This is a genomic window from Arcticibacter sp. (assembly GCF_053551015.1).
Genome location: NZ_JBMQOB010000006.1, coordinates 57,672 through 115,342, shown reverse-complemented (window position 1 = coordinate 115,342; position 57,671 = coordinate 57,672). Strand labels below are relative to the sequence as shown.

Sequence of the window (57,671 nt, the reverse complement as noted above, 5' to 3'; positions counted from 1 at the left end):
GTCACCTCACTAGGCCAGGCCCCCCCCGCATCAGAAGAGCGCGTATCGACCGGGATAAAAAGCCTGGATGAGATGCTCGACGGGAAAGGCTTTTTCAAGGGCAGCAGCATTTTGGTATCAGGAACTGCCGGCACAGGAAAAACCAATATTGCCACCACGTTTGCAGCAAGTGCCTGCGAGAGTGGCGACAAGTGCATTTACTTTTCGTTTGAAGAATCAATAAGCCAGATATTGAGGAACACGCGCTCAATTGGTCTTAATCTGCAACAGCATATTGATTCAGGAAGCCTGGAAATCTGCGCCTCGCGACCTACGTTGTACGGATTGGAGATGCACCTGGTTGACATACACAAACGAATAAAGGCGTTTCAACCAGATACCGTCATTATTGACCCGATTACGAACCTGATCACTATCGGCTCGATCAGCGAGGTAAAATCTATGCTCATCAGGCTGATCAGCTTTTTACAGGAACAACAAGTGACAGTCATGTTTACCGCACTGGCACTTAATAATATAATACAGGAACAAACGGATGAAACGATTTCATCATTAGTTGATGCCTGGCTTCTGGTGAAGGATATCGAGATGAACGGGGAGAGAAACAGAGGCTTATACATCATGAAGTCGAGAGGCATGAAGCACTCAAACCAGGTAAGAGAGTTTGAGATTACCGACCATGGCCTGGAGCTGGTGAATGTTTATCTGGGTCCGAACGGGGTATTGACAGGCTCAGCCCGCGAAGCTCAAATGCTACAGGAGAATGCCGGCGAAATACTGAAGGGCTATCAGATGAGCGCTAAAGACAAAGAGATCATCCGCAAGAGAAATATACTCGAGGCCAAGATTGCCAACTTAAAGACTGAATTTGAGTCAATGGAGGAGGAACTGAACCGCACGTTTGCCGAAGAACAGATAAGAAAGCAGGCGGCTCAGAAAACCAGGCAGGAGATGACCAAACGCAGAAGGGGCCCGTCGGCAGATGAGGATCCGCAGGAAACAATATAGTAGAACGGTATGGAAGAACAGGAAATAGAGAAAGAACAAACCTGGGAGCTTCGTCTGTACATTGCAGGCAAGACCCCTAAGGCGGTGACGGCGCTGAATAACCTGAAGCGCTATTGCGAAGAGCACCTGAAAGGAAAATATATGATTGAAGTAATCGACCTCCTGGAAAAGCCACAGCTGGCTGAGGGCGACCAGATATTTGCAGTACCTACTCTGGTGAGAAAGGTACCTGTACCAATGCGCAAAATCATTGGCGATCTATCTAACGAAGAAAAAGTACTGGTGGGATTAAACATCCGGCCATTGACCTAACATACTGTGCTACACGAGACCGGAAATACTTTAAACACCACTGATAACGAAGACTTTGTCCTCCGGTTATTCATCACAGGTGCATCAACCAATTCAGCGCGGGCAATATCAAACGTCCGCAGAATTTGTGAAATGCATTTAAAAGACCGATATTCCCTGGAGATAATTGATGTTTATCAGCAGCCCGAGAGGGCACAAGCAGAACAGCTTATTGCCTTGCCTCTTTTGATCAAAAAGGCACCGGGACCCGAACGTCGTTTGATTGGTGATATGTCAGATGAAAAGAAAGTTTTGAGAGGACTGGGCATACTCAATAAATGAAAATGGAGACCGAGAATACAGATGCTCTACGGAGTGAAATAGCAGAACTGAAGCTTCAGCTGGAGGAGGCCAGGGATACCATTGAGGCGATACGCACGGGGCAGATCGATGCCATCATCGTAGAACATGATACCGGGCATCGCCTTTATACCCTGAAAAGTGCCGACCATACCTACCGGGCTTTCATCGAAAAGATGACTGAAGGGGCTGTGACGCTCGACAAGAACGGGATCATCCTGTATAGTAATTCACGCTTTGCATCCCTCCTTGGGATCCCGTTGGAGGGGCTGATCGGCGTCCCGCTGGTTAATCTCTTTCCGGATGAACTCAAAGCTGAATTCAGAAGACTCCTGATGACGGGGTGGCTGGAAGACGTGAAGGCTGAGCTGGAGCTGCTGGGACACGGCGGTAAACGGATACCCTTCCTTTTGTCGCTTACCACGCTGGATCTGGAAGATGGCACAGCAATGAGCATCATCCTGACCGACCTTAGTCCGCTAATTGAGAACAGAAATGTATTAAAGGCTAAGAATGACGAGCTGGAGGAAGCCCAAAGGATCGCTGCACATCTGAATGCCGAACTTCAGAAGACGATTAAAGACCGAACAAGAGATCTCCTGATCAGTCAGGGAAATTTCAAGTTCCTGTCGGATAATATCCCGGTAATTGTATGGACGGCGGATGCGAATGGTGAATTCGATTATTTCAATCAGCAATGGATGGAGTATACGGGACTCAGCATGGAGGAGTCGCTTGATTCCAATTGGGTAGCTGCGATCCATCCGGATGATTTGGAGCGCACAATGGACACCTGGCGAAATGCGCTGCTAACGGGCACTGACTTTGAAACGGAGTACCGCCTGAGGAACTGCAGTTCGGGAGAATACCTCTGGCATCTGGCAAAAGCGATCCCCTTCAGTGATGACGAGGGCCAGATCATGACCTGGCTGGGCACGAAAACCAATATTGAAGACCAGAAACAGGAGCTGGCTAAGAAGGATGAGTTTATCGGAATTGCCAGTCATGAGCTAAAGACACCGCTGACGAGCCTGAAGGGCTATCTGCAACTGATTTCTTCTTACAAGAAAGAGGATGTACCTGCTACCATCAGGCAATTTTCGAGCCGCGCAAATGAGGCCATCGGCAAGTTGGCTCGTTTGGTAAACGACCTTCTGGATGTGAGCAAAATACAGACCGGGAAACTGGCTTTCAGCAAATCTCCCCTCAGCCTGAACACGCTGATCCGCTCCTGTGCTGATAACGCGCGATTTATGTATCCTGATTATACAATAAGGATCGAGCATACCAGTGATGTGGTATTGCATGGGAACCAGGAAAGGCTGGAGCAGGTGATCATGAACCTGATCAATAATTCGGTAAAATATTCGCCCGTTAATAAGGACATTATCCTAAGCACGGCAACAGATGGAGAGACCGTAAAGGTATCGGTAAAAGACTTCGGAATTGGATTGTCAGATCATCAAAAAGACCGTATATTCGAACGTTTCTATCGAGTTGATGACAAAAATTATGCAGCCAGCGGATTAGGAATTGGCTTGTATATATCTGCAGAGATCATCAAAGCTCATCAGGGAAAGTTTGGCGTCGACAGTAAACTTCACGAAGGCTCCACTTTCTATTTTATTTTGCCGATTAATGGATAAAGACTTTTACGAATATATTTTTAAAAGGCATCAGCAAATTGAGGCCGTACCATCCAATAAAGAGATTGCCGGCTGGGCTTTGGGCCTGATACGCGTCTTATTTCCTGAGCAGTCTAAAAGCTTTTTCCTCTCTATTAAAGATATTGAACTAGAGCTTCAATCGCTCGAAATGCAATTGAAGGAGATCATGGACTCTACCCGGGCCTGTGAGGAGTGCAACAATGAACAGCGAGCCGGGGCGTTTTTTGACCAGGTACCTGAATTGTACCGGGCGCTGAATACCGACATCACTTCTATCCTGGAGGGAGATCCCGCGGCAAAAAGTGAGTTCGAGATTATTCGTGCGTATCCTGGCTTTTACGCCATATCGTTTTATCGCATTGCCCACGCTTTGTTCGCTCTGGATGTGCCGCTTCTCCCACGTATTCTTACGGAGTATGCTCACTCGAGAACAGGCATCGACATCCACCCGGGTGCGGTGATCGGCGATTATCTGTATATCGACCACGGAACCGGGATCGTCATCGGTGAAACCACACATATTGGTCGCCATGTAAAGCTCTATCAGGGCGTGACACTAGGCGCTTTAAGTGTGGACAAGACGATGGCCTCTACTAAGCGGCATCCGACGGTGATGGACAATGTGGTGATCTATTCGGGTGCTACCATCCTGGGGGGTGATACGGTTATCGGAGAGAACAGCATCATAGGCGGAAATGTCTGGCTGACGAAAAGTGTACCTGCGGGATCTGTGGTTTACCACGAAACGCAATTTAAAGTTGTTGAACGTAAAAGCTGATTTGTTATGGCGGGAATAATTGATCTGGTTGGAAACACTCCTATGGCTGAGCTAACGCAGCTCAACCCCAACAAGAATGTGAAGATATATGCCAAGCTGGAGGGGAATAACCCAGCCGGCAGCGTAAAAGACCGTGCGGCGCTCAATATGATACGCAGTGCACTGGAGCGTGGCGATATTAAGCCGGGAATGAAGCTGATTGAGGCCACTAGCGGCAATACGGGTATCGCCCTTGCGATGATGGCACGTTTGTTCGGGCTCGAAATCGAGCTGATCATGCCTGCCAATTCAAGTAAAGAGCGTACTCTGACCATGGAGGCATTCGGCGCTAAGGTTGTTTTGATGGAGACCATGGAAATCTGCCGGGATTATGCAGAGGAAAAGGGCGAAGGAAGTGAATACTACCTGATGAACCAGTTTGCAAATCCGGATAATTACCTGGCGCATTATAAGACCACCGGCCCTGAGATATGGCGTGACACAGAGGGTAAGCTTACCCATTTTGTGAGCTCAATGGGCACCACCGGTAGTATTATGGGAAATTCGATGTTCCTGAAAGAGCAAAATCCGGAGATCCGGATTGTTGGCTGCCAGCCTACCGAGGACTCTTCAATACCCGGAATACGGAGATGGCCTGCGGCCTATATGCCGAAGATATTTGACCCTTCACGAGTAGATGAGGTGATCGACATTTCTCAGGCTGATGCCACCGAGATGGCTCGCAAGCTAGCCAGGACAGAGGGTATCTTTGCGGGAATGAGCACAGGTGGTGCCGCGTATGCAGCCCTTAAAGTGGCTGAGACACTTGACAGCGGCGTCATCGTCTTTATTGCTTGTGACCGCGGCGACAGGTATCTCAGCACTGATCTTTTCGGCTGATCGGCTAGTGTAGTTTCTTGCACACACTGATGGTATGATCAATCATATCGGGTGTGACGTCCAGGTGAGTCACAAATCGAACCAGCTGATCACCAAACCTGCTGCACAGGATGCCGTGATCGCGCATGCGCTCTACGTAAACATCTGCATGTACATCATCCTGAAGTTCTATAATCACGATATTGGTATTAACAGGCAAAAGTCTTTTTACATAAGGCAGTGCTTCTAAGGTTTCTCCCAGTAGCCGGGCATGTTCATGGTCTGTCTTTAGCCTTTCGATATGATGATCAAGCGCGTAAGTTCCGGCGGAAGCCAGAAAGCCCGCCTGACGCATTCCTCCTCCCAATACTTTCCGGATACGCCTTGCCTGACGGATTGTTTTGATATCGCCCAATAGCAAGGATCCAACAGGCGCTCCCAGCCCTTTAGACAGACATATGGATATGGTATCAAAGAAGTGACCGTATTGCTCCATGCTGTCGCCGGTTTCGACCAAGGCATTAAACAGACGGGCACCATCCAGATGCAGACGGCAGCTTTTAAGCCGAGCGAGGTGGTAGATGGGCTCTATGTCATCGAGGGTATAGAAGCTCCCTCCTCCCCTGTTACAGGTATTTTCGAGTACGATCAGGCTGGAATGTGGCATGCAAACATCTTCCGGATTGATGACATTCTCGATCATGTCTGCGTTAAGGCGTCCGCGATCCCCGTTGAGCAGTTTCACAGACACACCTGAGTTGAAGGCAATTCCGCCGGTTTCATAACGATAAACGTGCGAAGACTCATCGCAGATCAGCTCGTCCATAGGTGAGGTATGGCATTTAATAGCAATCTGGTTGGTCATGGTACCCGAGGGGCAAAAGATGGCATCATCCATACCGAACATGTCGGCGGCCTTTTGTTCCAGTTCGTTTACCGATTCGTCTTCTCCATAAACATCGTCTCCTACACGGGCAGAAAACATGGCTTCGAGCATTTGGGGAGTTGGCTTTGTTACCGTATCACTTCGTAGATCGACTATCATAACTTTGGAAGTAAGTCAACAATTATTATTTGTATTTATACAATCTTAAAGAATTATTTACATTTACCACTTATTATTTACGCATATTAAAGGAACATGATAATAATAGCTGACGGTGGTTCTACAAAAACCAATTGGTGTCTGTTAAATGACGAGAATCAAAAGATCTATTTTAACACAGAGGGGTATAATCCTTACTTTGTTACTGTAGAATACGTAATTGAATCGCTGAAAAAGAATCTTCCGGACGATTTGGAGTTCGAAAAGATCACTGAAGTGAATTTTTATGGTGCAGGCGTGCATAATCACGAAAAAGCAGAACAGTTGAAGACAGCTTTCAGTGCAGTATTTACACACAGCGATATTTTTGTAGGTCATGACCTGCTGGCAGCTGCAAGGGCACTGCTGGGAAAAAGCACTGGTTTTGCGGCCATTTTGGGTACCGGAACGAATACAGGTATCTACGATGGCGACGAGATTGTTTACCAGATCGATTCGGCAGCATATATCCTGGGTGACGAAGGCAGCGGTTGCTATATCGGCAAAAAATTGCTTACTGACTATCTGAGAGGCTATATGCCTGAAGCTGTTCGTGCTACGTTCTGGGAGACTTTCAAACTGACTCCGGATGATATTCAGGAGAATGTGTACACAAAGCCTCTGGCAAACCGCTTCTGTGCGAGCTTTGCGAAGTTTGTTTATGATTGTTCAGATAACCTGACTTATACGCACGGATTGGTTAAGTCTTCTTTCACAGACTTCTTTAAAAATCTGGTGAGCCATTATCCAGACTATCAAACACATGAATTGAACTGCATAGGATCTGTCGCCTATAACTTCAGAAATGTTCTGGAAGAGGTAGCAGATGAATTTGGAATGAAAGTTGGAAAGATCATTCGTTCTCCTATAGACGATCTTGTTAAGTTCCACATTGATTACCCGAGAGGATAATCGGTAGAAACTGATATTTACAGAAGGAGGTCCGGATTCGAGGCCTCCTTCTTTGTTTTAGTAAGATGTGTACTACGAGGATGACAGCTTTGCATCAAGCTTATAGGGGTGTATTGCCCGGTTTTTCTGCGTTGCGGGCTACTCTTTAGAGAAGCTGAGCTCTTTTTTAAATTGTTTATTGTAGGCACGACGGTCGAACTTGTAGTAGGTTGCTGCCCTATAGGAAACACCCTGCTGCTTCTCATCAAGCTCTTTCAGAATTCCGTAATTGAGCATTTTTTTACGAAAGTTCCGTTTGTCCAGTTTCTTATTCAGGATGGCTTCATAGACATTCTGCAACTGTGTAAGGGTAAACTTTTCAGGTAATAGCTCGAAGGCAATGGGCTGGTAGCTGATCTTGCGCCTGATTTTCTGCAAGCTCTTCTCGAAAATCACTTTGTGGTCAAAGGCCAGGTCGGGCATGTCGCTCACGGGATGCCACACTGCTGTCTTCACGTATGGTGTGGTGGGATGCAGGTCTTCCTTGCCATTGAGCCTGATCATCGCGTAATACGCGACGGTAATTACCCGCCCCTGAGGATGTCGGTTGACGTCGCCAAAGGTATAGAACTGCTCCAGATAGATATCTCTGAGTCCGGTAAAGCTATGTAAGATCCGCTCAGCGGCATCTTCGATACTTTCATCTTTTTCGACAAAATATCCCGGCAAAGCAAGCCAGTTTTCAAATGGAGCATCGTTTCTTTCGATGAGTAAGACCTTAAGTTCGCCTTCTTCGAAGCCAAAGATGACGCAGTCAATGGAGAATATGGAATCAAATTTAGGCGGCATTGTGTTCATTGTAAATTCTTACTATGATTGTCATCACAAAAGTGGAAAAAATTCCCAAAAATTCTCTTAGTGTAAGTCCCACACAGTATATTAGCCAAATAAAACAAAAATAAAATGTCCAGCATAAAAAAAATAGGTGTTTTTACTTCTGGAGGTGACGCCCCTGGCATGAATGCCTGCATTCGTGCTGTTGTACGTACAGGTATTTTTCATGGTATGGAGGTGGTCGGTATCCACCAGGGTTATCAAGGAATGATCGAGAAGAAGTTCATCAACATGGATGCCCGTTCAGTTAGAAACATTATACAGCTAGGTGGAACAGTTCTAAAGACTGCCCGCTGTGCAGAATTCAGGACTCCTGAAGGAAGAGCTAAAGCATATAATAACTTGAAAGAGGAAGGCATAGACGCATTGGTTGCAATTGGTGGCGACGGTACGTTCACAGGTGCTGAACTTTTATCGCGGGAGTTTGACATTCCTGTGATTGGGGTACCGGGAACGATTGATAACGACCTGTATGGCTCAGACTTCACTCTTGGATACGATACGGCTACTAATACAGTTTTGGAAGCTATCGATAAAATCCGTGACACTGCGGCGTCTCACGACAGGCTCTTCTTCGTTGAGGTAATGGGTCGCGACTCAGGCTGTATTGCCCTTCACTCAGGCGTTGCAGGAGGTGCTGAGGCTATTCTGCTACCGGAAAAGGAAACTGCGATTGACGACCTGATCATGAAGCTGGAAGAAGGGGCGCTGAGCAATAAAAGCTCCAGCATTGTGATTATCGCTGAAGGTGATAAGAACGGTGGCGCATATAACGTAGCTAAGCGCGTAAAGGAGAAGTTTAACTTTTACGACATTAAGGTTACGATCCTGGGACACCTTCAAAGAGGTGGAACGCCAAGCAGCTTTGACCGCGTTCTGGCCTGCCGTCTCGGTTATGCAGCTGTGAAAGCGCTTGTTGCCGGTGAGAACAGAAAGATGGTGGGACTGCGAGGAAATGAAATTCAGCTGACCAACATCGAAGAGGCCATCAATAATCATTCATACAAACTGGAAGACGACCTGGTTGAAATGGCAGCCATCCTGTCTATATAAGAAGAGATATGATTGCAGTAGTTTATAGCGGATCACGAAATGCAGACTGGAAGCTTGCTGAGAAGGGAAGGATTGTTTGTGACGTAAAAACTCCTGGAATTAATCCTTTTTTCAATGACGAAAAGGCTATAAGCGCCATTCTGGCGAAGAACCATCAACTGATATCCTACGCTGAAGATATAAAACGCATCTACTTTTTCGGAGCAGGTGCGTCTTCGAAAGAACGTCAGCAGGTTGTTGCATCTTCGTTCAGTAAGTTCTTCAGCAAGGCAAAGATCTCCATCAATCACGATCTTAAAGCTTCTGCACTCGCTACCTGCGGTGATCAGCCGGGTATTGTCGGCATCCTCGGAAGCGGGTCAAATGCTGCATATTTCGACGGTAAAAAGATCAGAGAAAACAACTACGGCATGGGTTATATCCTGGCCGATGAGGGTTCTTCGAACTGGCTGGGACGGAATTTATTGCGTGATTACTTTACGGGGACAATGCCTAAAGAATTTGAGAGTATCTTTGTGTTACGATACAATCCTGACAGGCGATTGATTCTGGACAAAATCTACAAACAGACCAGTCCGGTTCTTTTCCTGAGTTCTTACACGGATTTTTTGATTGAACACTTTGATCATCTTTACGTCAAGCAGCTTGTGGAGTCGGGATTAAGTATATACTTTGAAAAGTATGTATTGCCGCTTACTGAAAAATATCCGGGAGTACCGCTGCATTTTACGGGCCCCGTGGCCGATGGCTTTCAGTCAACACTGAGCCAGCTGGCCGCAAGACATAACCTGAATATAGCGTCGGTCATCAAACGACCGATATATAATATATTGAATTATTACACGAATAAAAATTAATTAACATGAAAGTTGGAATTAACGGATTCGGCCGTATCGGTCGTTTAGCATTCAGAGCCGCTGTAGACCGCAGCGATATTGAAGTTGTTGGTATTAATGACCTTGTGGAGCCTGATTACATGGCCTACATGCTTAAATATGATTCAACTCACGGTCGTTTCAACGGTACAGTTGAAGTTAAGGATGGTAACCTGGTTGTTAACGGAAAAACTATCCGTGTTACTGCTGAGAAAGATCCTGCTAACTTGAAGTGGGATGCAGTTGGTGCTGAAGTAGTAATTGAGTCTACTGGCTTGTTCCTTACTCAGGAGTCTGCTGGAAAACACATCACTGCTGGTGCTAAGAAAGTGGTTATGTCTGCTCCTGCAAAGGATGACACCCCTACTTTCGTAATGGGCGTAAACCACAAAGAATTAAAAGCTGATCAGAACATCGTTTCTAACGCTTCTTGTACTACAAACTGCCTTGCTCCTATTGCAAAGGTATTAAATGATAAATTCGGTATCATCGAAGGTTTGATGAGCACAATCCACGCGGTTACTGCTACTCAGAAAACTGTTGATGGTCCTTCTGCTAAAGACTGGAGAGGTGGACGTGGTGCTTACCAGAACATCATCCCTTCATCTACAGGTGCTGCTAAAGCGGTTGCTTTGGTTATCCCTGAGCTGAAAGGTAAATTAACAGGTATGTCTTTCCGTGTACCAGTTCCTGACGTTTCTGTTGTTGACTTAGTTGTTCGTCTGGACAAACCAGCTTCTTATGCTGACATCAAAGCAGCAATGAAAGAAGCTTCTGAAGGCGAATTAGCTGGTATCTTAGGTTATACTGAAGATGATGTTGTTTCTCAGGACTTCTTAACTGACGCAAGAACTTCAATCTTTGATGCTAAGGCTGGTATCGCATTGAACGACAACTTCGTTAAAGTTGTATCTTGGTACGATAACGAGTGGGGATATTCAAACAAATTAATTGACCTGGTTCAATTGGTTGGTAAAGCTTAATCTCATTTAAGCATAAAAAAAGAGCTTCGCGGATCGCAAAGCTCTTTTTTTATGCTCTTTTTTTATTCTCTTTTCTCCGGGATCTAATCCCTCTTTAGCTACCAGAATTTAGATTTTCTGTTAAAACGCTTCAGGATCAGCGCGGATAATGGTGGCAAATTAAGTTGAACGGATTGCTCCTTTCCCTGCCATGGTATCTGCTGGGTGGTAATATTGTAATTCAGTTCGAATCCGCTACCGTAATATTGTACCTCATCGGAGTTAAAGATAATCTCCCAGTCGCCATGCATCGGCAAGCCAATGCGGTAATTATAACGCGGAACAGGAGTCATATTGAGTACAACGACTATCTTCTCGTCGTATACTTCACCTTTCCTGCAATATGCAAGAACAGAATTCTCCGCATCACCCGCTTCTATCCACCGGAAGCCTTCCCATTCAAAGTTTTTCTGATATAGGGCACCTTCATTTTTATAGAGCGCATTGAGATCCTTCACCAACTGTTTAATGCCCTGGTGAGGCTTAAAATCAAGCAGGTGCCAATCTAGCGACTGCTGAAAGTTCCATTCCGATGTCTGACCGAACTCATTGCCCATAAAGAGTAGCTTAGTACCCGGGTGGGTAAACATGTAGCTATAGAGAAGTCGCAGGTTAGCGAACTTCTGCCATTCATCTCCGGGCATTTTGTAAACCAGCGACTTCTTGCCATGAACCACCTCATCGTGCGAGAGTGGCATCATGAAGTTCTCTGTAAAGGCATAAACCGTGCTGAAAGTGATCTGCCCGTGGAAATACCTTCTGTGTATAGGATCCTGCTGGAAATACGATAAAGTATCGTTCATCCAGCCCATCATCCACTTCATGCCAAAGCCCAGACCATCACTAAAAACAGGTTTGCTTACACCAGGAAAAGAAGTTGACTCTTCGGCGATCGTTTGTACATCCGGAAACTGTCCGTAAACAGCGATATTTAGTTCTTTAAGAAAGCTAATTGCTTCGAGGTTTTCACGACCTCCAAATTCATTAGGAATCCATTCCCCTTCCTTACGGGAGTAGTCACGATACAGCATAGATGCTACGGCGTCGACGCGGAGACCATCAACGTGGTACCTGTCGAGCCAGAACAGTGCATTACTGATCAGGAAAGAGCGGACTTCATTTCTGCCGTAGTTGAAGATATAGGATTTCCAGTCCGGGTGAAAGCCTTCCTTTTCGTTGGCGTGCTCATAGAGATTGGTACCGTCAAATTTGTACAGGCCATGCATGTCTCCAGGGAAGTGCGATGGAACCCAGTCAAGCACCACACCTATATCGTTCAGGTGTAGCTGCTCAATGAGGTACATCAGGTCCTGAGGAGTACCATAACGTGAAGATGCGGCGAAGAAGCCAGTGATCTGGTACCCCCACGACGGGTAGTAAGGATGCTCCATCAGAGGCATGAACTCTACGTGGGTAAAGCCCATCTCCTTGATATATGGCACAAGCTCATCCGCCATCAGACGGTATCCAAGAAACTTCTCCGGAGCGTCGGGACTTCTCTTCCATGACCCAAGGTGTACCTCGTACACAGACCAGGGTTTGTTCAGGCTATTATGCTTGAAACGGGTCTCCATCCAGTCAGAGTCAGTCCACTCAAACCAGGTGTCCCAAACAATGCTGGCTGTATGGGGTGGTTCTTCCCATCTCAGCGCATAAGGATCCGCTTTTTCGAGCGCTTCACCCGTATTAGACCGGATAAGGTATTTATAGACTTCGCCTGCGGCGATGCCAGGAATGAACCCTTCCCATATTCCGGAGCTATCCCATCTGCTAAAGAGCTGATGGGATTCTTTATTCCAGCCATTAAAGTTTCCGATAACCGACACGCCAAGCGCATTAGGAGCCCAGACAGCGAAGTAGGTTCCGGAGATGCCTTCATCAGTCTTGACAACATGCGATCCCAGCTTTTCGTAGAGCTTATAGTGTTTACCGCCTTTGAACAGGTGAATGTCGTAGTCTGTAAAACGAGAATAAGCAATAACGGGGGTCGATATAGGAGTCAAACTTTTTTTCCTGGTCTTCATTATATGGTTTGAGTAGGTTAACTTAACACCTGTATTTCTTTAAAGTTTTTGTTTGCTTGGATACGAACGCGCTTTAATGCATCAAATTCCAAGTCCACGATTTGTTCCTTTCCATCGATGATAATACGCTTCGGAAGGAACGGCAAGCCAATGAGCTTTAAATCATAGGTTTCGTAACGCGGAGTGTATAGACCTTCGGAAGATTGGCGGATATTGAGGCTCTGATCATCGCCTTTAACAACAAACTTTTTTTCTGTGTAAATATCCTGCTCATAGGCAAACGTGTCGCCATGATCCTCATAATAGAAGGAATTTACCTCGTAAGGTGAATGATAAACCTGGAATTTAATCTCCTCAAGATCCTTCTCTCCTACGTACTGCATAACCGGCCATTCAGGGATAACTGAACCTGCCCTTACGAAGATCGGCATACTGTCGAGCTCCGCATGAGCCGTATGTTCGCGGCCTCCTTCATAGCTTTCATGAGTCCAGTAGTCAAACCACTTTCCTTCCGGAAGGTAGACGGTTTTGGAGGTCTGCCCAGGGTTCAATATAGGCGAGATGAGGATCTTGTCGCCGAAGGTAAATTCTTCTTCGCGGGTACGGTTTTCAATCTTATCCTGCTCCAGCATAACTACCGGTCTCAGGATCGGGAAACCATACTTGTGATGTTCCCAGAAAGCTGAGTAGAAATAAGGCATCAGCTTGTAACGAAGTTCGATGAACTTCCGGTTGATTGCCTCAAATTCTTCGCCGTAGCTCCATGGTTCTCTTTCTCTTGTATCACCTGCTGAGTGAGCTCGCATAAAGGGAGAGAACACACCTAGCTGGATCCATCTGGAGAAAAGTTCGCCATCAGGCTCACCGGTGAAACCACCTATATCCGTTCCGCAGAAGGAAACTCCTGAAACGGAAAGTCTCACGCATTGCAGAAGAGCAAGCTTCAGGTGCTCCCATGATGCGAGATTATCACCCGTCCATACAGATGAGTACCGCTGAACGCCAGCATAGCCGGCACGCGTAATCGTAAGCGGACGCTTGTTTTTGTAGAGTTTCTTCAGTCCGTCGTAAGTTGCACGTACCATCTGCATCCCGTAGACGTTGTGCGCCTTGCGGTGTGAACCGCGGTGACCGTCATACTGGTGTCTTACGTCATCAGGGAAAGTACCGGAGCCAAAAACAGCTGGCTCGTTCATGTCATTCCAGATACCGGCAACACCTGTATCCACAAGGCCTTTGAAGAGACCTCCCCACCATTCACGTACTTCGGGATTGGTAAAGTCGGGGAACTGGCATCTGCCTGGCCACACGTGACCTTCCATAAAGTAATCATCGCTTCTGCGACAGAAATACTTATTCTCTTTACCTTCCTTGTACACCCAGTAGTTTTCATCAACCTTGATTCCCGGGTCGATAATCACTACTGTTTTAAAGCCGTCATCGGCAAGTTCCTTGACCATCTTTTTAGGGTCAGGGAAATATTTCTTATTCCACGTAAAGCATCTGTAGCCATCCATGTAGTCGATGTCGAGATACAGTGCGTCGCAAGGGATCTTCTTATCGCGGAATGTCTTGCCGAGTTTCCTGACTTTGCTTTCAGGATAGTAGCTCCAGCGGCATTGCTGATAGCCTAAAGCCCATTGCGGTGGCATAGGATGCGTACCGGTAAGGGTATGATATCTTTTCACGACGTCCATCATGTGTGGACCGTGGATATAGTAGTATAGTAATTCTCCGCCTTCTGCCCAGAAGCTGGTTTTGTCCTGATCTTCCTGTCCGAAGTCGAAATAAGTTCTGTAAGAATTGTCGAAGAATATCCCGTAGGCCGTAGTTTCCTTAAGACCTATGTAGAAAGGAATAGATCTGTACAGTGGATCCTGATCCTTCGCGAACGAATAGGTGTCGGTATTCCAGTTCTGGAAACGCTTTCCACGCATATTGAAGGTGGTGGGCTTGTCTCCCAAACCAAAATATCCCTCTCCGGGATGTCCCTTCTTGGTGCAGTAAACGTAGTAACCTCCAAAGTCAACGTTTTCTTCCCAGTGCATAGCGGAAAGATCTTCATTGATTATATTTTGCTGATTGTCTGCAAAAGACACCAAGAAATGCTTCTTGTTGATGATACAGGAAACGGTGTTGGTTTCAACACGGTAATCCTCTTCGGTCTCGGATAGAGAAAACACGGTAGCTGAGTTAACGAGCTTGGGTACTGCGTAGGAAAAATCCTCCAGGAAAGTACCCTGAGGAGCCATGCGGACGCGGATGATCTCATCACTTACGACCATCACTTCTACAGTTGATTCTCCGTCTGTAAAATAGAAGCTGTTATTGACTTGCTTACATTCTTTAACAGACTGAAGATACCGCTTCTCAATGGGCTTTAAGCCTATTATCGGATTGTTGACATGCTGTACTCCTTCTTCTAATTGCTCGATGCTGATCTCCGGTAATGATTGCTTTTCTTTTTCTTCCATTATGTAATTATGTTGCCCAGATGAAAGTGTTTGGGGGTAAATATAGAAAATTGAACTTTAAATGTTGTTACCTTTGCCCTGTGGAACATCTTTTTTCAAAACCACTGTTTCTTGATCACACAGAGAAAAATTTCAATTCTCTGGCGATAGATGTGTTCAGGTTTCAGGTACAACACAATCCTGTATACGGAAGTTTCGTAAAAGGGTTAAGGAAAGATCCTGAATCAGTTACAACTTTTCGGGAAATACCTTTTATGCCCGTAGAGTTCTTCAAAAACCACCGGGTGGTCAGTGGAGAACGCACTCCGGAAATTGTATTCAGCAGCTCGGGCACTACCGGGATGATCCAAAGCAGGCATGAAGTTCTCGATGTCTCTGTGTATGAGGAGAGTTTCCGCGAGGCCTTTGAGCGCTTCTACGGCCCGACGGAAGATCTTGTCATTCTGGCCCTTCTTCCCTCTTACCTGGAACGGGATGGCTCTTCGCTGATCTATATGGTGGAGGATTTGATCCAGCGCACCGGCAACGCAGATAGCGGCTATTTCCTCTACAATCATGAGGAGCTCTTTCATACGCTGAGCCGCTTGCGCGAGGCTGGCAAAAAAGTCATCCTCATTGGTGTAACATATGCATTACTTGACTTTGTTGAGCGCTTTTCGATCAATTTCCCCGAACTTATCGTCATGGAAACGGGAGGTATGAAAGGAAAACGAAAAGAGATGATCCGTGAGGAATTGCATCAGCAGCTATGCGCCGGATTTGGGGTGAGTGCTATTCATTCTGAATATGGCATGACAGAGCTTCTGTCGCAGGCTTATTCCTCCGGGAAAGGGATCTTCAGGTGTCCGCCCTGGATGCGCATCAGCATCCGTGATATCAACGATCCACTCAGCCTGCTCCCAAGGGGTGTAACGGGAGGAATCAACGTGATCGACTTAGCTAATGTCTACTCCTGCTCTTTTCTGGCGACACAGGACCTCGGCAAAACGCATGATGATGGATCTTTTGAGATCATCGGCAGGTTTGATAACAGCGATATACGAGGCTGCAATTTGCTCGTTCAGTAATCCCGCTGCATTTAGATTACCACTTACGACCGTAGCAGCAGTGGGCACCCTTCCTGGGCACAATATACCCGGAACGCAAAATGCGCAGGACGTTTAAATAAAAATGTGCAGGACAGAGAGCCGTTCAAACGACCATCTAACCTGCACATCTCTTTACTATATCATAGAAAGCCGTTCACACGACATTCTAACCTGCACATCTCTTTACTATACCGCAGTGATCAGAAAATAGTTCTTCTTTCCTTTTTGAACCACGATAAACTTATCGCTTATCAGATCCGTCAGCGATACCGTGTTGGCCGCATCGGCAACCTTCACGCGGTTGATGGATAAACCACCTCCCTGAATCATCTTGCGGGCTTCACCTTTTGACGCGAATACCTTAGTATGCTCAGCAAGCATATCTGCAACATTCAGTCCCGCGCTAAGCAGTTCTTTTGAAATCTCAAACTGCGGAATACCTTCAAAAATCTCCAGTACCTCTGCATCTGTAAGCTGCGACAGGAATTCTATAGGACCATTACCGAAAAGAAAATCAGATGTCGTCAGCGCTTTTTGTAAGGCTTCCTCTGAGTGGGTGCGAACCGTAATCTCGGCAGCAAGTGCTTTTTGAAGTGCACGCTGATGTGGTGCAGTCGCATGTTCCGCCTCAATCGCCTCTATTTCTTCTTTAGTTTTCAGAGAGAAGATCCTGATCCAGCTTTTCGCATCTTCATCGCTGGCGTTAAGCCAAAACTGGTAGAACTTATACGGAGACGTCAGTTCCGGATCCAGCCATACTGCTCCTGATTCGGTTTTTCCGAACTTGTTACCATCTGCTTTTTTAATCAGCTGGGTAGTCATAGCAAAGGCGCCGCCACCACCCATCCGGCGGATAAGTTCGGTTCCTGTAACGATATTTCCCCATTGATCGGAGCCGCCCATCTGAACCTTGCAGTTCTTATTCTTCCAAAGCCAGTAAAAATCATAGCCCTGGATCAGCTGATAACTAAACTCGGTGAACGAAAGTCCAGCTTCTCCTTCGAGACGCTTCTTTACCGAATCTTTAGCCATCATATAATTGACGGTGATATGCTTCCCTACTTCACGAATAAAGTCCAGGAAGTTGAAGGTTTTAAACCAATCGTAGTTATTAACCATCTCTGCGCTATTGGCTCCGCAGTCGAAGTCCAGGAACTTCTTCAGCTGTGTTTCCAGCGCTTGAATATTTTTCTGAAGCACCTCTTCAGATAAAAGGTTTCTCTCCGCCGACTTCCCCGAAGGGTCTCCCACCATTCCCGTTGCTCCACCAACCAGGGCAAACGGCTTGTGGCCGGCTTTTTGGAAGTGGATCAGCGTCATGATCTGCGTAAGATGCCCCACATGAAGAGAATCAGCAGTTGGATCGAAACCAATATAACCGGATACCATGCCTTTATTCAGTTCTTCCTCTGTTCCAGGCATCATATCGTGAAGCATGCCTCTCCATCTGAGTTCTTCTATAAAATTCATTTTCTTTGATTAATGCGCAAAGATAGAAATTCTGAGACTTAATGGGCTCTCACTTTTCCGAATCGATAAATCTTGCTATCTTGTAACCATTGCTCACTACATCTACCCCATGAATTTCCTTTCGCACTTTTACTTTGACAGAGATGAAGATAACCCATACAGGATTATGGGGATCGTCTTGCCTGATCTCTTGAAGAATGCGAGCAAGGAATGGAACATCAGGCCCGAAAAGAACGAAGAGCTTTTTCTTCAGGACGAATCGTTGCTTAACCTGCTGCAGGGATGGAAACGCCACCTGGAGGTCGACCGCTACTTCCATTCTTCGGAGTTCTTCAGCAGACATACCTCCATCCTGCGCCTTCAAATAGTACCACACCTGCTTGAGTCGGATGTCAGACCATCGTTCGTTGCGCATATTGCCCTTGAGCTGATGCTCGACAGCCTGCTGCTCACAGAGCTCAACCTGGATTCTTCGCGCTTCTACGGAAAGCTTCAAAGCACAGACGAAAAAACACTCGACACATTTCTCCTGCTGAATAATATTCCCGAATCGTACATCTTCTTCAACTTCCTCGAGGGGTTTATCCGGTCTAAATACCTCGAGAGCTACCGACAACCGAAAGACATCATGTTCGCTATCGGAAAGATCTGTCAGCGTATCTGGCCACGTCCATTTACAGATGAAGAGAAGTTCCGCGTAGCAGGAATACTCACTGCCTACCTGGAGGTTCTGAAAGACGACTTCATCACCATTTTCGACCAGATAGAACTCCGCCTGGATCCATATCCCAGTTAATATTCCCAAAATAGCTATCTTCGCTTTATGTCAATTTCTGATGTTAAAAGCCGCATAGAAGCCCTTAAAACGGAGCTTAACCTGCATAACTACAACTATTATGTACTGGCTCAGCCTACTATAACCGACTTCGAGTTTGATCAAAAGCTTAAGGAGCTGGAACAGTTGGAGAAAGAGCATCCTGAACTGCAGGATCCCTATTCCCCCACTCAGCGTGTAGGCGGTGAAGTCACCAAGGAGTTCAAGACCGTCAAACACAAATGGCCCATGCTCTCCCTTGGGAATACGTATAGTGAACAGGACCTGCGCGACTTCGACGATCGCATCAAAAAAGCGATAGGAGAAGACTTCCAATACGTCTGCGAACTGAAGTTCGACGGCCTCTCCATCAGCCTCACCTATGAGAACGGAAAGCTGGCAAGAGCCGTAACCCGCGGCGACGGTACTCAGGGAGACGATGTGACCACTAACGCGAAAACGATTAAACGCATCCCCCACCGCATCAAATCAGAGAGCTATCCCGATACTTTTGAAATTCGCGGTGAAGTATTCATGCACAGAGCTGCTTTCGAGCGCCTCAACAACGAGCGGATCAACAACAACGAAGTTCCATATGCCAACCCGAGAAACTTCGCTTCGGGTACGCTCAAACTCAGGGATTCGGCAGAAGTAGCTAAAAGACCGCTCGACTGCTTCCTGTATTTTCTGTACACCGACAAACGCCTCTTCAAAACCCATTGGGAAAGTCTCGAAGCAGTCAGTAGCTGGGGATTCCATGTTTGCGAGCATAACCGTCTCTGCAATGGTATCGAAGACGTTATTGAATTCATCCACTACTGGGAGAATGAACGCTTTAAACTGGGCTACGACATCGACGGCATTGTGCTCAAGGTGAACAGCTATGCGCAGCAGGAAGAACTTGGATTTACTGCCAAATCTCCGAGATGGGCTATCTCCTATAAATATAAAGCTCAGGAGGTCGAAACAGAACTCCGCCATGTGAGCTATCAGGTGGGACGCACCGGGGCAGTGACGCCTGTAGCCAACCTCAAACCGGTCCTGCTGGCCGGCACAACCGTAAAGCGGGCTACGCTGCATAACGCCAATGAGATAGAACGTCTTGATCTCCATGAAGGCGATACGGTGTTCGTAGAGAAAGGCGGAGAGATCATCCCCAAGATCATTTCCGTCAATACGCTTAAACGAAAAGAAGGCAGCAGCAAGATCCTCTATCCCGAAGTTTGTCCCGAATGCGGAAGCAACCTCATCAGAAAAGAAGGCGAAGCTGCGCACTACTGTCCCAATGACGAAGCCTGCCCTCCGCAGATCGTCGGAAAAATTCAGCATTTCTGTAGCCGCAGGGCCATGAACATCGACGGCATAGGCAGTGAAACTATCGAACTCCTTTACAGAAAAGGGCTGATCGAGCATATCAGCGACCTGTATACCCTATATCAGAAACCCGATCAGCTTCATGAGCTTGAACGCTTCGGCGAGAAATCAATCAGCAACATGCTGGAGGGTATTGAGAAGTCCAAACAGATGCCTTTTGAAAAGGTACTGTTCGGTCTTGGTATCCGCTATGTTGGAGAAACTGTGGCCCGTAAACTCACTATCCACTTCAAGAATATCGATAGCCTGGTCAACGCCAGCTACGACGAGCTCATAGCCGCTGATGAAATCGGTGGACGCATTGCCGAGAGCATCCTGGCATATTTCCAGGACGAGCGACATATCCAGCAGATCAGCCTGCTCCGGGACGCGGGACTCCAGTTCAGCCGTCAGGATGAAGAAGTGGTATTATCCAGCGAGAAACTAGCAGGCAAGACCTTCGTCATCTCAGGAGTATTTGAACAATACAGCCGCGAAGAGCTAGCTTCCATGATCGAAATAAACGGAGGCAAAATGCTGAGTGGAATATCAGGAAAACTCAACTATCTTCTGGCTGGCGACAATATGGGTCCTTCCAAACTGGAGAAGGCAAACAAGCTCAAGATCCCGATCATCTCAGACACAGACCTCCTGAAGATGTTAAAGGATTAATAAAAGAAGCTTTTTTAAACAAAAACCTATTAACTTAGCAGACTAATACAAACCCGTTAAAAGGAATCACAGGCACTTACGAATGAATAAATTTTTAGGAACTGGTGTAGCTCTGGTTACTCCGTTCGATCAGGATGGATCAATAGATTATCAGGGACTAGGCAAACTGATCAATTATCAGATAGATAACGGTGTGGAATACCTTGTTTCGCTCGGAACCACCGGCGAATCTGCTACCCTCACCAAGGATGAGAAAGATGCGGTATGGAAGTTTACCGCAGAAGTTGTCAACAAGCGCGTTCCGCTTGTTGCAGGTATCGGTGGCTACAGCACAGCCGAGGTGATCGAAGGATTGAAGAAGTTCAGTGCAGAAGGCTATGACGCCATCCTTTCCGTGAGCCCTTTCTATAACAAACCCACTCAGGAGGGTATCTATCAGCATTATAAAAGCATCGCAGAAGAGTCTCCCTTACCGGTCCTGATCTATAATGTCCCGGGACGTACAGCCAGCAATATATCTGCTGAAACGACATTAAGACTTGCTCACGATTGTCCGAACATTTTCGGAACAAAGGAAGCATCCGGTAACTTCGAACAGTTCAATGCGATCCTTCGCGATAAGCCTGAAGACTTCCTGTTTATCTCGGGAGACGACGGCATTACCCTTCCCCTGATAGCCATGGGAGCCTCAGGAATTATATCTGTAGCAGGAAATGCTATACCGAAACAGTTCTCAGACATGGTACGCCTTTGTCTTGCAGGCGACTTCAAGGCTGCAGCTCCTTTACATCTGAAACTAACACCATTCTTCGGTCAGTTATTCGCAGAGAATAACCCAGGTGGTATCAAATCCGCTCTGAAGCACCTCAACATCTGTGGCGACTACCTGCGCCTGCCGCTGTGCCCCGTTAGCGAGCGTAACAGCGAAGCGATTAAACACGAACTCAGCAAGATTGTATAGGTCAGGTATACAAAATAAAAAGCACAAAAAAAGAGAGTATCGCTACTCTCTTTTTTTGTGCTTTTTTACTTCTTGGCTGACACCGTGTTCTTAGATTCCTGTATTTCTAAGCGTAGAGTCTGCGCAAGATTTTTAATATCCTGCAGGCCCTTTCTTAATCTCGTACCTGCAGCACTATTTCCTTTGCTATAAAACTTGTCTGCGTCTGCCTCTAAACCGGCAAGGAGCTCCTTCAGCTCGGTAAACCTTTCATAATTTGCCATAATAAGTTAGTTTTAGTTCTTTGATTAAGCTATGGCTAATGTAACAGCTTTTTTGAAGAAAAAAAATAATTATATACGAATTAAAGTGGCTAACCAGCTCAGGAAATAAGACTATGCATTTATAACGTTCTGTTCTTTATAGTATCCTGCTTTCAGCTTCTCAGCAACTTCAGAGAATGCGTCGAGTGTCACCTGAACATCTTCCAGCGAGTGTGCCGCAGTAGGGATGATACGAAGCTCCATAAGCCCCTTCGGGATAACCGGATATACCACGATTGAACAGAAAATACTGTAGTTTTCACGCAGGTCCATCGTTACGGCAGTAGCCTCGTTGAGTTCACCTTTCAGGAAAACAGGAGTCACCATCGTATCCGTTACACCCAGGTTGAAACCTCTTTCACGAAGTCCGTTCTGAAGAGTAGTGGCAATCGACCATAGCTTCTCACGTAGCTCAGGTTTCGTCTGCAATAGCTCCAGGCGCTTTCTCAAGCCAATAACCATTGGCATCGGAAGAGCCTTTGCAAAGGTCTGTGAACGCATATTATACCTCAAGTAGTTCACGATGGTCTCCGTAGAAGATACAAAGGCACCAATTCCTGCCATCGACTTCGCGAATGTTCCAAAATAAACATCCACACCATCCACACAGTTCTGCGCTTCGTGTGTACCTGCACCAGTTGCTCCCATGGTTCCAAATCCGTGTGCATCGTCAATCAGCAAACGGAAGTTGAAATCCTGCTTCAATGCCACGATATCTGCCAGCTTACCCTGAGCGCCTGACATACCAAACACCCCTTCTGTGATCACCAGGATACCACCACCAGTCTGGCTGGTTAGCTTTGTAGCACGCTCTAACTGTTTTCTGCAGCTCTCAATATCATTATGCTGATAAACGAAACGCTTGCCAATATGAAGCCTTAAGCCGTCAATAATACAAGCATGACATTCCGCGTCATAAACAATTACATCATTACGGTCAACAAGTGTATCAATGATAGATACCATTCCCTGATAGCCGTAGTTCAGCAGGAAAGCGTCCTGCTTGCCGGTAAACTTCGCCAGATCCTGCTCCAGTGCCTCATGATGATTGGAGTTTCCAGACATCATTCTGGCTCCCATCGGATAGGCCATACCAAATTCCTGTGCTCCTTGCGCATCCGCTTCCCTTACTTCAGGATGGTTGGCGAGACCAAGGTAGTTGTTCAGGCTCCACACCAGGTGATCCTTCCCCCTGAACTTCATATGAGGACCGATTTCACCTTCCAGTTTTGGAAATGCAAAGTAACCATGCGCCATCTTTTGGTGCTGGCCTAACGGTCCCATGTTCTGAGATATCTTATCGAATATATCCAACGTAATATAATTTAATTAACTACAAAATAAAGCTGCAAAGTTAGCAATTTAAAAAAGTTTGCCTGCATAAATTCTTATAAAGCAAAAAGCCCTTACTACTGTAAAGGCTTTTTCATTCTATAAAGGACTCATTAATCTACATTATCATGCAGGAATGAGTTGTTTGGTCTGATCTCTGTTACTCCGTCTTCATTTGAAAGGGTAAAACGGGATACCTGTGACTCCGAAGAGTGTGGAACCTGTTGAAGCGCCATCTGCTTTCTTTTGTAAGCAGGCTCTGCTTCAAGTTCCTGAAGACCATTTGCCGAACGAAGTTTCATGCTAAGATCCTTCAGTCTCAGAATACGCTCCCTTGACTTTCTCAGCTGCTCTTCGATAGACTCGTCAGTCTTATGCTCATCCGGATTGTAAGCAACAGGCTCTACCGGCTTTGCAGGTTCCGGATTTACCGGTGCAGCCTGAACCGGCAGCTCATCAAACTGATATTCACTTTCGGCTACTTTCAGTCCGAATTCAAAAGATGGCTCATGCGCCTTCTTCTCCTCGTCTTGCAAAGTATGTCTGATCACCTTAGGTTGTTCAGCAGTTTTCTTATCCTCGGCTCTCTTTGGTGCGAAACCGCCAAACAGGTCGACCTGCACTTCTGCAGTGTAAGGCGACGGTGCAGGAGTAGGCTCCTCCACTACTTCCTCAACTTCTACCTGATCGATAAAAGAATTCACCGGTTTGATCATCGGCGCATTATCCGGCGTCAGCAAAGAAACCTTCTTTTGATGACTCTTTTCAATCGCTCTTTCTTCCTTAGTCTGGAAGCCTGTCGCAATGATCGTAACCGAAATCTTGTCGCCCAGGTTCTCATCCATACAGTTACCCCAGATCAGGTCTGCAGCCAAACCTGCTTCATCCTGGATATAATCCGTAATGATGCTTACCTCGTCCATAGAAACCTCTCTGGAACCAGAGCTGATGTTCAACAGGATATAGCGTGCACCTTCAATTTCGTTATCTTTCAGCAATGGAGATGCCAGCGCACCTTCCACAGCGCGAAGAGCTCTATTCTCTCCTTCCGCTGAGTAGCTACCCATGATCGCCACACCGCTGTTGTTCATCACCGTACGAACATCTTTAAAGTCGACGTTGATATAACCGGGTATGGTAATGATTTCCGCGATACCTTTCGCAGCTGTCGTTAAAATATTATCTGCCTGTGCAAAAGCGGCACTCAGGGTCAGGTTGCCGAAGATCTCTCTGAGTCTGTCATTCGAAATAACCAGATAAGAATCTACGTACTTCTTAAACTCTTCCAAACCCTCTTCAGCCTGCATCTTCCTGCGCTTTCCTTCGAAAGAAAAAGGCGTAGTAATGATTCCTACTGTCAGAATATCTAACTCTTTCGCAGCTTTAGCAATGATCGGACTGGCACCTGTTCCGGTACCACCACCCATTCCTGCAGTGATGAACAGCATCTTGGTGGTACTGCCCAGCATACGTTTGATATCCTCAATATTTTCAATTGCAGAGTTTTTCCCCACTTCAGGTATTGAACCAGCACCCATACCTTCCGTCAAACTTGCGCCTAACTGCACCTTGTTAGGGATAGGGCTAAGTTCAAGGGCCTGGGCATCCGTATTACAAATAATGAAGTCCACACCTGTAATTCCTTGCCTATACATATGGTTTACTGCGTTACCACCGCCGCCACCAACACCAATTACCTTGATAATTGATGATTTTTCTTTTAACATTTCAAACTGCATATCGTTATCAATCAATAGAGTAGATTTCGAATTTTAAAGCCATTGCACCATTGTAATATTAAATAATTTTACACAAAGGTTTTCCACATTTGTTAAGATTGTGGAAAAATAATCCCATGTTGAGAATTATTTAAGATAGTCCTCATCTTTTATGTCATCTTTAATAAACCTGGCACCGGTTTGAAGCAGCTTATCAAACAAACCAATGCTTTTCTTAGCTTTCTGATCCTGAGGGGCCTGCACATACACTCCCGGCTGCTTCATCATCTCCTGCACTTCCTCAGCCTTCACGATTCCTTTCATCAACAAACCGATACCGGTTGCAAATAGCGGACTCTTCAGATCGTCATAAATATTCTTTGGCAGAACTTCATTCTTCGCCAGATGCTCGTTAGGATAACCCACGCGGCAATCCAGTCCTGTCACATATTCCACCAGTTGAGGAAGATGCTTCAGCTGCGCACCACCACCTGTGATCACGATTCCGGCGATCAGGCGTTTTTCATATCCTGAAGCCTTGATCTCGTAGTAAACGTGCTCAATAATTTCTTCCATTCTGGCCTGGATTACATAAGCAAGGTTCTTCACCGAAATCTCCTTCGGCTCTCTTCCTCTCAATCCCGGCACAGAAATAATCTCGTTCTCTTTATTCTCATCAGCAAGTGCAGAACCAAAACGTGTCTTCAGGAGCTCAGCCTGGTTACGCATAACTGAACATCCTTCGCGGATATCCTCTGTCACGCTGTTACCTCCAAAAGGAATCACAGCCGTATGTCTGATAATACCCTCGTGGAAAATAGCGATGTCGGTTGTTCCACCACCGATATCCACCAGCACAACTCCTGCTTCTTTCTCCTCGTCGCTCAATACCGCGTCTGAAGATGCAAGCGGCTCCAGTATCAGCTCCTGGGTTTCCAGATTCGCATTACGCACGCACTTCAGGATGTTCCTGACTGCGCTGACGTGACCTGAAATGATGTGGAAGTTCGCCTCCAGACGCACGCCCGCCATACCGATCGGATCCTTAATTCCCGGCTCATTGTCGATCGTAAACTCCTGCGGAAGCACATGAATGATCTCTTCCCCCGGAGGCATCACCAGCTTATACATATCTTCGATAAGCTTTTCGATGTCCTTACGCTGAATCTCATTCTGCAGATCCTTTCTCGTCAGGATTCCACGATGCTGAAGGCTTTTGATGTGCTGACCAGCGATACCCACGTTCACAATCTTGATCTCCACATTAGACTGGACACTGGCGTCTTCAACAGCCTGGAGGATCCCCTGCACAGTCTTTTGTATATTAGCTACCACCCCACGGCTCACTCCAGCCGATTCTGCCTTGCCTAAACCAAGTATCTCAATCTTCCCATGCCCACTCCGGCGGCCAACTATCACACAAATTTTTGTTGTTCCTATGTCTAAACCGACGACAATAGGCGAATTTTTCGATGATGTAGAAGTGCCTTTATCCATAACTAAGGTGTTAATTTTTTATTTGCTGATGTATTTTTAATGTTTTTCGTTTTACTTTCCTGATGCTACAATCCAGGCACTGTCTGCAAGGTTCCGCTCACAGATAATCTGGTTCGTATATTTAATATTTATCGTTTTATAGGCATTCCAACCCACAACAGGCATAGCCCTCTTGTAGAACGCCTTCAGATTGCGCAAACGCACCTCTAAAGAGTCGGCATCTCCTAAAATGATCTTCTGATTTCCAACACGGGGCACGATCTCAATATCTCTTTGTGCGTTCACATAGAGCTGTTCAAACTGATCGCGCCATAAAGAATCCTTTTCAACGTACAGAGCTGTTTTATACAAGTCGCGCACCACTTTTGTTCTAAGTGAATCTTCTTTTTTAGTATAATTCTCCATAATGTAGCCGTTTGCTACCAGCACATGCGGTGTATAGTCTTTTGACGTCGGCAGTTTATTGCCAAAGCGGTCAATATAGAAGTCCTGATTGGTCAGCGTAATGATCCTCAGAAGCGGATCACTCTGCATCACCATGATGTGGACCGTGCCGTCCATATCCGCATAAACTTTCGCGTCCCGGATATAAGAATTCCGCTTAAATTCGCTCTCCAGCTCATGGAGGTTAACCTCATGAAAATACTTGCCGATGATCAGACCTGAATGGTTCTGGATGATCCGGTTCACCTCATTACGATCAATAAAGCCTGCCGTACCGGGTATGATCACCTTGATGTCCTTAAACTTCAGATGACTCTTCTTACCCTCAATGAAACTCATGAGCGTAACAAGTCCCCCGATGCTGACCAGCCAGGCAAACACGTACAAGATCCGCTTCCAGGCAATCCGTTTAAGCATGGCTCATAATCTCCTTTAAAGGGTTTACCATTGTATCAATATCTCCTGCCCCTACAGTCAGCAGCAACTCCGGCTTCCTGATCGACAGATAGTGCCGACATTCTTCCATGCTGCAAAGCATCTTCAGTCCGTTATTCACCTCATCCAGAATGATCCTTGATGTCACCCCTTCTATCGGCAGCTCCCTGGCCGGATAAATATCCAGCAGGATCAACTCGTCTGCCATGCTGAGCGCTTCTGCAAAGCCCGGCGCAAAGTCTCTGGTTCGTGTATATAAATGCGGCTGGAAAACAACCGTAAGTGTCTTTTCCGGAAATAAGGTTTTCACTGCCGATATACAAGCTTTCAGCTCTTCGGGATGATGGGCGTAGTCGTCAATGTAGACCGACTTTTCAGATCGGACCACATACTCGAATCTCCGCTTTACTCCTTTGAAATCGGCAATCGCTGCCCTTATCTTTTCCGCTGATATGCCCAGATACAAAGCCGCCTGGATGGCCGCTACTGCATTCTCGATATTGTGCAGTCCCGGTAATGGCATAGCAATATCACTGATCGCAATACCTTCTCCTGAAAAATCGAAGTAGAACTGACCGTTTTCCACACGCACATCGTAGGCATAGGACTCCGCCTGTTCCGATGCCGAGTAGCTCAATCCGCCCTCCAGCGCCAGACCCTTCTTGTGGATCAGCTTTCCGCCCTCTTTCAGCTGTGAAGCAAAAAGACGGAACGACTCTTTCACCTGATCATCGGTTCCGTAGATGTCCAGATGATCGGCATCCATAGAGGTCACAATAGCGATATCCGGGTGCAGGGTCAGGAAAGACCGGTCATATTCGTCGGCTTCTACAACCATGACGTTGTTATCCCCAAACAGCACGTTCGTATTGAAGTTGGATGATATTCCGCCCAGGAACGCCGTGCAGTCATAACCGGTATGCTTCAGAATATGAGCAACCAGCGTCGATGTCGTCGTCTTCCCGTGGGTTCCGGCAACAGCAATCGTAAACATGCCTTTGCTGATGATTCCCAATACTTCCGAACGCTTTTTCAACTCGTAACCGGCGCCTTTGAAATAGTTCAATATCTGCGAGTCTTTTGGAATGGCAGGTGTATAAATCACCAGCGTATTCTCCTTGTCAGACCAGTTTTCTATAATGTCTGCGGTGTCATCAATAAACGAAACCTGGATATCCTCTTCAACAAGACTGTCGGTAAGCGTGGTGCGCGTACGATCATAACCGCTCACCTGGCATCCTCTTTTATGAAAATACCGTGCAAGACCGCTCATACCGATGCCCCCAATACCTACCAGATAAACCTTCTTAATTGAATCCAGCTCCATTTATTCGACTATTTAGCAATAATTAATACCTCTTTCGCAATCACATCATCCGCATCCGGCAAAGCCATAGCAGCAATGTTCGCACTTAGCTCCCGGCATTTCTGCTCATCTCTGATCAGGCTCACTGCCAGGGATGCCAACGTTCCCTCTGCTTCCTGATCCGTGATCAGTACCGCAGCGTTCTGCTTCACCAGTGCCATCGCATTCTGTGTCTGATGGTCCTCTGCCACGTTCGGCGAAGGCACCAGTATTACCGGCTTAGCAACCACACACAGCTCGGCAATGGTTCCTGCCCCTGCCCTTGAGATGATCACATCAGCAGCAGCATAGGCCAGGTCCATGCGGTTCAGAAACTCTACAATCCGCACGTTCTGCTGAGCCATACCCGCTGTTTGTTCCAGCACCGCCTTGTAATAGTACTTGCCGGTCTGCCAGATTAGCTGCACGCCTTCTTTTTCAAACAGCGCCAGCTCGGCCAGCATGCTCTTGTTCAAGGTTCGTGCACCCAGACTTCCGCCTGTTACCAGAACCGTTTTCTTGTCGGCCGACAGGCCAAAGCTTTCCAGCGCCTCAGCGCGCTTTCCGCTCACGTCCACCGCTTCTCTGCGGATCGGGTTGCCGGTCATCAATATCTTTTCTGCCGGGAAGAACTGCTCCATTCCGGAAAATGCCACGCAAACTTTCGCAGCCTTCTTCCCCAGCCATTTATTTGTCATACCTGCATAGGAGTTCTGCTCCTGGATCAGGTAGGGCACGTTCATGTTCCCTGCCGCCAGCAACAGCGGACCTGATGCATAACCGCCTACACCTACTGCTGCATCCGGTTTAAACTCCCGGATCACATCCCTGGCCTTCATCAGGCTTCCTATCACTTTAAAGGGCAACTTCAGGTTCTTCAACAGCGAGTTGCGCTGAAAGCCCTGAATATCCAGCCCCAGGATCTTATAACCCGCAGCCGGCACCTTCTCCATCTCCATACGCCCCAGAGCACCTACAAACAGGATCTCCGTTGCCGGGTCCAGGCGCTTCAGAGCATTGGCTATAGCAATCGCAGGGAATATATGTCCCCCGGTTCCTCCTCCACTGATGATTATTCTTTTCGCCATTTCTCCTATTCTATTCTTTACATTGCCGGTATCTCACCCACTAAAACCTTCTCCTCACCCGGTTTCTGTTTCGTCTTCTGTTCTTCAATATCGCGGCTCACGCTCAGTATAATACCGAAAGCCACACTCGTAAAGAGGATGGATGTTCCTCCCATACTCACCAGCGGCAGTGGCACACCCGTCACAGGTCCCAGCCCTACGGCTACCGCCATGTTCGCAAATGCCTGAATCGTCAAACTGAAGCTCAATCCTGCCGCAAGCAATGCGCCAAAGGCTTTCGGACTGGCAGTCACAATCAACACGCACCTGTAAAGCAACATCAGGTAGAGGAAAACAATTCCTATACCTCCTATCATCCCGTATTCTTCAATGATCAATGCATACACAAAGTCAGAATAAGGGTGCGGAAGATAATTCCGCTGTGTACTGTTACCCGGTCCTTTTCCGAAGAGTCCGCCCGTTGCAATAGCGATCTTGGCCTGATTAGCCTGAAAAGCCTTGTCGGGATCTGCCTTTTCGGGATGCAGATACACATCAATACGGGAAGCATAAGTAGCTCTCCGCGGCCCCAGGAAGATCACCCCAAGCAATACGATCAGACCGGCCAGACAAACAACCGATATTTGTTTGATACTGATCCTTCCGATGATCAGCAGCAATATACTTACCCCGAACAGCATGATAGCCGTCGATAAATTCGCAATAGCAATCAGGACGAATACGCCTGTTACTGCACCCATGATCGGAAGAAAGGAACTCTTTACATCCTTGATCTGGTCCTGCTTCTTTGTGAGCATCCTCGCCAGAAACGTGATCAAAGCCAGCTTGGCAAGATCGGACGTTTGAAACGTCTGATTAATAATCGGAATCGTTACCCAGCGACTCGCGTCGTTTACGTGGTTACCGAATACCAGGGTATATATCAGTAGAGGAACCGTCAGGATCATCAGCACTTTCGAGATACCCGCATAATACCGGTAGTCCAGCAGATGAGAAAAATACATCAGCGCAAAACCACCCACGATCATAATCAGGTGCTTGAACAGATACTGCTCCGTACCCACGCCCTTTTTATAGGCAAGAGTACCCGTCGAGCTGTATACAGCCAGCAATGACAATACAGAAAGCAATATCACGATCAGCCAGATCCAGCGGTCTCCCTTTGTTCTGCTTAATATACTTTCAATCATATCCTTCAGGTTAAATGCCTACAAGTCTTTTATCGCTGCTTTGAACTGATCTCCGCGGTCTTCGTAATTCTTAAACAAGTCAAAACTTGCGCAAGCAGGCGACAACAATACAGTGTCTCCTTTCTTTGCCATGTGGTAAGACATCTCCACGGCATCTTTCGCTGAGAAGGTGTTTACAATCATTTCCACATCATCCTCAAAGGCCTCGTGGATGCGCTTGTTATCTTTACCCAGGCAAACGATCGCTCTGACTTTCTTGCGCACAAGATCCTTCAGTATTGAGTAGTCGTTTCCTTTATCCACGCCACCCAGTATCAGGATCACGTCGGTTGTCATACTTTCCAGTGCATACCACGTCGAATTCACATTGGTCGCCTTGGAGTCATTGATGAACTCCACGCCTGTAATCCGTCCGGCATATTCCAGCCTGTGTTCGATATTTTTAAAATCACCCATGCTCTCTCTTACGCTTTCGTTGCGTAGTTCGAGGACTTTGGCCACAATACCCGAAGCCATAGAATTGTAGATATTGTGCTTGCCCTGTAACGCTAAATCTGTAATAGTCATCTTGAATTCTTGTTCTGTATTGAGTTTAATAATAATCTGATCGTCCTGAATATATGCGCCCTTATCGAGCTCTTCTTTGATTGAAAAAGGATACGTCACTGCTACCGCAGGATGCTTTTTCAAAATATTTATCGTCTCCGGATCGTCTGCACAATAGATGAAAACGTCCTTCTCTGTCTGGTTCTGAATAATGCGGATCTTCGATTCCGCGTAGTTCTCCAGCTTGTAGTCATAGCGGTCCAGGTGGTCGGGCGTGATATTCAGCAATACTGCTATATCAGCCTTGAACTTGTACATATCGTCGAGCATAAAACTGCTGATCTCCAGCACATACCAGTCATGCTCCGACTGTGCCACCTGACGGGCGAAACTCTGCCCGATGTTTCCGGCCAGCCCCACGTCCATACCTGCCTTCTTGAGAATGTGGTAGGTCAGCATCGTAGTGGTCGACTTCCCGTTCGATCCCGTGATGCAGATCGTCTTCGCCTTTGAATAGCGGGCGGCAAACTCGATTTCCGACACGATAGAGATACCCTTCTCACGCAGCTTCTTCACCAGTGGAGCCTTTTCGGGAATCCCCGGGCTCTTGATCACCTCATCCGCCTTCTCGATCTTTTCTACCGAGTGCTGTGATTGCTCAAACGCAATCCCCGCATCTTCCAGCTCTTTTATATATTGCGGAGCTATCGGACCCGCGTCAGACACAAAGACTTCGAAGCCCTGCTTCTGCGCCAGTACTGCCGCACCTGTGCCGCTTTCTCCTGCACCCAAAATCACGATGTAACGTTTAGCCCCCATTATCTCAATTTTAAGGTTACAATAGTTAACACAGCCAATATGATCCCAACAATCCAGAAGCGGGTTACGATCTTCGATTCATGATACCCTTTCTTCTGATAGTGATGATGCACGGGCGACATCAGTAAGATGCGGCGCCCTTCGCCAAATTTCTTTTTCGTGTACTTGAAGTACGACACCTGAAGGATCACCGACAGGTTCTCAAACAGGAACACACCACACAGGATCGGAATCAATAGCTCCTTCCGGATCATGATGGCAAATGCTGCAATGATCCCCCCGATAGCCAAACTTCCTGTATCTCCCATAAACACCTGCGCAGGATAGGAATTATACCATAAGAAGCCCACGCAAGCTCCTACAAACGCTCCCGCAAAGATCACGAGCTCTCCCGAATTGGGGATGTACATAATATTAAGGTACTCCGCCATGATCGTGTTACCCGACACATAGGCCAGTACTGCCAGTGTCACCCCTATAATAGCCGAGGTTCCCGTAGCCAAACCATCTATTCCGTCTGTTATATTGGCGCCGTTGGAGACAGCCGTTACAATCACGATCACAAAAAACAAGAACACCACCAGAGCATATTTTTCATGTCCCTCTCCAAGGAAGCTCAGGAATTTGGCGTAGTCAAATTCATTGTTCTTTACGAAAGGAATATTGGTCATGGTTGACTTGAGGTTCTGCGTGAAATAGTAGGAATTACCCTTCTGGTGTACTTCAAGCGGACTGGTATTCGTAGTCGGAAGCGTTACCTGCTGACGCACGACGATATCCGGATGGAAATACATTGTCCAGCCAATGATCAGTGCCAGCACTACCTGACCCAGGATCTTAAACCTTCCTGCAAGTCCTTCTTTATCTTTCTTAAATACTTTGATGTAATCGTCTATAAAGCCGATCATACCCATCCAGACAGTGGTAACCAGCATCAGGATGATGTACACATTTTCGAGCTTGGCAAACAGCAATGTCGGAATGAGTATACCCAGAAGTATGATGATTCCTCCCATCGTAGGAGTACCCTGCTTCTGCATCTGACCTTCCAGACCCAGATTCCTGACGGTCTCACCCACTTGAAGCGCGCGCAACCTTCTAATCAGCCTGCTTCCGTAAATAGTAGTGAATAATAGCGAGAAGATGATAGACATAGCTGTCCTGAACGATATGTACTGAAACACTCCCGTTCCGGTAAGCCCGTATTCATTATGCAACCATGTAAATAGATAGTATAACATTAGCCTACCTGAATTAGTTGTTCAGTCACTATTTTCTTGTCATCAAACGGATGTTTTACACCCTTTATCTCCTGATACTTTTCATGTCCTTTACCGGCAATCAAGATAATATCACCCGCTTTCGCCAGATGGCATGCGGTACGTATCGCTTCTCCCCTATCTGCTATTACCAAAACTTTTCTCTTATTGTCAGGACTTACGCCCGCTTCCATATCCCTGATAATATCCATCGGCTCTTCAGAACGAGGATTATCAGATGTTAAAATCACTTTATCACTCCAGTCGCATGCAATCTGCGCCATCGGCTTACGCTTCGTCTTATCCCTGTCACCTCCACAGCCGATCACCGTAATTACCTGCTCAATACCTTTTCGTACCGACTGGATCGTACTCAACACGTTCTGCACCGCGTCAGGCGTATGCGCGTAGTCCACTATCGCGATAACACCGTTCGGCGCCGTGATGTAATCAAACCGGCCCTCCGCACTGTTCAACCTGCTCAGGATGGTCAGCACACGATTGCTATCCTGCTCCAGCAGCATCGCAGTAGCATACACGGAAAGAAGGTTGTACGCGTTGAAATTCCCGATCAGCTTAAACCAAACTTCCTGCCCGTCAATCTCAAGAATCAAACCGCTCAACTCGTTCTCCACAATGCGGACCTTGAAGTCGGCCATATTCTTCAGTCCATACGACTTCTTATAGGCCTTCGTATTCTGCAGCATGATATTCCCGTTGCGGTCATCCGCATTGGTAAGTGCAAAAGCTGTCTTCGGCAAGGCGTCAAAGAAGCCACGCTTGGCTTTCAGATACGCATCAAAGGTCTTATGAAAATCGAGATGATCATGCGTAATGTTGGTAAATATTCCACCGGTAAACTGCAGACCGGCTATACGATGCTGTGCCACAGCATGTGAGCTCACTTCCATAAAGCAGTAATCACAGCCAGCATCTACCATATCGGCCAGCAATCCGTTCAAAGCGATCGGATCAGGCGTGGTATGCGTAGATGGCACAACGGTATTATGGATATAGTTTTCAACAGTAGATACCAGACCTACTTTGTAACCCAGTTCTTTAAATAACTTGAAAAGCAGTGTGGCGACAGTGGTTTTTCCGTTTGTACCGGTCACGCCGACCAGCTTCATCGATGCTGAAGGATGTCCGAAATATTCGGATGCGATCAGTCCCAGTGCCAAAGCAGAATCTTCCACAACAGCATAGCTTACCCCTTCTGCAAGTTCAGCAGGCAAAACCTCACAAACAACAGCCGACGCACCCAGCTCAACCGCTTTCGCGATATAAGCATGTCCGTCAGACACCGTACCTTTAATAGCAATAAATAGAGATCCTGCTTTCACCTGCCTCGAATCAAAGCAGATGTTCCCGATACCGGCGTCGCCCGGGCCACGCAGTTCAAGAACAGTAATTCCACTTAACAATTCTGTAAATATTCTCATCATTGCAGTTCTATATTTATAGGATATCCTTTAACAATCCGGGATCCCGCTGCCAGCGATTGCTTCACCACCTTGCCACTGCCTTTTACAACTGGCTTCAGACCGGCATTGCTCAACAGATAAACAGCATCTTTAAGTCCCATTCCGGATACGTCAGGAACGCTATGCGCATTAATTTCAACCTCTCTTACCGAAACACCATTGCTGGTGTCTATCGGGTGCACAAACTCGCTGTTTGATGCATAATAGGCTTTTATCCCCAAGGCCTTGTAAACCTGACGGGTAGCCTCATTATGTCCCGCCTTGGAAGGAGGAAGCTTCGTATTACCAACAAGTCGCTCCGGAACCGGATTATACATCTCCTTATCGTTTGCGTAAATCTTATCTGCGATCTCACGGAATGGAGGACCTGCAACCTGGGCTCCGTAATAGCCATTCTTAGGACCGTTTACTACCACGATCAAGGAATATTTCGGGTTATCTGCCGGAAAATACCCACAGAATGAAGCTTGGTACTGACGCTTAGCACGGTAACCACGATTTCCGTCCGCTACCTGCGCCGTTCCCGTCTTTCCGGCTACCCTATATAGAGGATTGTAAATGATCCCTCTTCCCGTTCCCTCTTTCACCACACTTTCCAAAAGCTCCTGCATCGTTTTGATCGCCCCTTCGGAAGCGATCTGCTCGTTAATCACACGCGCATCAAAATGCTCAATCGTGTTTCCAAGCCTTCTGATCTCTTTTACAAAGATCGGTGCCAGATATTTACCGTCGTTCGCAATTGCATTGTAAAAAGACAGCATCTTCAGCGGAGTCAGCTGCATCTCATAACCGTAGGCCATTTGCGGCAGCGACATATTCTTGTTCCAGCTCCTGTTTTTTGGATTCTTCACCACCGGCTTCGCTTCCCCGGGAATCTGCAGACCAAGCTTTTCATGCAAATGCCAGTTATACAGATGATCAGTAAACTTCGACTGGTCGTCTTTATAGGTCTGATTAACCAACTTCGCTACTGCGGCATTAGAAGAGGTATTAAATGCTCTCTTAACAGATACCACACCGATACTTCCATGCGAATCTTTGATAATATGACCGGGAATTTTGTAGTTCTCTGTGGAGACCAGTGTACTGGTATCCACAGCCTTATCTTCAAACAACGCCAGATAGGATGCTACTTTGAACGTTGATCCCGGATCCTGATTTCCAGCGATCGCATAGTTGAATTTCTCCTCGTAGGTACCTTTTCCGGTACGGGTGTAATTAGCGATCGCCCTTACTTCACCTGTCTCAACAGACATAACAATAGCACAGCCATGCTCAGCATCACTCTTAATCAACTGCTTTAAAAGTGCATTCTGTGTTACGTCCTGAACATTGATATCGATGGTAGAAATGATGTCCGCACCGTCCTTTGGCGCAATTTCAATATCCTTGTTCACCGGCATCCAGATCCCTCCGGCGATACGCTGCACCAGGCGGCGTCCGCTTTCCCCATTCACATATTCACCATAGGCACCTTCCAGACCGACCGGTTGAACGTGCTCGTTGTTATAACCAATTGTTCTGGCTGCCAGACTTCTGAACGGCAAAATCCGCTTGTTCTGCTGAACCGCGATTAACCCACCTTTATATTTACCCAGATTGAAAATCGGGAATGTCTTGATCACTTTCAGCTCCTGATGAGTCACGTTCCTTTTCAAAAGGAAGTATCGCGAACCTTCTCTCCGCGCCTTTCTCAAAATATTGGAATACTGACGGGAACTTTTATCGCCGAAAAATCCTGACAATTTCTCCGCAAGCGAATCGACCTTCTCATAGAACACCTGATCCTTCTCCACTCCACCTGCTTTCAGGTCAAGACGCAGCTCATATTCAGGCACCGAAGTAGCCAGCAGACTTCCGTCATTGGCCAGGATATTCCCTCTTACCGCCTCCACATTCACGAACTTAGTCGACAAGCTGTCGGCCATTGCCCGCCACTTCTCTCCTTCCACAAACTGAACGTGGAAAAGCTTAAACAATACAGCAAGAGCCAACAGGACAATCAGTCCGAAGGCAATATAAACGCGCAATAAAATGTCAGTTCTGATATTCATTACTCACTGCTTATTTATCTCTCTTTAAGATCTGCAAAGCCAGATCCCGTATCGTTCTATTTTTCTTTCAACTCCGGAACCATCAGCTTCTTTGGCGGCTCCACCGGCTCTTTCAAACCCAGCGTATCCACCTTTTTAGCAACCTCTGTCTGAGTACTCCTCAGCATCAGGTCTGCCTTCAGCGTTTTATAGTCCCATCGCATTTCCTTGACTTCCTTACTCAACTTGTCGATATCCCTGATATTCTTTTCAGCAAAGTGCCTGTTCCCGATATAAACCATACCTAAGAAGGCGATGAAAATAATAAAGGGCATCATCTCCGAAGCCGCTTCTTTAGAGATCACACCATCAGTCAAAAGCACGGTGAAAAAGTTGCGTGGCAGCGTGGCCTTCTTAGGCTGAGGCTTAACTTCCGCCTCCTGCTCCAACTCCTCTTCCTCTATTTCTCTTCTGAACCGATTACTCATATGCCTCTCAGATAACCTTAAACCTTACAACTTAACAGCAATCCGCAACTTCGCGCTTCTGGCACGACTATTCAGGGCAATTTCTTCATCGGTAGCCACCACCGCTTTACGGGTTACCGCCTTCAGCGGACGCTGGATGTTCCCGTAAAAATCCTTCTCCAGTTCACCACGGAATTTGCCTTTTGCGATGAAGTTCTTCACCAGACGATCCTCCAGTGAATGATACGACATTACCACAAGTCTTCCTCCCGGCTTCAGCACATCGGCCGCCTGCATCAAAAACTCCTGCAAGGCTTCCAGCTCCTGATTCACTTCTATACGCAGGGCCTGAAAAGCCTGCGCCAGATATTTATTTTCTTTCCCTTTAGGAATCAATTTCTTAATCACCTCTTTGAACTCGGCGATGGTTTCAATCTGCTTGTTCAATCTGGCAGTTACCAGGGTACGCGCCAGCGACTTCGCATTTTGAATTTCTCCGTACATGCCAAAGATCCGGTGCAGATCGTCTTCACTATAGGTAGCGATCACTTCCTTCGCCGTCATGGGCGCCGACTGATCCATCCGCATATCCAAATCGGCATCAAACCGTGTAGAAAACCCCCGCTCTGGCTGATCAAACTGGTGGGATGAAACACCAAGATCAGCCAGAATACCATCCACCTGTACTGCCGAGTACAACCGGCAGTAGTTCTTCAAAAAGCGGAAGTTTTGATCTATAAAGGTTAACCGATCATCATTTGGAATATTTCCTTTTGCATCTTCATCCTGATCAAAAGCCAGCAATCTGCCGCCTTCGCCCAGGTTCTTCAAAATTTCCCTCGAATGCCCGCCGCCACCAAAAGTCACATCAACATACACACCATCAGGGACGATATTCAAACCCTCGATACACTCTTGCAACATCACGGGGATATGATAATTAGACATCAGCCCTCCTTCCTGCTCCACCCATCACCTCTTCGGCCAGCTTGGAGAAATTATCAGGTTGATTATCGAGCAGAGCATCGTATGCATCTTTTGCCCAGAGTTCGATCTTGTTGAATTGAGAAGCAAGCACAACATCAGAAGATGCACCTGAGTACTCAAGCAGTGATTTTGGCAGCAGAATTCTACCTGCAGCATCCAGCGTCAGCTCAGTTGCACCCCTCGTAAAGTACCGGATGAACTGTCTGTTCTTCTCTTCGTACTGATTCAGCTTACTCAAATCTTCCATAATCTTGTCCCATTCTTTTCTGCTATAAATAACTAAATGCTTTTCGAATCCGCGATTTACAACAAGCCCTTCCTTCTCAGCCTCAGGCATTTGCTTCCTGAGTCCGGCTGGTATCATCAGTCGGCCCTTTGCATCGAGCTTACATTCAAATTCGCCTAAGAAGTGAGACATTATTTAGCTAAACTTTGAGTGGGTTAAAATTACATACTTTTACCACTTTCTACCACATAACCCCACAAAAAGTTTTCAACAAGAAGTTTTATTCCATTTCGAAGCTAAAAAAGAGGAATTCTATGGAAATGAGCACTTCCCAATAGCAACTAACGGGCATAGAAACAGCTTATTTCTGCTGAGATCTGGTACAGATCACCATCGAAAAGCCGGCAAAATGGGAACTCGTGGGAGACTTGGTAGAATCTGCTTTGAACGCCACCCGCTACTAACCGGATACTCAGCTGTTACTGACCCGACTTTGACCTGAAAAAAGAACTTTGAATACCGGCTCTGTGTGGGTAGATTATCATGGGAAGCACCGCCCAGACTCGCACAAAACTATCTCTTGATCCCCTTCTGCTGGTATCCCTCTCCTTCGTATGCCGTGCGGAAGGCAATAAAAAAGCCGGTCCATGAGATGAACCGGCTTTAAAATAAATTATACGGTGTTTATTCGTTGATGGCTTTAACGCCTGGCAACTCTTTACCTTCCATGTATTCCAGTAAGGCTCCGCCTCCTGTAGATACATAACTTACTTTTTCTTCGAAACCAAATTTAGCAACAGCAGCTGCAGAGTCACCTCCTCCGATCAGAGAGAATGCGCCTTTTTCAGTTGCTTCCACTACTGCTTCCGCAACAGCTTTAGTACCAGCTTCGAATTTCTCCATTTCGAACACGCCCATCGGACCGTTCCAAAGGATCGTTTTTGAATCAGCAACAACCTGTTTGTACACGTTAACCGCATCAGGACCGATGTCCAGACCCATCCAGCCATCCTTTATATCATGATTCTGAGCAACGTCGGTATTTGCATCTGCGGCAAACTTGTCAGCTACAACTGAGTCAGTAGGCAGGATCAGCTTTACACCTTTCGCTTCTGCTTTTTCAATCAGGCTTAATGCCAGCTCCAGTTTATCTGCTTCAACAAGTGAATTTCCAATCTGTCCGCCTTTTGCTTTTGCAAAAGTATAAGCCATACCTCCACCGATAAGCAGGTTATCCACTTTTTCCAGAAGGCGCTCGATAAGTAGGATCTTATCAGATACTTTAGCACCGCCCATGATCGCTGTGAAAGGACGCTCCGGATTGTTCAATACCTTTTCTGCATTAGCCAGCTCTCCAGCCATCAGGTAACCGAAGTATTTTGCATCAGGGAAGAATTGTGCAATCACAGCAGTAGATGCGTGGGCACGGTGTGCAGTTCCGAAAGCATCGTTCACATATACATCCCCCAGCTTGCTCAGCTTTTCAGCAAATGCAACATCTCCTTTTTCTTCTTCCTTATAGAAGCGAAGATTTTCCAGGAGAAGCACCTCGCCGTCTTTTAGTCCAGCAGCTTTCTCAGTAGCCTGAGCACCGATACAGTCGTCAGCAAACTGCACTTCTTTTCCAAGAACATCAGACAAATGCTTAACAATATGCTTCAAAGAATATTTCTCTGTAGGGCCTTCTTTCGGACGGCCAAGATGAGACATTAAGATCACGGAACCGCCGTCTGCAAGAATCTTCTTGATTGTAGGCAAAGCACCCTGAATACGGTTATCGTCAGTTATATTAAAATCCTTGTCCAGGGGAACGTTGAAATCAACACGGATCAGTGCCTTCTTTCCAGAGAAATTCAGATTATCAATTGTCTTCATGTTTATGTTAATATAGTTTTAAGAAATCTTGAGATACATTTTCTTGTGGGGTCCGACCCCCTCTATTTCAAACTCCGCCGATATTGTTTCAAAACCCAGTCCCGCATAAAACGTATATGCTTCCCTCCTTGCGTTACACCAGATATATCTGGCATTGCGTCCTCTGAGATACAAAACCCCGAAATTGACCACAAGGTTTCCGATACCTTTATTTCTGTAAGCAGGATCGGTTGCCATTCCCCTCAGCTGGAAGCCATCGGCGCCAAACGGATCTAACTCCTTCGGTGCAAACGAACAGATGCAAACGATCCGGTCATCCAATTTGTATCCGAGGTGGAACGCGCCTTCCAATGCATCTTCATCAAAACGGCAATCATCCGGCGCAACCTTTCCATCCAGGAGAAGCTCACTTCTCATGCTGAGCGTCTCTTCCGCAGTGATAAAGCTGATCATCTTCCGTTTACCCCCGCTATACGTTTAACCATGTCTGTCAGCCTGCTGGAATACCCGTATTCGTTATCGTACCAGCCAACAACTTTCGTAATGTCCCCCACCACTGAAGTCAGCAGTGAGTCAAAGATACAAGAATGAGGGTTATTTAAAATGTCGACGGACACTATTGGATCTGATGTATATTGCAAAATGCCCCGAAGTTCGTTTTGAGCGGCTTTCATGAAGACGGCATTGATCTCTTCCACGGTGGGCTGACGGACCAATGTACAGGTAAAATCAGTCAGGGAACCATTCAGCACAGGCACGCGGATCCCGGCACCTCCTAACTTTCCTTCCAGACGCGGAAAGATGCTGGTGATGGCCTTGGCGGCTCCTGTGGTGGTAGGAATAATGGACGAAGACGCGGCTCTTGCCCTTCTTAGGTCGCGGTGCGGACCATCATGCAGGTTCTGATCACCGGTCATAGAATGCACGGTGGTAATGTAACCGTTCACAATACCCCACTTCTCTTCGAGCACCTTGATCATCGGTGCTATATTATTAGTGGTACAGGATGCGTTGGATAGGATGGGCGACCGGAAATCGATTTCCTGGTCATTCACTCCCAATACGACCACCGGCACGTCTTTGGTAGACGGTGGTGCAGAGATGATGACCTGTCTGGCTCCTGCCTGCAGATGTGCTTCTGCGGCTGTGCGGCTGATGAACCGGCCTGTTGATTCAATGACTACGTCAATCTGAAGTGCTGCCCAGGGCAGGTTTTCAGGCGACTGCTCCGAAAAGACCGGGATCGGTTTTCCGTTTACAACCAAGGTAGAATCATCAGCATAGATCTCCCCTTTAAATCCACGGTGAACGCTGTCATACCGTACCAGGTGAGCCAGCGTAGCGGCATCTGCAAGATCATTGACGGCGGCTATTTCTATTTGCGGGTTTTCCAGTAATATCCGGAAAACAGTCCTCCCTATTCGCCCAAATCCGTTAATAGCTACTTTCATTCAAAATAATTTAATTTGCAGGAAGCAAATATTCCCCGATCAAAGTTAGGTTTTTCGATCAAATAAGGGGCTTTCGAAACCTTTATTTAGGAACGTAGTTTTATAAAGTAAAACTACTATGACAAATAATCAGAGCGACAATCCAGAAAGACTGGAGCCCCAGGATTCGGAGAGAAAAGATATCAAACCGGGGAAAGATGACGAGAAAGCGGTCGTAAAACCTGAAGACCTGGACTACGAGGCTGAGGATGCGCATTTTAAAAATCCTGCAAAGACGAAGGAGACGTCTGAACAACCGGTGAATCCGGTGAAGACGCCGCCTAAAGACGTGTAGTGGCCGGACTGCGCCAGCCACCGCTATTAAAGCGCGGATCCGCTTAGCTGGATATCTGGATCTTTATTTTCCGGTTTTTGATCTTCTCGTCTTTCAGTTGACTGACGACAGAGCGGATCTGACTGCGCTTTACAGCGGCATAAGAGGAATGGTCAAGCACTTCTATCAGTCCCAGGTCTTCCTTAGGAAGCTGGGCCTTTTTCAGGAGGAGCCCAACAATATCAATCTTGTTGATCTTGTCTTTTTTGCCCGCCGCAATATAAAGCGTATCCCATTCAGTCGGTTCAGGCACCACCGGTCTCTTCGGCAGAGTAATGACCTCCGGCTCTACTCCCAAATGAGCGGGTACTTCTTCTTTAGTCAGTAGCAGGAATGAGGTACCTGTGGCGTGCATTCGGGCGGTACGCCCGTTGCGGTGAATGAATGCTTCTCTGGTCAGAGGAAGCTGGTAATGAATAACAAATTCAATTTCGGGAATATCCAGACCTCGCGCCGCGAGGTCTGTTGTGATCAATAAACGATAAGTTCCGTTACGGAATTTCAGAAGCGTTCTCTCCCGGTCTTCCTGTTCCATGCCTCCGTGAAACTCGCCGTGCACGATTCCCATGTGATCAAGCAGTTCACCGATGCGGCCAATGGCCTCCCGGTGGTTACAGAACACCAGCGTAGACCGGTTGCCGATCATGCAAATCAGGGAGAACAGAGCTTCCAGCTTATCTTCGGCTGTGCTGAGCACCGCTTTATAGGTCAGGTCAGGAAGACTTTCCTGCTTATTCAGGTAGTTGAGCTCCAGGGGATCCTTCACACCTGTAAACAATGGAATCTCATCCATCCGGGTGGCAGAGGTAAGCATTCTACGCTCCAGCGCAGGCAGGCAGCCGATGATATAAGACATATCCTCCTGAAACCCGAACTCCAGGGATTTGTCAAACTCGTCCAGGATAAGGGTGCGGACGGATTCGGTGCTAAAGCCCTCTCTCCGCAAATGCCAGGCAACACGGCCGGGAGTACCAACCAGTACCGCAGGAGGATGCATCAGGCTATTCCGCTCTATACGGGTAGAATGACCTCCATAGCTGCAGGTGATCTTGAAGGAAGTACCCATAGCCTTGAAAACCTGCTCAATTTGCAGGGCCAGCTCTCTGGATGGCACCAGAATAAGTGCCTGTACCCGAGACGCGCCCGGATCAAGGGATTTGATAAGAGGCAGCAGGAACCCCAAAGTTTTCCCTGAACCGGTTGGGGAAAAGAGTATAAGGTCTTTGTCTGCGGGCGTGCGCAGGGCCGCTTCCTGCATCTCATTCAGTGCAGATATCCGGAGGTTACTAAGTGCTTTTTTGATCATCGTGTCTTGCAGAACTTGCGGGATCAAAGGTACAGCTTGTTGAGCTATTAGTTTTCATATCCCGCAACTTGTTGGATTATTCCACAACAATATGGACTCATACAGACTTCACAAAAACACAACCAACTGAAAATCAACATTATAATCATACGTTAATTTTCTGGCGCGGTTATTCGCTTACTGGATGCATAATTACCTAAAGAAAAATATTATGAGAAAGTTATTGTTTTCAGCCGCTATATTAAGTTTCGCAGGAATCACTGCTATCAGTGCAAGTAACCGTGAGGTTCAGACAGTTAAGATGGGGTTTGCTCAGGATACTACCGACACCACAGCAGCACCAACTACAACTCCGGCTGACACGACTGCAGCGCCAGACTCTACGTCTGCTAAATAACAAAAAACATGTCTTTTGAGCGATGATTGAAGGAGCCAGTTTGAGAGTCTGGCTCCTTCGTTTGTTTTACAGAATTTCCATCACTCCGTATTTCCTGAATTCATCAGGCTTTCGCAAAGTTCATTCGCCCTATCGCTCACGCGAAAACATAAACCGACCAGCATAGCTACATTCTGATCATGACCCTCCATCACCTGGAGCGATTCATCAGTAGGGAATGCCAGGAGTATATCGGCTTCCTCGGGAATATCAATAAGGTGGTGAGTGAGCCGATAACATTGCTGCATGAGGTAGTAGACGCTCAAATGCGCAAAACCCATTGCATCGTTCATCCAGAACTTATATGAGCCAAATTCTTCCTCATCGCTCAATTCTGAAGTGCATTCGTCCCCTATCCCCTGAGCCAGAGCCTCTTTAAGTGCCTCGTCATTGAAGTTGTTGATATTTAAGAGGGAATCACCTGTTCGTTCGACATCATACATGATTTGGAGGAGTAATCTGATATTCGGATCATCCAGAGCTTCAAGAAGGGAAACATCGCCTGGGTACTCGTCGCCATCTTCAAAGACTTCCCGCAGGTCGCTCAGCTCGCTGCAGAGGGCAGCATTAAGGCCATAGACAAACAGCTCCCTGTAGACCACGCAGAGCATACATGCACTATGCAGGATCTCGCTCCTGTAATCAAATCCTCCTGTTTCCATAGTCATTTTTCAGGCTTCCTGCCTCTGGCACGAAGCCGAACAAGGTAATCCGGAAGTCTAGGATAGCCGGTAACGCTGATCAATAAGCTGACCTATCGCCTCGATGAGTTCCTGGTCGTCTGTATTATCGTTTCCTTTGAGCCGCCACGTTGCTGTGCTTTTAACAAGTGTCCGCGTTACATGGTTCAGCAACACCTGCACTTCTATACATGACGAACTTACTGTAGGAAATTTAATCACCTGAAAATTATAGTCTAGATCGTTAAACGTTAAGTTCAATGCCTGTTTCATAAATAACTCTACATTTCAAAAATACATTGTCAACCTTAGTTCAATGTAAGCAATATATGAAGTTTTTTGTTTTAAATATCGCACTACAAATATCTATGGCTATTAAATCTCTGCAAGTTAGTTTTATATTTGGTATAGCCACGTAATAAGAATGCGGCGTAATATACTTCTACAGAAATGAAAATTCCTTCTCTCCTGATCATGTCGGTCAGCTTCTTTTCCACGCTTCCTCTTCAGCAGACTGTAGCGGCAACCGGCAGATGTGACACCCTGGCCAGTTCGCCTTCGGCGGCCTGTTGTGTGTCGGCCGTACCAGCCCGGTTTGCCATGGCAGCACAGGTGGGCTCAGATATTTCCTCCCCCCCTCAGGGCGGTCATAAAGGGATGGTATGGATTGAAGGCGGCGAATTTGAGATGGGTGGAGATGGCGGCCAAGCTGCGGCTGACGAATACCCCAAGCATAAGGTGAGACTGAACGGCTTCTGGATGGATGAAACCGAAGTTAGCAATGCCATGTTCGCTGCTTTTGTAAAAGCGACAGGATACGTTACCACGGCAGAGCAAAAGCCCGATTGGGAGGAGCTGAAGAAGCAGCTTCCTCCGGGAACACCGAAACCTGATGAATCTCTGCTACGTCCCGCATCACTGGTTTTCAGGGGAAGTGCAGGTCCCGTAGATCTCCGTGATGTTGCACAATGGTGGGAATGGAAGAACGGAGCCGACTGGCGTCATCCGGAAGGTCCGGAGAGCAACATCGAGGGGAAAGACCAGCATCCTGTTGTGCACATTTCCTGGTATGACGCACAGGCCTATTGCAAATGGGCGGGAAAGCGTCTGCCGACGGAGGCCGAGTGGGAATGGGCTGCACGCGGGGGACTAAAGAACAATGTTTACCCATGGGGAAATGAACCCGTAGATGAGGGTGCGGTAAAAGCCAATTCCTGGCAGGGCCAATTCCCTCATCAGAATACCCTCAGGGACCGCTTCTATCAGACGGCACCCGTGAAGTCTTTCGCCGCCAACGGATACGGTTTGTTCGATATGGCGGGGAATGTCTGGGAATGGTGCGCCGATCTGTATCACCGCGACTATTATGAGGCTGTTAGCTCGTCCGAGGGTATCAACAACCCGCAGGGACCATCTAAAAGTTATGATCCTGATGAGCCTTATGCACAAAAGCGCGTGATGAGAGGAGGGTCTTTCCTGTGCAACGACGGCTATTGCTCGGGCTACCGGAATGCACGAAGAATGAAAAGCAGCGAGGACAGCGCCATGCAGCATGTCGGCTTCCGCTGTGTTTTGGATAAATAAAGCTTTATGAATAAATACTATACACTATCACCTTCTATGTTATATTGTCGTTTTCTCTCTCTCTGCCTGCTGGTTTGTCCGGGCACGATCATCCATGCACAAACCGGGACTTATAAAAATGGCATGGTCGTTACTGCACATCCTGCGGCTTCTGAAGTCGGGATCAACATCCTGAAAAAAGGGGGCAATGCAGCAGATGCGGCCGTAGCCGTGCAGTTTGCCCTGGCTGTTGTATATCCCAATGCGGGAAACATCGGTGGAGGTGGATTCATGGTGTACCGGACGGGATCCGGGGAAATCGCCACACTGGACTTCCGTGAAAAGGCACCCGCCGCGGCCCAGCGGAACATGTACCTGGACGAGAAAGGCGATCCTATAACCGACAAAAGTGTATACGGACACCTTGCTGCGGGCGTACCGGGCACTGTGGATGGAATGGTGGAGGCGCATCGAAAATTTGGCAAGCTAAGCTGGAAGGAAGTACTGGAGCCGGCAGTTAGGCTGGCGCAAAAGGGTTTCGCACTGACAGAGATGCAGGCGAGCGAGTTAAACAGCAGAAGAGAAAAGTTTAAGCAGTTCAACCCGAGGGGAACCGCGCTGGTCAGCCAGCAGAAATACTGGAAGCCGGGAGACCTTCTTGTTCAAAAAGAGCTGGCGCTTACAATGAAGCGGATCCGGGACAAAGGACGCGATGGTTTCTACGCGGGCGAAACGGCTGAACATATCGTGAGGGAAATGAAAGCCGGAAAAGGCATCATCTCAACGGAAGACCTGAAAAACTACCACTCCGTGTGGAGGAAACCGATCGTCGGGCAATACAAAGACTATAAGATCATCACCATGCCACCGCCTTCCAGCGGAGGTATTGCCCTGCTGCAGTTGCTGCAATCAGTCGAACCTTATCCGCTTGCGCGATGGGGACATCAGGCTGATTCCACAGTGCAGTTGATCGTGGAAGCAGAACGAAGAGTATACGCTGACCGCGCAGCTCACCTGGGAGATCCGGACTTTTACAGAGTGCCTCAATCAGCCCTGCTGAACAGGGAATATCAGAAATCAAGAATGAGATCTTTCAACTGGGCTAAAGCTACACCGAGCGCCGAGATCAGCGAGGGCAAAACTGCAGGGTATGAAAGTTCCGAGACCACCCATTTTTCTATTGCCGACAAAGACGGGAATGCGGTATCCGTCACCACCACTCTGAATGGCTCTTACGGGTCGCTGGTGCTGGTTAAGGGTGCGGGCTTTCTGCTCAACAATGAGATGGACGACTTTTCGGTAAAGCCGGGGTCGCCAAACATGTATGGTCTGGTAGGCGGAGAGGCAAATGCCATAGCGCCAGGAAAGCGCATGCTAAGCTCTATGACCCCTACGATTGTAGAAAAAGAGGGCAAATTATTCATGGTGGTAGGCACTCCCGGAGGATCTACGATCATCACCTCAGTCTTTCAGACGATTCTGAACGTGCTTGAATTCGGTCAATCGATGCAGGAAGCCGTAGACTCGAAGCGGTTTCACCATCAATGGCTGCCAGACGAGATAGCTGTTGAAGAATCTGCATTTTCTCCGGCTGTGACCGACTATCTTAATCGCAAGGGATATACGATAAGGAAAAGATCCCCTATCGGGCGGGTAGACGCGATCCTGGTAAGCCCCTCCGGCTATTCAGGAGGAGCAGATTCACGTGGCGACGATTCCATTTCAGGATATTAAACGGCGTTCAGCTTCTTTAGCCGACGGTTGGCCCGTCTTTCTGCTGCTTTGATCTTATGATCAAACCATTTCTCTTTAAAAAGGATGCGCATGGCATTGTCGAAAGGCCTGGTCAGGAACAGGTTCCGGAAGCCAGCCATCTTGTCGGAGAAGCTCCCCGGCAGGGCCCTCAGGCTAACCGAGTAACCGCCGGTACTGTATTGGATATAGTGCCAGAATCCCGAAGGGATGTACAGCGTATCGCCCGGCTTGATGGTGCACTCGAAGCCTTTTAAATGCTTCAGTCCCGGGTACTTCACATAGTCGGGCTCCTTTAAGTTGGCTAAACCATGAAAATTAAAAGGTAGCTTGTACAGGAGTGATGACTCGCTGAGAGGGAACAACCAGACGGTCTTTTCGCCATGAAACTGCGATAGGAATACGTGCGACATGTCGATATCGAAATGATTGCGAACGCTGGAGCCCTCTCCACCAAAGAACATGAAAGGCATCCAGGACACGATAGATCCACCGGTTACATCATTGTAAACAAGATCTTTCTTCAAATCGGGACGTTTCTGCAGCAGATTAAACAAGAACAGCCGGCTTTCTGTGGGACCTCTGTCGATCAGGTCGAGATATTCGGCAAAGGACATCTGAGAGACCGGGGGACTGCTCACATGATCATTAAAGGCATCCTCCTTACCAAATACCGAGACAGGAAGATCTCCCGCAATCTCTTTGAAATAGGGATAACTCCACTTGCTCATAGCGGGACTGTCGCGAATGAAATCGCTGATTACCACCGGTGTTTTAGGCAGAAAGTATTGCTTTCTGAAATCCTGGGGACTTATCCCCTCAATCCTGGAGATGGGTTTTAAATGCATGATATTTGAAATTTGCCTCAGTCAAAGGGGCCAAAGATACTATATTAAAGATATGCAGCCTGAACAGCGCGATTATGTTACTCAGATGCGGCGATGAGAATAAAATACCCAATAGCCCTGAGTATCCTTTTCGTAGTGCACTTCGTAGCTTGCTCCTTCAACCGTTAAACTGAAAGAAAAGGCCCTGGCACTGCGGTCTTTCGGCAGATAGTTTACCATGATACTATCTGCCGCCAACTGAACTTCAGGGGCCTCCACATCTTCCGCTATTTCAATCTGGATATGCTCATTGAAGAGGGTGAAAAAGATATTCTGCAATTGATGGACGAAGCTCAGGATCTGGGAATGAGCACCCAAAGAAAAGCGATATCCCCCTTCTTCAAGAGGCTGTAAATGCATGCTTCCTTTACTCCAGGCTTCATTATCCGCATCGTACAGAAACGAATAGCCTTTCAGCCAGATTTCCGAAAGAACAACCGGCGCCGCCTGGGCAGGGCTGGCAGCTGCATACTCATAAAAGGAAATCTTATTCTCCTCCACAGCCCTGACGGTGGCGACGAGGGTCTCATCGTTTCCGTCCGGATGAAGGATATTACCGATACATATTTCAGAAATATTGATCATGATTCGACTTTGCTTGTTGTTCGTGGTTCAAAAACGAAATGTGCTTTTCCCTCTGACAGGATCAGAGAAGCATCAAACACATTCCCAGACTTTGATTTGAAGCCTCTGATCACCTCTGTCTTTCCTTTTTCGAGCAGCATCATGATCTGTTCTTCTGTGAGTGTTACGCCCGACATGGTTCTCCAAATGGTCAGCTTGCAACCACTGGCATATCCGCTGCAACCGGCTACTTTGTCGGTAATGCGAATGATGCCCTTTTTGCATTGCGGACAGATGATGGCTCCTTCAAGTTCCTGGGGTGACAATTTTCCACTTAGTTCTCCACCAACTTCCAGCAGCTCGCGGGTGATGGTGCGTGTATAATCGCGGATCTCGTTTTTGAAGTCCTGCACCGAGGCACCGGATCTGATCTCCTCAAGCCGCTTCTCCCATAGTCCGGTCAGTTCCGCCTGCGCGATCTGCTTATCTTTGACCAGATGGTAGACGGCGAGACCCTTTTCCGAAGGAACAAGGTTCTTTTTCTCACGTCCGATATACTCCCGTTTAATCAGGGTTTCAATGATGGATGCACGGGTAGCCGGGGTACCCAGGCCGGTGTCTTTCATGGCCTGCCTCAGTTCGTCATCCTCAATTTCCTTGCCGGATGTCTCCATCGCCTTGAGGAGACTAGCCTCGTTGTAAAGAGGCTTTGGTTTCGTTTGCTTCTCGAGCAGTTCTTTCTTATCTATGGGAAGGGACTCTCCTTTCGCCACTTTCGGTAAGGTTGGATTCTCGTCGTCCTCCTTGTCTGAATCAGACTGGTTGAAGACGGCTCTCCATCCCGGTGATTGGATAACGGTTCCATTCGCCACGAACATGGAGCCGGACTCCAGAGAGATCTTGGTGAGTTCCTTAATACATTCCTGATGGAAAGCCTCGAGCATTCGGCCACTAATGAGATCATAAATTACCTGCTGATCTTCAGGAAGGTATTTGGGCTTGTTGCTGGTGGGCAGCAAGGCATGGTGATCCGTTACCTTTTTAGCATTTACGCTGCGTTTGTTCAGTTTTGCAGTTTGCAAAACGAGAGCTTGCTTCCCAAAGGTAGGGTGATCAGTCTGGTTGCTGATCAGCGCGGGTATTTCGGCGAAGATATCGTCGCCTATATAGCGGCTTCCCGTTCTGGGATAAGTAATCAGCTTGGATTCATACAAGGTTTGAGCCAGACCGAGCGTCTGATCAGCCGTGAAGCCTTTACGCTTGTTAGCTTCCTGCTGCAAACTACTCAGGTCATGCAGCAGCGGCGGCGGCTCCTTGCGCGGTTTCACATCAACGTTCAAGACGTCCGCACCGAGCGGGAAACCGGACGCTGCATCTTTGACGGCATCCAGAACCTTCTGAGCCGCATCTAACTTGTCGAAGTTCTTTACCGATACCGCCTTGAAAGCTTGCCCGTCTTTGTTCACCCATATAGCCACCTGATAATAGATCTGTGGCTTGAAGTTTTTATTCTCCAGGTAGCGCGCGCAGATCATGGCGAGCGTTGGCGTTTGTACCCTCCCGAGCGACAAAACAGAATGATTACCGGCAGCGATACTGAGTGCCTGCGTGGCATTAAGTCCGACAATCCAGTCAGATTCAGAGCGGCACTGTGCCGAATAGAATAAGGTATCGTACTCTGTTCCAGGCTTCAGATTACGGAATCCCTGCTTGATGGCCTCATCTGTTTGTGAAGAGATCCATAACCTGCGGAACGGCTTCTTACATTTAAGGTGATAGTAAATATATCGGAAAATCAGCTCCCCTTCCCTCCCGGCATCCGTCGCGACGATGATTTCTGTCGCAGCTTCAAACAAGTCGCGGATAACGTTCAGCTGTCTGACCACGCCCGGATCGTCTTTCATAACGCCATTGACGCGGTTCTGCTTGACCGCCAGTTTGAAGCGTTCAGGCAACATGGGCAGGTTTTCGACACGCCATCCTTTGAAACCATAGGCTTCAGGTGCTGCAAGTTGAATTAAATGACCAAATGCCCAGGTAAAAGAATAACCCTTCCCCTCCACATAACCTTCTTTTTTCGTGGTGGCCCCGAAAACTTTCGCAAGCTCGCGGGCTACAGAAGGCTTTTCTGCTATAACGACCTTCATACTTCAGCAGCAACAAGCGAGTTGAAAGGTTCAGTTGAAGGCAGTTGGCAGAGACATGGTTGTATGATATGGTGGGATTTCGGTCGGGACATAATCTTCATAATTCGGCTGCAAATATAGCCCAGAAATTCGATTAGCCTGCCGGCATTCTTTCCACGTCATGAAGAAGTGATCATGTACCATGGTGATTATATAAGCACATACAAGGAAAACTTACTGCGTCTTTTCCATTCGTTCCACGCGGTTGCTGATGGGTTTCACGCTTTGCAGATAAGCGTATATCGCCTGGAGATCAGATTTTTTCATGCCCGCATACATGGTCCAGGGCATAGGTGTATTCAACTCATCAGGTGCCACCTCCCGTTTGACAAACTTGTCGGACGAGTACGTATCGAAGCGGCTTAGGAACATGGCTTCAGACCATTTGCCTATACCCGTTTCCCGATCAGGTGAGATGTTAGCCGTCCGTACTGTACCACCAGGCTGTTTAAACTCCATACCACCACCAAACTCTGTACCCTTAATGACACTTCCATTCTCTACCTGACTATGACAGTCTACGCAACCGGCTGCATTAATCAGATATGCGCCATAACGGACTCTATCGCTCTCGGCAGGCATTGTGCTAAAGGCTGGTGGCTGAGGCATGGTGTTGACAATAAAATTAACCGGAAAGTCCAGCTCCCGCTCTGGAACGTCGTTTTTTATAGGATCCAGCGTGCGGATATAGGCAATGATACTATAAACATCTTCCCTATCCATCTTACCAAAGCGGTGTGAAGCCATCAGGGGGAACAAGGCTTTACCGTCCTTATTTACGCCTCCTGTAACAGCGCGAAAGATTTCGCCATCAGACCAGGTCTTCAGACGGTAGGGAGTGATATTGGGCGCGAAGAAAATACCGGGAAAGCCCATTTCTCTCGAGAACTTTTCCCCACCTCCTGCTTGATTCCCCGGAGCCATTGGTCCCGAATAATACCTCCAGTCGCGCGAGGAGTGACAATCCATACAGACCGTCACGTGATTAGCAAGATACTTGCCTCGCTCCACACGCTGAGGTGTTTTTTCGATGGTCAGCTCAGGAGGAGGGCCAGGATTGGGTAGAGCTGTTTTGACATATATACCGGCTACGAGAACCAGGATACAGATTATTCCAAGAATGACACCGATGATTTTTATAGCTTTCATTTTAGATATGTGACTGATTATCAATATCTAAAATGCAATTTTATTTTCCTTTTTCAGGGTGTGAGAAATTTATTGTTCAGCCCTGTAAAGGACTGAACAATAAATCACCGTTTATGCGAGAATGGTTTGGATAAGGCCCTTTTCCTGCAGCTCCTTCCAGAAGGCCAGAGGGATATCGACATTAGCCATTTCCACGTTTTGTTTCACGCGTTTGGCGCTGCTCGTGTTCAATGCAATTGAGCTGACGCCGGGAGCAGAAAGTCCGAAACGTACACAAGCCTCTGCAGGCTTAACTTTGTACTTCTCGCAAACAGCGAAGAAAGAGTCTCTCCATTTATACAGTTCAGCGTCTTTATCTCTATCGGTAAGACGATAGTTGTAGTAATCGGAGCCAATCAGGAAACCGGCATTGAAAACAGCCGAATTGATGATCATAACTCCTTGTTCTTCCAGTTGCCTCATGAACGACAGAAGATCCTCCGGATGGCTGTGCAACGTCATGCTGTTGGCGATCATTACCCAGTCGAGCTTCACGTCCCTGGATATACGTTCAATGACATGCCAGTCTTTTGCTCCTACCCCGACGGCTTTAACCTTACCCATATCCTTCAGGTCAGACAGCGCGCGATAAGCATCCAGAATATCCTGATACCTTTTTGCTTCATCTTCAGAACTATTAGCTGCAAGGAGGTATTCGTCAGGATCATGAACGGAGACCATCTGAGGGCTGTACTCTCCCAGAAGGTCATTGCCCTGTTCGAAGCAGGCGACTATGCCATCGTAACTAATGTTCTGAACAGCATCATATTCGAGATCTTTCCATACACCTGGTTCAAAGGTAGGTTCAGAGCCAAGCAGTTCAGTGCGCATCCAGCCCAGCTTATTGCTGATAATAACGTCTTCTGATGAAACACCAAGATCTTTAAGGCTTGCCCCCAAAGCTTCCAAAGCCAGACCGGCACCATACTTTCCCGCCGAATCAAAAACGACTGGCTTGGGTGAATGCCTGATGCATTCTGCAACGATGGCGAGCTTATCTGCATAGTCAAGCGCTGCATAGAGGTTGCCGAGGGCGCTTGTTCCAAATATCACTTTAGGCAGACGATTTTGATCAGGGTGTATACTTATCATTATCAGAATTTTGATTTTTAAAAAAAACAAATTGTAGTTCCTGCAATTATAAAGAAGTCATACTTGATAATTAAATATTATTTCGTGATTGACGTCAGGAATCATCGGGGACAAATCACTATTTTAGCCACACTAACACGAAAACTAAACCATACACTTTCCACAATATGTTGAAATACTTTAGCGCCGCGACCGTTCTGGTCTTTTTTCTAATGATCTGTTTGAGCTTTAATAATGGAGGCACCGCCGGTAAACGGGTGGCGCCGGGCAAAACAACACAGCAGGACAGTACGATCAGGAACAATAAAGTCGCCAATCTGTACATGGCCAATTGCAGCGGCTGCCACGGAGAGCACATGAATGCTTTTGTTGACAGACAGTGGAAGCACGGGAACACTCAAAAAGATCTCATGAAAGCCATTAAGCATGGGTATCCTGAAGAAGGAATGCCTGCTTTTGATGCTGCATTCACCGATGTGGAGATCCAGGCGCTTGCCGATTATATACTCACAGGAATCAAGAACGTAAACCGCTATACGGCTGATGAAAAGCCAAAGTCAAACATTTTCAAGACGGAAAAAATGACGATCAGGCTGGACACCGTTGTTGCAGGAATGGATGTTCCATGGGGAATCGCTTTCTTACCTGGAAATGAACTGTTGGTAACTGACCGAAACGGCAAGCTGTACCGGGCAAAGAGCGATAAGTCAAAAGTGGAGATCAGTGGTGTACCCGAGGTACTCTCACAAGGCCAGGGTGGATTGCTGGACGTTGTTATTGATCCTGGTTTCGCATCTAACAAACTGATTTATCTATCGTATTCAAAGCCAAAGAACGAGGGAGGTGCTATTCTGGCAACAACAGCGATCATGAAGGCAAGGTTAAACGGAAATGCACTGACTGACCAACAAGATATTTTTGTGGCGAAGCCTTATTCGAGAACGCGTCACCATTATGGATCAAGGCTGGCTTTCGACGATAAGGGATACCTCTACTTCTCGGTTGGAGAACGCGGAAATGAGAAACAAAATCCGCAGGAAATAAAGGGAAATGATCTCGGAAAGATTCACAGAATTAAAACCGACGGCAGTCCGGTTGCTGATAACCCGTTCCTAAAAACTACCGGAGCACAGGGAACCATCTATTCGTATGGTCATCGCAATCCGCAGGGACTCGCGTTCAATCCTGACACGAAGGAGCTATGGTCAAACGAACATGGTCCGAGGGGTGGAGATGAGCTCAATATTATCCGTCCCGGACGAAATTATGGCTGGCCGGTTATCACTTACGGCATCAACTATAATGGCAAGATCATCAGCAATATTTCTGCGAAAGCGGGTATGGAGCAACCTCAACACTACTGGCTGCCTTCAATTGCTGCAAGTGGTATGGCTTTTGTTAAAGGAACGAAGTATCCCGGATGGGAGAACAACATCCTTTCGGGAGCTCTGAGGTTTCAATACCTGAATCGGAGTGAGGTAAAGAACAATAAAGTTACCCATGAAGAGATTCTCTTTAAAAATATTGGCAGAGTACGGGATGTACGGTTGGGACCGGACGGGTATATCTATATGGCTGTTGAATCTCCCGGTACAGTTTACAAATTAGTTCCACTATCGAAATAAATATGTTCAGATTCTTTTCTTTTGTTGCCGCATTAAGCATCTTTTGCAGCTGTTCGAACAACAAACCGACACAACTTTCGCCCGACAGCGTGAGTACCGATACCACTGTGTATACGATGAAAGTACTGCACCAGAATGATGAAGACTGTGACAGCACCTTGAGCAAAGATTGCCGGATCCTGGATATTTCCTATCCGGAATTTACTGATCAGCCGGCGCTGAATGACTCCCTGAGCAAACGGATTCAAAGCATATATACGACAGAGACCTCCTATTCATCCGTCGATGAGATGGTAGAGGGTTTTATGGCTGACTATCGCCGCTTTAAGCTGGACCCTAATTTTAATAACAGAGTGTACAATCTGACTAGCAAGACCAAGCTCGTACGTAATGACCAGCTTATCGGAATTGTCGTAGACAGCTACATTTACACCGGAGGGGCGCATGGAGGGACATTGCTCAGCTTTATTAACTGGGATGGCAGGGCAAGAAAACAGATCCTCCTGGATGATGTACTGAAGCCAGGATCAAGAGATTCTTTGAAGGCCATCGCAGAGCGGATATTCAGAAAGAACGAGGGAATATCAACCTCAGATCCCTTAAAGCAGTACTTCTTCGAAGATAATACATTTGCTCTCAACGAAAACTATCTTTTCACCCCCGAAGGAATTCGATATGTCTACAACGAGTATGAGATCAAACCCTATTCATCGGGACGGACCGAATTATTGCTTCCTTATAGCGAGATCCGGAGTTTGTTAAAGCCAGAGTCGGCAATCAGTCATCTGTACAAAGCGGAGTGATCACTGGATAGTGATTCCGTGCTGACGGCACCACTGTCTGATCTGGGACTTCATCTTTTCTGTTATGGGTGTACCGATATTGCAGACATTCTGCTCTTCGAAACCACCGGAGTGGATACCAACGAGTTGGTTGGCACCTGTGTAAACCGGCGATCCGCTTGATCCTTCTACCGTGAAGAAGTCGTAACGCAAAAGGCTGGGTGTATAGAAGAAGTTTTGCGTTCTATCGGTCCACAACTTTATACCAGTCACGGGGTCAGGATAACCACTTAGAAAAAGTTCTTTGGGAGGTCGTGACGGCACGTAGGGCGTCAGGATAAAATGCCCACCCGCACGCTTATACAGCGAATCATCAGGCAGTATAATGATGCCGTAATCATCTTCATACGTGGGGTTATCTCTGTAGGATGAAAGAACGTAAATATTCTTGTTCATTTCGGTATAGACGTCCTGTTGTTTGAGGTACACCGTGTTGCTGGTAAACCCTACAGTAATCCGAATGCGGGAGACCGGATCAAATCTGTCTGTGAGATTATGCCCTGCGGTGATCAGGACTCTGGGGTGAATAAAGGCCGCAGTAGCATTGTACTTTTCGCTCCAGAACCAGACTTTCCGGCGGATATCCAGCTGGACCACTTTCAACAGATCACCTTTGAGCTGAGGGGGATTCACGCGAACTCTTCGGTTCTTACTGAGCTCCTTATTACAGTTTTGAGCCAGGGATGTGGAAAAGGCAGATACGAGGCAGACAAGGGAAATTAAAGCAAGTTTCTTCATTATGTACGGTATACCCTCCCCTGTTCAAATTATGGGAGGTGATTTCTTGTGTTCAATACTTAACAATATCATGATATAAACCCTGTTTAATAAAGGTAGTTTTGTAAATCTAAACACATCCTTATGCACCAACATGGTTCACTTCTCAGGAACACCCCGGTTTTTAAACTGAATCAACATGACGATAGCGATAAGTTTCTTAGCCTGCCAACACCTTCAGGAAAATATCCTTACCGCGTTGATCTGCGCACCCTGATCGAACCCTGCAGTGAAGACCAATTGGTTATGCACATGGTGGGAGATA

Annotated in this window: 53 protein-coding genes (2 of these 53 cut by a window edge); 21 read left to right on the top strand and 32 right to left on the bottom strand. The window is 47.1% G+C overall.

The window, feature by feature from the left end:
- The 6 genes in view from kaiC to cysM are tightly spaced (at most 9 nt apart) and all read left to right on the top strand, a layout consistent with a single transcriptional unit that may run on beyond the window.
- Positions 1-1,008, top strand: partial view of a circadian clock protein KaiC gene (gene kaiC / locus ACO1NU_RS02670; RefSeq protein WP_448816909.1) — the 3' portion only. The gene continues 720 nt to the left of window position 1, outside the view; 1,008 of the gene's 1,728 nt are visible here — the last part of the coding sequence; its start codon lies beyond the left edge, outside the window; its stop codon occupies positions 1,006-1,008.
- A 9-nt stretch (positions 1,009-1,017) separates the two neighbouring features.
- Complete coding sequence (locus tag ACO1NU_RS02665) at positions 1,018-1,320, top strand: circadian clock KaiB family protein (protein ID WP_448816908.1); 303 nt, start codon at positions 1,018-1,020, stop codon at positions 1,318-1,320.
- Between the two features lie 6 nt (positions 1,321-1,326).
- Positions 1,327-1,641, top strand: coding sequence for a circadian clock KaiB family protein (locus ACO1NU_RS02660; protein WP_448816907.1), 315 nt, complete (start codon positions 1,327-1,329; stop codon positions 1,639-1,641).
- Complete coding sequence (locus ACO1NU_RS02655; protein ID WP_448816906.1) at positions 1,638-3,305, top strand: PAS domain-containing sensor histidine kinase; 1,668 nt, start codon at positions 1,638-1,640, stop codon at positions 3,303-3,305. Before ACO1NU_RS02660 ends, ACO1NU_RS02655 begins: the two co-directional genes overlap by 4 nt.
- Positions 3,298-4,104 carry a serine O-acetyltransferase EpsC gene (gene epsC / locus ACO1NU_RS02650; protein WP_448816905.1) on the top strand — a complete coding sequence of 269 codons (807 nt, stop codon included), beginning with the start codon at positions 3,298-3,300 and terminating at the stop codon, positions 4,102-4,104. The genes ACO1NU_RS02655 and epsC overlap by 8 nt, the downstream gene beginning before the upstream one ends.
- A 6-nt stretch (positions 4,105-4,110) precedes the next feature.
- Positions 4,111-4,983 carry a cysteine synthase CysM gene (cysM, locus tag ACO1NU_RS02645; protein ID WP_448816904.1) on the top strand — a complete coding sequence of 291 codons (873 nt, stop codon included), beginning with the start codon at positions 4,111-4,113 and terminating at the stop codon, positions 4,981-4,983.
- Positions 4,984-4,987: 4 nt separating this feature from the next.
- Here cysM and ACO1NU_RS02640 read toward each other — a convergent pair whose 3' ends face one another.
- Complete coding sequence (locus ACO1NU_RS02640; RefSeq protein ID WP_448816903.1) at positions 4,988-6,007, bottom strand: threonine aldolase family protein; 1,020 nt, start codon at positions 6,005-6,007, stop codon at positions 4,988-4,990.
- 96 nt (positions 6,008-6,103) lie between these two features.
- On the opposite strand from ACO1NU_RS02640, the gene ACO1NU_RS02635 reads away from it, so the two are divergent.
- Positions 6,104-6,958, top strand: a complete 855-nt coding sequence (locus ACO1NU_RS02635) for a BadF/BadG/BcrA/BcrD ATPase family protein (protein WP_448816902.1) — start codon at positions 6,104-6,106, stop codon at positions 6,956-6,958.
- A gap of 138 nt (positions 6,959-7,096) precedes the next feature.
- Here the strand turns inward: ACO1NU_RS02635 and ACO1NU_RS02630 are convergent, their stop codons facing one another.
- Entirely contained in the window at positions 7,097-7,795 is a 699-nt protein-coding gene (locus ACO1NU_RS02630; RefSeq protein WP_448816901.1) for an NUDIX hydrolase, read from the bottom strand.
- A 105-nt stretch (positions 7,796-7,900) separates the two neighbouring features.
- Between ACO1NU_RS02630 and pfkA the strand changes: the two genes are divergently transcribed.
- Genes pfkA through gap (ACO1NU_RS02615) form a run of 3 tightly spaced genes read left to right on the top strand, consistent with a single transcriptional unit; the run spans position 7,901 to position 10,742 of the window.
- Positions 7,901-8,884, top strand: coding sequence for a 6-phosphofructokinase (pfkA, locus tag ACO1NU_RS02625; RefSeq protein ID WP_448816900.1), 984 nt, complete (start codon positions 7,901-7,903; stop codon positions 8,882-8,884).
- Between the two features lie 8 nt (positions 8,885-8,892).
- Positions 8,893-9,741: a hypothetical protein gene (locus ACO1NU_RS02620; protein ID WP_448816899.1), complete on the top strand. Its 849-nt coding sequence runs from the start codon at positions 8,893-8,895 to the stop codon at positions 9,739-9,741.
- Positions 9,742-9,746: 5 nt separating this feature from the next.
- Positions 9,747-10,742 (top strand): type I glyceraldehyde-3-phosphate dehydrogenase, encoded by a 996-nt coding sequence (gene gap, locus ACO1NU_RS02615; RefSeq protein ID WP_448816898.1) that lies wholly within the window; start codon positions 9,747-9,749, stop codon positions 10,740-10,742.
- Between the two features lie 98 nt (positions 10,743-10,840).
- On the opposite strand, the gene glgB is transcribed toward gap (ACO1NU_RS02615), so the two are convergent.
- Positions 10,841-12,805: a 1,4-alpha-glucan branching protein GlgB gene (glgB, locus tag ACO1NU_RS02610; protein WP_448816897.1), complete on the bottom strand. Its 1,965-nt coding sequence runs from the start codon at positions 12,803-12,805 to the stop codon at positions 10,841-10,843.
- Positions 12,806-12,822: 17 nt separating this feature from the next.
- On the bottom strand, positions 12,823-15,279 hold the full coding sequence (locus ACO1NU_RS02605; RefSeq protein WP_448816896.1) for a glycoside hydrolase family 31 protein: 2,457 nt from the start codon (positions 15,277-15,279) through the stop codon (positions 12,823-12,825).
- 80 nt (positions 15,280-15,359) lie between these two features.
- On the opposite strand from ACO1NU_RS02605, the gene ACO1NU_RS02600 reads away from it, so the two are divergent.
- Entirely contained in the window at positions 15,360-16,346 is a 987-nt protein-coding gene (locus ACO1NU_RS02600; RefSeq protein ID WP_448816895.1) for a LuxE/PaaK family acyltransferase, read from the top strand.
- Between the two features lie 207 nt (positions 16,347-16,553).
- Here the strand turns inward: ACO1NU_RS02600 and tyrS are convergent, their stop codons facing one another.
- The gene (gene tyrS, locus ACO1NU_RS02595) at positions 16,554-17,837 is read right to left on the bottom strand and encodes a tyrosine--tRNA ligase (RefSeq protein WP_448816894.1); all 1,284 of its coding nucleotides are present in this window, start codon (positions 17,835-17,837) and stop codon (positions 16,554-16,556) included.
- 109 nt (positions 17,838-17,946) lie between these two features.
- Between tyrS and ACO1NU_RS02590 the strand changes: the two genes are divergently transcribed.
- The 3 genes from ACO1NU_RS02590 (at position 17,947) to dapA (ending at position 21,637) form a co-directional block, all read left to right on the top strand.
- Positions 17,947-18,633, top strand: coding sequence for an ACP phosphodiesterase (locus ACO1NU_RS02590; protein WP_448816893.1), 687 nt, complete (start codon positions 17,947-17,949; stop codon positions 18,631-18,633).
- Between the two features lie 27 nt (positions 18,634-18,660).
- On the top strand, positions 18,661-20,676 hold the full coding sequence (gene ligA / locus ACO1NU_RS02585) for an NAD-dependent DNA ligase LigA (RefSeq protein WP_448816892.1): 2,016 nt from the start codon (positions 18,661-18,663) through the stop codon (positions 20,674-20,676).
- A gap of 82 nt (positions 20,677-20,758) precedes the next feature.
- Positions 20,759-21,637, top strand: coding sequence for a 4-hydroxy-tetrahydrodipicolinate synthase (gene dapA / locus ACO1NU_RS02580; protein ID WP_448816891.1), 879 nt, complete (start codon positions 20,759-20,761; stop codon positions 21,635-21,637).
- Positions 21,638-21,702: 65 nt separating this feature from the next.
- Here dapA and ACO1NU_RS02575 read toward each other — a convergent pair whose 3' ends face one another.
- The 18 genes from ACO1NU_RS02575 to gap (ACO1NU_RS02490) all read right to left on the bottom strand — a co-directional run bounded on the left by ACO1NU_RS02575 (position 21,703) and on the right by gap (ACO1NU_RS02490) (position 42,135).
- On the bottom strand, positions 21,703-21,900 hold the full coding sequence (locus tag ACO1NU_RS02575) for a histone H1 (RefSeq protein WP_448816890.1): 198 nt from the start codon (positions 21,898-21,900) through the stop codon (positions 21,703-21,705).
- 111 nt (positions 21,901-22,011) lie between these two features.
- The gene (locus tag ACO1NU_RS02570) at positions 22,012-23,253 is read right to left on the bottom strand and encodes an aminotransferase class I/II-fold pyridoxal phosphate-dependent enzyme (RefSeq protein WP_448816889.1); all 1,242 of its coding nucleotides are present in this window, start codon (positions 23,251-23,253) and stop codon (positions 22,012-22,014) included.
- Positions 23,254-23,384: 131 nt separating this feature from the next.
- A complete protein-coding gene (gene ftsZ / locus ACO1NU_RS02565; protein WP_448816948.1) occupies positions 23,385-25,010 on the bottom strand; it encodes a cell division protein FtsZ in 1,626 nt (541 codons plus the stop codon).
- A 126-nt stretch (positions 25,011-25,136) separates the two neighbouring features.
- Entirely contained in the window at positions 25,137-26,486 is a 1,350-nt protein-coding gene (gene ftsA / locus ACO1NU_RS02560) for a cell division protein FtsA (protein ID WP_448816888.1), read from the bottom strand.
- A 51-nt stretch (positions 26,487-26,537) separates the two neighbouring features.
- On the bottom strand, positions 26,538-27,347 hold the full coding sequence (locus ACO1NU_RS02555) for a cell division protein FtsQ/DivIB (protein WP_448816887.1): 810 nt from the start codon (positions 27,345-27,347) through the stop codon (positions 26,538-26,540).
- On the bottom strand, positions 27,340-28,692 hold the full coding sequence (murC, locus tag ACO1NU_RS02550; RefSeq protein ID WP_448816886.1) for a UDP-N-acetylmuramate--L-alanine ligase: 1,353 nt from the start codon (positions 28,690-28,692) through the stop codon (positions 27,340-27,342). Before murC ends, ACO1NU_RS02555 begins: the two co-directional genes overlap by 8 nt.
- 8 nt (positions 28,693-28,700) lie before the next feature.
- On the bottom strand, positions 28,701-29,798 hold the full coding sequence (murG, locus tag ACO1NU_RS02545) for an undecaprenyldiphospho-muramoylpentapeptide beta-N-acetylglucosaminyltransferase (RefSeq protein ID WP_448816885.1): 1,098 nt from the start codon (positions 29,796-29,798) through the stop codon (positions 28,701-28,703).
- A 17-nt stretch (positions 29,799-29,815) separates the two neighbouring features.
- Entirely contained in the window at positions 29,816-30,988 is a 1,173-nt protein-coding gene (locus ACO1NU_RS02540; RefSeq protein WP_448816884.1) for an FtsW/RodA/SpoVE family cell cycle protein, read from the bottom strand.
- An 18-nt stretch (positions 30,989-31,006) separates the two neighbouring features.
- Positions 31,007-32,353: a UDP-N-acetylmuramoyl-L-alanine--D-glutamate ligase gene (gene murD / locus ACO1NU_RS02535; protein ID WP_448816883.1), complete on the bottom strand. Its 1,347-nt coding sequence runs from the start codon at positions 32,351-32,353 to the stop codon at positions 31,007-31,009.
- On the bottom strand, positions 32,353-33,594 hold the full coding sequence (gene mraY / locus ACO1NU_RS02530) for a phospho-N-acetylmuramoyl-pentapeptide-transferase (RefSeq protein WP_448816882.1): 1,242 nt from the start codon (positions 33,592-33,594) through the stop codon (positions 32,353-32,355). Before mraY ends, murD begins: the two co-directional genes overlap by 1 nt.
- Positions 33,594-35,057 (bottom strand): UDP-N-acetylmuramoyl-L-alanyl-D-glutamate--2,6-diaminopimelate ligase, encoded by a 1,464-nt coding sequence (locus tag ACO1NU_RS02525; RefSeq protein WP_448816881.1) that lies wholly within the window; start codon positions 35,055-35,057, stop codon positions 33,594-33,596. Before ACO1NU_RS02525 ends, mraY begins: the two co-directional genes overlap by 1 nt.
- Positions 35,054-37,150, bottom strand: a complete 2,097-nt coding sequence (locus ACO1NU_RS02520) for a penicillin-binding protein (RefSeq protein ID WP_448816880.1) — start codon at positions 37,148-37,150, stop codon at positions 35,054-35,056. The genes ACO1NU_RS02525 and ACO1NU_RS02520 overlap by 4 nt, the downstream gene beginning before the upstream one ends.
- Positions 37,151-37,206: 56 nt before the next feature.
- Positions 37,207-37,617, bottom strand: coding sequence for an FtsL-like putative cell division protein (locus tag ACO1NU_RS02515; protein WP_448816879.1), 411 nt, complete (start codon positions 37,615-37,617; stop codon positions 37,207-37,209).
- A 24-nt stretch (positions 37,618-37,641) separates the two neighbouring features.
- Positions 37,642-38,544, bottom strand: a complete 903-nt coding sequence (gene rsmH, locus ACO1NU_RS02510) for a 16S rRNA (cytosine(1402)-N(4))-methyltransferase RsmH (protein WP_448816878.1) — start codon at positions 38,542-38,544, stop codon at positions 37,642-37,644.
- Positions 38,537-39,001, bottom strand: a complete 465-nt coding sequence (mraZ, locus tag ACO1NU_RS02505; protein ID WP_448816877.1) for a division/cell wall cluster transcriptional repressor MraZ — start codon at positions 38,999-39,001, stop codon at positions 38,537-38,539. The genes rsmH and mraZ overlap by 8 nt, the downstream gene beginning before the upstream one ends.
- Positions 39,002-39,493: 492 nt before the next feature.
- A complete protein-coding gene (locus ACO1NU_RS02500; protein ID WP_448816876.1) occupies positions 39,494-40,684 on the bottom strand; it encodes a phosphoglycerate kinase in 1,191 nt (396 codons plus the stop codon).
- Between the two features lie 18 nt (positions 40,685-40,702).
- On the bottom strand, positions 40,703-41,137 hold the full coding sequence (locus ACO1NU_RS02495; protein WP_448816875.1) for a GNAT family N-acetyltransferase: 435 nt from the start codon (positions 41,135-41,137) through the stop codon (positions 40,703-40,705).
- Positions 41,134-42,135 (bottom strand): type I glyceraldehyde-3-phosphate dehydrogenase, encoded by a 1,002-nt coding sequence (gap, locus tag ACO1NU_RS02490; RefSeq protein ID WP_448816874.1) that lies wholly within the window; start codon positions 42,133-42,135, stop codon positions 41,134-41,136. The genes ACO1NU_RS02495 and gap (ACO1NU_RS02490) overlap by 4 nt, the downstream gene beginning before the upstream one ends.
- 118 nt (positions 42,136-42,253) lie before the next feature.
- Between gap (ACO1NU_RS02490) and ACO1NU_RS02485 the strand changes: the two genes are divergently transcribed.
- Positions 42,254-42,469: a hypothetical protein gene (locus tag ACO1NU_RS02485; protein ID WP_448816873.1), complete on the top strand. Its 216-nt coding sequence runs from the start codon at positions 42,254-42,256 to the stop codon at positions 42,467-42,469.
- 43 nt (positions 42,470-42,512) lie between these two features.
- Here ACO1NU_RS02485 and ACO1NU_RS02480 read toward each other — a convergent pair whose 3' ends face one another.
- Positions 42,513-43,814 carry a DEAD/DEAH box helicase gene (locus ACO1NU_RS02480; protein ID WP_448816872.1) on the bottom strand — a complete coding sequence of 434 codons (1,302 nt, stop codon included), beginning with the start codon at positions 43,812-43,814 and terminating at the stop codon, positions 42,513-42,515.
- Positions 43,815-44,025: 211 nt separating this feature from the next.
- On the opposite strand from ACO1NU_RS02480, the gene ACO1NU_RS02475 reads away from it, so the two are divergent.
- Positions 44,026-44,211: a hypothetical protein gene (locus ACO1NU_RS02475; protein WP_448816871.1), complete on the top strand. Its 186-nt coding sequence runs from the start codon at positions 44,026-44,028 to the stop codon at positions 44,209-44,211.
- An 80-nt stretch (positions 44,212-44,291) separates the two neighbouring features.
- Here ACO1NU_RS02475 and ACO1NU_RS02470 read toward each other — a convergent pair whose 3' ends face one another.
- The gene (locus ACO1NU_RS02470; RefSeq protein ID WP_448816870.1) at positions 44,292-44,918 is read right to left on the bottom strand and encodes a hypothetical protein; all 627 of its coding nucleotides are present in this window, start codon (positions 44,916-44,918) and stop codon (positions 44,292-44,294) included.
- Positions 44,919-44,969: 51 nt separating this feature from the next.
- A complete protein-coding gene (locus ACO1NU_RS02465) occupies positions 44,970-45,203 on the bottom strand; it encodes a hypothetical protein (RefSeq protein ID WP_448816869.1) in 234 nt (77 codons plus the stop codon).
- Positions 45,204-45,380: 177 nt separating this feature from the next.
- Between ACO1NU_RS02465 and ACO1NU_RS02460 the strand changes: the two genes are divergently transcribed.
- Both ACO1NU_RS02460 and ggt read left to right on the top strand, forming a co-directional pair.
- A complete protein-coding gene (locus tag ACO1NU_RS02460) occupies positions 45,381-46,514 on the top strand; it encodes a formylglycine-generating enzyme family protein (protein ID WP_448816868.1) in 1,134 nt (377 codons plus the stop codon).
- Between the two features lie 6 nt (positions 46,515-46,520).
- On the top strand, positions 46,521-48,227 hold the full coding sequence (ggt, locus tag ACO1NU_RS02455; RefSeq protein ID WP_448816867.1) for a gamma-glutamyltransferase: 1,707 nt from the start codon (positions 46,521-46,523) through the stop codon (positions 48,225-48,227).
- Here the strand turns inward: ggt and ACO1NU_RS02450 are convergent.
- From ACO1NU_RS02450 to ACO1NU_RS02430, 5 genes are all read right to left on the bottom strand, one after another.
- Complete coding sequence (locus ACO1NU_RS02450; RefSeq protein WP_448816866.1) at positions 48,224-49,093, bottom strand: cupin-like domain-containing protein; 870 nt, start codon at positions 49,091-49,093, stop codon at positions 48,224-48,226. The genes ggt and ACO1NU_RS02450 overlap by 4 nt on opposite strands.
- Before the next feature lie 81 nt (positions 49,094-49,174).
- Positions 49,175-49,717: a hypothetical protein gene (locus tag ACO1NU_RS02445; protein ID WP_448816865.1), complete on the bottom strand. Its 543-nt coding sequence runs from the start codon at positions 49,715-49,717 to the stop codon at positions 49,175-49,177.
- Complete coding sequence (locus ACO1NU_RS02440) at positions 49,714-51,843, bottom strand: DNA topoisomerase 3 (protein WP_448816864.1); 2,130 nt, start codon at positions 51,841-51,843, stop codon at positions 49,714-49,716. The genes ACO1NU_RS02445 and ACO1NU_RS02440 overlap by 4 nt, the downstream gene beginning before the upstream one ends.
- A gap of 213 nt (positions 51,844-52,056) precedes the next feature.
- A complete protein-coding gene (locus tag ACO1NU_RS02435) occupies positions 52,057-53,031 on the bottom strand; it encodes a c-type cytochrome (protein ID WP_448816863.1) in 975 nt (324 codons plus the stop codon).
- 111 nt (positions 53,032-53,142) lie between these two features.
- On the bottom strand, positions 53,143-54,162 hold the full coding sequence (locus ACO1NU_RS02430; RefSeq protein WP_448816862.1) for an aldo/keto reductase: 1,020 nt from the start codon (positions 54,160-54,162) through the stop codon (positions 53,143-53,145).
- Positions 54,163-54,329: 167 nt separating this feature from the next.
- Here ACO1NU_RS02430 and ACO1NU_RS02425 point away from each other — a divergent pair, with 167 nt between their 5' ends.
- Together ACO1NU_RS02425 and ACO1NU_RS02420 are read left to right on the top strand one after the other, a co-directional pair.
- Entirely contained in the window at positions 54,330-55,787 is a 1,458-nt protein-coding gene (locus tag ACO1NU_RS02425) for a PQQ-dependent sugar dehydrogenase (RefSeq protein WP_448816861.1), read from the top strand.
- Between the two features lie 2 nt (positions 55,788-55,789).
- A complete protein-coding gene (locus ACO1NU_RS02420; protein WP_448816860.1) occupies positions 55,790-56,590 on the top strand; it encodes a DUF3298 domain-containing protein in 801 nt (266 codons plus the stop codon).
- Here the strand turns inward: ACO1NU_RS02420 and ACO1NU_RS02415 are convergent, their stop codons facing one another.
- Complete coding sequence (locus ACO1NU_RS02415) at positions 56,591-57,367, bottom strand: trypsin-like serine peptidase (protein WP_448816859.1); 777 nt, start codon at positions 57,365-57,367, stop codon at positions 56,591-56,593.
- A gap of 123 nt (positions 57,368-57,490) precedes the next feature.
- Between ACO1NU_RS02415 and ACO1NU_RS02410 the strand changes: the two genes are divergently transcribed.
- Positions 57,491-57,671, top strand: the 5' end (the start) of a protein-coding gene (locus tag ACO1NU_RS02410; RefSeq protein ID WP_448816858.1) for a metallophosphoesterase family protein. It continues 941 nt past the right edge of the window; 181 of the gene's 1,122 nt are visible here — the first part of the coding sequence; the start codon lies at positions 57,491-57,493; the stop codon falls past the right edge of the window.

Excerpts from the sequence above, each read along its gene's own strand:
- ACO1NU_RS02665 (WP_448816908.1), top strand. The coding sequence starts at position 1,018 with ATGGAAGAACAGGAAATAGAGAAAGAACAAACCTGGGAGCTTCGTCTG.
- ACO1NU_RS02655 (WP_448816906.1), top strand. The coding sequence starts at position 1,638 with ATGAAAATGGAGACCGAGAATACAGATGCTCTACGGAGTGAAATAGCA.
- epsC (WP_448816905.1), top strand. The coding sequence starts at position 3,298 with ATGGATAAAGACTTTTACGAATATATTTTTAAAAGGCATCAGCAAATT.
- cysM (WP_448816904.1), top strand. The coding sequence starts at position 4,111 with ATGGCGGGAATAATTGATCTGGTTGGAAACACTCCTATGGCTGAGCTA.
- ACO1NU_RS02640 (WP_448816903.1), bottom strand. The coding sequence starts at position 6,007 with ATGATAGTCGATCTACGAAGTGATACGGTAACAAAGCCAACTCCCCAA.
- ACO1NU_RS02635 (WP_448816902.1), top strand. The coding sequence starts at position 6,104 with ATGATAATAATAGCTGACGGTGGTTCTACAAAAACCAATTGGTGTCTG.
- ACO1NU_RS02630 (WP_448816901.1), bottom strand. The coding sequence starts at position 7,795 with ATGAACACAATGCCGCCTAAATTTGATTCCATATTCTCCATTGACTGC.
- pfkA (WP_448816900.1), top strand. The coding sequence starts at position 7,901 with ATGTCCAGCATAAAAAAAATAGGTGTTTTTACTTCTGGAGGTGACGCC.
- ACO1NU_RS02620 (WP_448816899.1), top strand. The coding sequence starts at position 8,893 with ATGATTGCAGTAGTTTATAGCGGATCACGAAATGCAGACTGGAAGCTT.
- gap (WP_448816898.1), top strand. The coding sequence starts at position 9,747 with ATGAAAGTTGGAATTAACGGATTCGGCCGTATCGGTCGTTTAGCATTC.
- glgB (WP_448816897.1), bottom strand. The coding sequence starts at position 12,805 with ATGAAGACCAGGAAAAAAAGTTTGACTCCTATATCGACCCCCGTTATT.
- ACO1NU_RS02605 (WP_448816896.1), bottom strand. The coding sequence starts at position 15,279 with ATGGAAGAAAAAGAAAAGCAATCATTACCGGAGATCAGCATCGAGCAA.
- tyrS (WP_448816894.1), bottom strand. The coding sequence starts at position 17,837 with ATGAATTTTATAGAAGAACTCAGATGGAGAGGCATGCTTCACGATATG.
- ACO1NU_RS02590 (WP_448816893.1), top strand. The coding sequence starts at position 17,947 with ATGAATTTCCTTTCGCACTTTTACTTTGACAGAGATGAAGATAACCCA.
- ligA (WP_448816892.1), top strand. The coding sequence starts at position 18,661 with ATGTCAATTTCTGATGTTAAAAGCCGCATAGAAGCCCTTAAAACGGAG.
- dapA (WP_448816891.1), top strand. The coding sequence starts at position 20,759 with ATGAATAAATTTTTAGGAACTGGTGTAGCTCTGGTTACTCCGTTCGAT.
- ACO1NU_RS02575 (WP_448816890.1), bottom strand. The coding sequence starts at position 21,900 with ATGGCAAATTATGAAAGGTTTACCGAGCTGAAGGAGCTCCTTGCCGGT.
- ftsZ (WP_448816948.1), bottom strand. The coding sequence starts at position 25,010 with ATGCAGTTTGAAATGTTAAAAGAAAAATCATCAATTATCAAGGTAATT.
- ftsA (WP_448816888.1), bottom strand. The coding sequence starts at position 26,486 with ATGGATAAAGGCACTTCTACATCATCGAAAAATTCGCCTATTGTCGTC.
- ACO1NU_RS02555 (WP_448816887.1), bottom strand. The coding sequence starts at position 27,347 with ATGCTTAAACGGATTGCCTGGAAGCGGATCTTGTACGTGTTTGCCTGG.
- murC (WP_448816886.1), bottom strand. The coding sequence starts at position 28,692 with ATGGAGCTGGATTCAATTAAGAAGGTTTATCTGGTAGGTATTGGGGGC.
- murG (WP_448816885.1), bottom strand. The coding sequence starts at position 29,798 with ATGGCGAAAAGAATAATCATCAGTGGAGGAGGAACCGGGGGACATATA.
- ACO1NU_RS02540 (WP_448816884.1), bottom strand. The coding sequence starts at position 30,988 with ATGATTGAAAGTATATTAAGCAGAACAAAGGGAGACCGCTGGATCTGG.
- murD (WP_448816883.1), bottom strand. The coding sequence starts at position 32,353 with ATGGGGGCTAAACGTTACATCGTGATTTTGGGTGCAGGAGAAAGCGGC.
- mraY (WP_448816882.1), bottom strand. The coding sequence starts at position 33,594 with ATGTTATACTATCTATTTACATGGTTGCATAATGAATACGGGCTTACC.
- ACO1NU_RS02525 (WP_448816881.1), bottom strand. The coding sequence starts at position 35,057 with ATGATGAGAATATTTACAGAATTGTTAAGTGGAATTACTGTTCTTGAA.
- ACO1NU_RS02520 (WP_448816880.1), bottom strand. The coding sequence starts at position 37,150 with ATGAATATCAGAACTGACATTTTATTGCGCGTTTATATTGCCTTCGGA.
- ACO1NU_RS02515 (WP_448816879.1), bottom strand. The coding sequence starts at position 37,617 with ATGAGTAATCGGTTCAGAAGAGAAATAGAGGAAGAGGAGTTGGAGCAG.
- rsmH (WP_448816878.1), bottom strand. The coding sequence starts at position 38,544 with ATGTCTAATTATCATATCCCCGTGATGTTGCAAGAGTGTATCGAGGGT.
- mraZ (WP_448816877.1), bottom strand. The coding sequence starts at position 39,001 with ATGTCTCACTTCTTAGGCGAATTTGAATGTAAGCTCGATGCAAAGGGC.
- ACO1NU_RS02500 (WP_448816876.1), bottom strand. The coding sequence starts at position 40,684 with ATGAAGACAATTGATAATCTGAATTTCTCTGGAAAGAAGGCACTGATC.
- ACO1NU_RS02495 (WP_448816875.1), bottom strand. The coding sequence starts at position 41,137 with ATGATCAGCTTTATCACTGCGGAAGAGACGCTCAGCATGAGAAGTGAG.
- gap (WP_448816874.1), bottom strand. The coding sequence starts at position 42,135 with ATGAAAGTAGCTATTAACGGATTTGGGCGAATAGGGAGGACTGTTTTC.
- ACO1NU_RS02485 (WP_448816873.1), top strand. The coding sequence starts at position 42,254 with ATGACAAATAATCAGAGCGACAATCCAGAAAGACTGGAGCCCCAGGAT.
- ACO1NU_RS02480 (WP_448816872.1), bottom strand. The coding sequence starts at position 43,814 with ATGATCAAAAAAGCACTTAGTAACCTCCGGATATCTGCACTGAATGAG.
- ACO1NU_RS02475 (WP_448816871.1), top strand. The coding sequence starts at position 44,026 with ATGAGAAAGTTATTGTTTTCAGCCGCTATATTAAGTTTCGCAGGAATC.
- ACO1NU_RS02470 (WP_448816870.1), bottom strand. The coding sequence starts at position 44,918 with ATGACTATGGAAACAGGAGGATTTGATTACAGGAGCGAGATCCTGCAT.
- ACO1NU_RS02465 (WP_448816869.1), bottom strand. The coding sequence starts at position 45,203 with ATGAAACAGGCATTGAACTTAACGTTTAACGATCTAGACTATAATTTT.
- ACO1NU_RS02460 (WP_448816868.1), top strand. The coding sequence starts at position 45,381 with ATGAAAATTCCTTCTCTCCTGATCATGTCGGTCAGCTTCTTTTCCACG.
- ggt (WP_448816867.1), top strand. The coding sequence starts at position 46,521 with ATGAATAAATACTATACACTATCACCTTCTATGTTATATTGTCGTTTT.
- ACO1NU_RS02450 (WP_448816866.1), bottom strand. The coding sequence starts at position 49,093 with ATGCATTTAAAACCCATCTCCAGGATTGAGGGGATAAGTCCCCAGGAT.
- ACO1NU_RS02445 (WP_448816865.1), bottom strand. The coding sequence starts at position 49,717 with ATGATCAATATTTCTGAAATATGTATCGGTAATATCCTTCATCCGGAC.
- ACO1NU_RS02440 (WP_448816864.1), bottom strand. The coding sequence starts at position 51,843 with ATGAAGGTCGTTATAGCAGAAAAGCCTTCTGTAGCCCGCGAGCTTGCG.
- ACO1NU_RS02435 (WP_448816863.1), bottom strand. The coding sequence starts at position 53,031 with ATGAAAGCTATAAAAATCATCGGTGTCATTCTTGGAATAATCTGTATC.
- ACO1NU_RS02430 (WP_448816862.1), bottom strand. The coding sequence starts at position 54,162 with ATGATAAGTATACACCCTGATCAAAATCGTCTGCCTAAAGTGATATTT.
- ACO1NU_RS02425 (WP_448816861.1), top strand. The coding sequence starts at position 54,330 with ATGTTGAAATACTTTAGCGCCGCGACCGTTCTGGTCTTTTTTCTAATG.
- ACO1NU_RS02420 (WP_448816860.1), top strand. The coding sequence starts at position 55,790 with ATGTTCAGATTCTTTTCTTTTGTTGCCGCATTAAGCATCTTTTGCAGC.
- ACO1NU_RS02415 (WP_448816859.1), bottom strand. The coding sequence starts at position 57,367 with ATGAAGAAACTTGCTTTAATTTCCCTTGTCTGCCTCGTATCTGCCTTT.